Raw genomic sequence first — 57,483 nt, forward strand, 5'->3', positions numbered from 1 at the left:
GGCGCAGGGCCCACTCCACGGCGGGGCAGCGGTTCATCACCACGTCCAGGCCCGCCTCCTGGGCACGCCGCGCCGCGGCCTCGTCGATCACGTCCAGCGGCAGCCACACCGCCTTCGCGCCGGCCGCGATCGCCTCGTCCACGGCCTCGCCCGCGAACTCCGCGCGCCGGTACACGCCCACCACATCGACCGGGCCGACGTCCTTCAGCGAGGTGTGCCCCGGCTCGCCCAGCACCGTCGCCCCCGACGGATGCACCGGGAAGATCTTCTTCCCGCGCTGCTGCAGCAACCGGGCCTGGGTGTAGACCTCCCGCTCGGGATTGTCACCCAGACCCACGAACGCCCACGTCCGCGACTCGTTCAGCAACCGCCGGATCACATCCTGATCGGCGAACGGATCCACAAGAGCATCAGCCATGCCCGTGACAACCACGGCACGGTAAAGAAGCTTCCCAGGGCCGGCGGTCAGGGGCGGCCGAGAGCGCGGTAGGTCCAGCCGGCGGCGCGCCACCGCTCGGGGTCTAGGGCGTTGCGGCCGTCGACGATGTTGCGTTCGGCCACGGCGTCGGCCAGCTCGTGCGGATCCAGGTCCTTGAACTCCTGCCATTCGGTGAGGAGGAGCACCGCGTGGGCATCGCGTACGGCGTCCAGGACCGAGTCGGCGAAGTCGAGGCTGGGATGGACGCGGCGCGCGTTGCGCATGGCCTGCGGGTCGTACACGGTGACCTTGCCGCCCTGCGCGCGGATCGTGGCGGCCACGTCCAGCGCCGGGGAGTCGCGGACGTCGTCGGAGTTGGGCTTGAACGCGGCGCCCAGCACCCCGACCGTGCGGCCGACGAACGAGCCGCCGAGCTGCGCCCTGGCCAGGTCCACCATCCGGATCCTGCGGCGGATGTTGATCTCGTCCACCTCGCGCAGGAACGTCAGCGCCTGATCCACGCCCAGCTCACCGGCCCTGGCCATGAACGCGCGGATGTCCTTGGGCAGGCAGCCGCCGCCGAACCCCAGACCGGGGCCCAGGAACCGGCCGCCGATGCGGTCATCGTAGGAAAGCGCCTCCGACAGCTTGGTGACATCGGCGTGCGCCGCCTCGCACACCTCCGCCATCGCGTTGATGAACGAGATCTTGGTGGCGAGGAACGCGTTGGCCGCCACCTTGACCAGCTCGGAGGTGGGGTAGTCGGCGACGACGAACGGCGTGCCCTCGGCCAGCATCGACGCGTAGATCTCACGCAGGATCTTCTCCGCCCGCTCCGCCGCGCCCTGGTCGGCGGGCACACCGGCGACGATCCGGTCCGGCTTCAACGTGTCCTGCACGGCGAAGCCCTCGCGGAGGAACTCCGGGTTCCAGGCCAGCACCGCGTCCCCGTCCGCGGGGGCCAGCAGCGCGATCCGCTCGGCGAGCCGCTCCGCGGTCCCGACCGGCACCGTGGACTTGCCCACCACCAGGCAGGACCGGTGCAGCAGCGGCGCCAGCGAGGACACCGCGTCCTCCACGTAGGTCAGGTCGGCGGCGTACTCGCCCGCCTTCTGCGGTGTGCCCACGCAGATGAAGTGGACGTCGCCGAACTCGGCGACCTCCTCGTAGGAGGTGGTGAAGCGCAGCCGCCCGTTCGCCAGGTTGCGCTCCAGGATCTCCTCCAGCCCCGGCTCGTAGAACGGCAGGTCACCGGCCGCCAGTCTGGCGATCCTCGTCTCGTCGACGTCCAGCCCCAGGACCTGGAAGCCCAGGTCCGCCATGCAGGCGGCGTGGGTCGCGCCGAGGTACCCGGTGCCGATCACCGTCAGCCGGTGCGTCAAGGCGGTTCCTCCATCCCGATCCGTATTCCGATCTGTCGGCCGTTCACGTCCGGTGATGGACGTATTACCCCGCCGTGCCGGTCATTCCCATCCTCCCGCTCCAAGGGAGGGACGGGCCTTCGCCGGGTGAATTCGCCCTGGCGAGGCCCCCCGCGCGTCCGGCGCAGTGTACCGGCGGGTAGTCTGCGCGCTATGAGCCCCGACTTTCCCGGTTACGCCCCGTCGGAGGAGCACGAGCTGCTCCGCGCGACGGTCCGCGAGCTCGCCGACGCCAAGATCGCGCCCTATGCGTCCGCGGTGGACGAGGAGTCGCGTTTTCCGCAGGAGGCCCTCGACGCGCTGGTGCAGAACGAACTGCACGCCGTGCACATCCCCGAGGAGTACGGGGGCGCCGGGGCCGACGCGCTGGCCACCGTGATCGTGATCGAGGAGGTCGCCCGCGCGTGCGCCTCCTCCTCGCTGATCCCGGCGGTCAACAAGCTGGGCACGGTACCGGTGTTGCTGGCGGGCTCCGAGGAGCTCAGGAAACGGTATCTGACGCCGGTGGCGCGGGGCGAGGCCATGTTCTCCTACGCCCTGTCCGAGGCCGAGGCCGGCTCGGACGCGGCGTCCATGAAGACCCGCGCGGTGCGGGACGGCGACCACTGGGTGCTCAACGGCGCCAAGATGTGGATTACCAACGCCGGCGTCTCGGAGTACTACACCGTCATGGCCGTCACCGACCCGTCGGCGGGCGCCCGCGGCATCTCGGCGTTCGTGGTGGAGAAGTCCGACGCGGGCGTGTCGTTCGGCCCCAAGGAGCGCAAGCTCGGGATCAAGGGCTCGCCCACCCGCCAGGTCATCCTGGAGGACGTGCGGATTCCCGCCGAGCGGATGATCGGCGCCGAGGGCACCGGGTTCAAGACCGCCCTGGCCACGCTCGACCACACCCGCATCACCATCGCCGCCCAGGCCCTCGGCATCGCCCAGGGCGCCCTTGACTACGCCCTCGGCTATGTCAAGGAGCGCAAGCAGTTCGGCAAGGCCATCGCCGACTTCCAGGGCGTCCAGTTCATGCTGGCCGACATGGCGATGCGGCTGGAGGGCGCCCGGCAGCTCACCTACCACGCCGCGATCAAGTCCGAGCGCGCGATGGGCGGCGCGAAGGTGCCCGACCTGACCTTCGTCTCCTCGGCCTGCAAGGCGCTGGCCTCCGACGTCGCGATGGACGTGACCACCGACGCCGTCCAGCTTCTCGGCGGCTACGGCTACACCCGCGAGTTCCCGGTCGAACGCATGATGCGCGACGCCAAGATCACCCAGATCTACGAGGGCACCAACCAGATCCAGCGCATGGTGATGGCCCGCCAGCTCCTGAAGTAGGGCACCGAAGGGCCGCCGCACCTTCCCGCACACTCGCGGCCGCCAGGCGGGGCGGCTGCGGGGCCGGTCGGGAGACGATCAGGGAGAGACCGTCCTCCCGCGTTCGGCGTGGTCGCCGAGCAGCCTGGCCACGAGGGGCACGGCCGACAGCGGCTCACCCGGCGGGGGCCCGGCCACAGAACGTGCTTCACTGCGGCGCGCATGGACGGTGTCACGTGGGTGTAGGTGCCGCCGATGCCTGGCATCGAATGGCCATGCGATGCCAAGGAGGCCCTCCGTTGCCCCACCGTAACGCCCCGCTGACCGAGCTGGGCCGGCTTCGCCTGGCCCGGTGCGTCGTGGAAGAGGGCTGGCCGCTGCGCCGGGCGGCCCGGCCGCCTGGGGGCCGGTAGCAGCGGCTCCAGGATCGCCCATCGCGCGTCGGTCAGGTCGAACCGCCTCCTAGGGTGGCCACGAGGTCTTCCCTCGCTGCGTTCGGATCACAACACGCCGCCCCACCTCACTTTGAAACACGCCCTAGCCGCTGGTAGGAGGTCGAAGGGTGTCGGCGAGGGCGTCCAGCTAGCGCCAGTGGCGGGTGTTGTTGCGTTCTTCCCGGATAGTGCGCCGACCGCTCGGCTGAGTTCGCCGACTTCCCCGAAGAGCTTGAGGCATTGATCGACGGCTGACCGGTCTTGGAAGCCCCGTTCGACCTCAAGCTTGTGCGCTCCAGGTACTTGTCCAGGTGCTCCTTCTTGTACGGGTACGCCTCCCACAGTTGCCGGGCTGTCTGCTCGTGGAGGTTCCCGAACGGGACGATGCATTCGGGTTGCTGCCAGACCGGGGAGGCGACGGCGCGGCCGTCGGGCTCGATGAGGATCGCGTGTCCGGCACGGGCGGCTGAGAACCCTTACTTGCAGAGCTTCTCGGTGGCGGTGCCGGTTTCCAGGTGGCGCGGCGAGGCGCTGGGGCTGGGGGACGGGGCCACGTCGACATCCTCGGCCCCCTTCCAGTCGGCTCCGACCATGACCTGAACCCGGGAGCCCAGTGAGGGGATCTTCTTCAGGCGGGCGCCGGGGATGGCGGCGGCCAGCGTCTTGGCCTCCTCCGCCCGGGACGGCCCGTACTGGATCGTGGTCTCCTGGAGGCCGCGGCGGGCGACGCCGGGGACGACCGTGGCGCGGAAGCCGATCCGGCGCAGCTCGCCGCCCGCCCGGGTGGCCAGGCCCGGAGTGCCGATCGCGTTCAGCACGCTGACCCGCACGTCCTCGGGCGGGACCGTGGGACCCGCGGGCTTGGTCGGGGACGGTGGGGCCGGGGACGGTGTGCCGGAGCCGACCGGCCGGTCCCGCCTGATCTTGTCGAAGAGCTCGCCGGCCTGCCGCTGGTCCCACAGGACGGTGGACTGCGGCGAGGTGGTGTTCCACAGCGTCGCGGGATGGTCGCTGTTGGCCAGCGGCACCTTGGCGAAGGTGAGGTTGTCGGTGGACAGGTTCTTCATCTGCTCGGCGAGTTCGGGCAGGTCTTCGGCGAGTTCCTTGTCCACGCGCAGGGACTTGAGCGCGGCGTTGAGGAACCTGGTGGACTTGCGCGGGTCGCTGAGGGTCCTGGTGCTGAGGGCCTGCTTCATCATCGAGGCGATGAACTGCTGCTGCCGGTCGATGCGTCCCAGGTCGCTGCCGTCGGTCAGGCTGTAGCGGGCGCGGGCGAAGCCGAGCGCCTTCAGGCCGTCCACATGCGACTTGCCGGCGGGCAGGACGAGCCCGCTCTTGGTGTCGTTGATGGGCCGTTCGGTGCAGACGTCCACGCCGCCGAGCGCGTCGACCATGCTGACGAAGCCATAGAAGTTGACCTCGACGTAGTGGTCGATGGACACCCCGGTGGCCTGCTTGATCGTTTCGACCGTGAGGTCGGGCCCGCCGAACTGGTAGGCCCAGGTCAGCTTGCCGGGGCGGGACGGGATTCGCGCGCCCTTGGCCCCCTCGGACCCGTTCGACCGGTGCGCGGGGATCGTCACCAGCGAGTCGCGGGGCAGGTTGACGATGGTGACCCGGTCGTGGTCGCGCGAGATGTGCAGCAGCATCATGGTGTCGGAGCGTTCGCCGGGCTCGTGGCCCAGCTTGGCGGCCCGCTGCTGCTCGCGGGTGAGCCCGTCACGCCGGTCCACGCCCGCGACCAGCACGGTCAGGGGGCCCTTGGGCCCGCCGCCGTCCAGCCCGCCGACGCTGATGCTGTCGATCATCCCGGTCACGTAGTTCTGGAACGCCCAGGCCCCGCCCGAGGTCGCCAGCACCATCGCCGAGATGGCGCCGGTGAGCATCAGGAACCGGCGCTGCCTGCGGGCGGCCAGCGCCGCGCGGCGGCTCAGCCCCGGACCGGGACGGCGGGGACCGCGCGGGCCCTCCACCGCGACCCGGGGAGCGGGCATCCCGTCGACGGTGACGCCCTCGATGTCCTCCTCGTCGTCACCGCCCGCGCCGCCCAGCCCGTCGTCCCGTGGACGGAAGTAGCGCTCCATCGGGTCGGGGTCGCCGCCCGCCCGCCTGGGCCCTTCTGCCATGCTGGCCGCCGCCTCCCGGGAAACAACAGTGACGCGAGTGTTCCCACTCTAAAGTGGGGGCTCGCCGTCCGTTCGGTTCCTGGGCTTCGTGTCCTTGCAGTAACGTGGCGCCGTTCCGCAATCCTCTCCCCGGACGGCCGGGCGGTTAGAGCTCGACATGAACGAACGAGAGAAGGCCCCGCGACCCGACATGAACCCCTCTGCCTCTTCCTCTTCACGCGCCCACGCCAGCGCGCAGGGCGACCCAGGGCAAGCCGTGGGCGACCGGACGTGGCCCGCGGTGTCGGTGGTGATGCCGGTTCTGAACGAGGAACGGCATCTGACCGAAGCCGTCCGGCGCATCCTGGGGCAGGTCTACCCGGGCGAGCTGGAGCTGGTGCTGGCGGTCGGGCCGTCCCGTGACCGCACGGAGGAGATCGCCCGGAGGCTGGCCGCCGAGGACCAGCGGATCATCGTGGTGCCCAACCCCACCGGGCGCACCCCGCAGGGCCTCAACATCGCGATCAAGGCGTCCCAGTACTCGATCATCGTCCGGGTGGACGGGCACTCGCTGCTGCCCGACGACTACATCAGGGCCGCGGTGGAGACGATGGAGGAGACCGGCGCCGACAACGTGGGCGGGATCATGGCGGCCGAGGGCGTCACCCCGTTCGAGCAGGCGGTGGCCCGCGCCATGACCTCCAAGATCGGGGTGGGCAACGCCCGGTTCCACACCGGCGGCGAGGCGGGCGAGGTGGAGACCGTCTACCTGGGCACGTTCCGGCGCAGCGCGCTGGAGCGGGTCGGCGGGTACGACGAGACCTTCGTCCGTGCCCAGGACTGGGAGATGAACCACCGGATCCGGCAGACCGGCGGAACGATCTACTTCACCCCGCGGATGCGGGTGACCTACCGGCCGCGTCCCAACCTGCGGGCGCTCGCCAAGCAGTACTTCCACACCGGGCGCTGGCGGCGCGTGGTTGGCCGCGAGCATCAGGGCACGCTGAACTTCCGCTACCTGGCGCCGCCGATCGCGGTGGTGGCGATCGTGGCGGGCGTGGTCGCCGGGGCGTTCGGGTTCTGGCCCGGGTGGATCATCCCGGGCGCGTACGCGGCGGGCATCGTGATCGGCGCGGCCGTGGAGGGCCGGGGCCTGCCGCCTTCGGCGTGGGCGCGGCTGCCGCTGGTGTTCGCGACCATGCACCTGTCGTGGGGCGTCGGCTTCCTCACCAGCCCGCCGGGGCTCGGCCAGCCCAGCCCGGCCAAGAGCTGACCGGCGGCGAGGCGGGGCCGCCGCCGTATCCACGAGATCGGCACTGCCGCCGGCCGGCGCCCGGCGGTACCGTGGACGGTATCGGCCGTCCGGCGGTAAGGGGTCATCATGTCCAACGGCGCTCGCCACGGCATCGGCGTACTGGTCGGGTTGGTCGTCACCCCGGTGGTCGCGTTCTGCGTGTTCTACGGGGTCAGCCGAGTGGCGACCTTGTTCCGGGTGCTGGCCCTGGAGGGGAGATGGTCGGACCGGCTGATCGCGTTGGCGGTGCTGGTGATCGCTGCGGCGCTGCTGGGGCTGGTCATGGGCTCGCGGCTGTCACCGGTCGCGTCGCTGGTCCCCGGGGTGGTCTTCACGGCGTTCGGGCTGCTGTGGCTGCTGGTGCCGAATTTCGCCGGGAAGCACACGGGGGACATGCTGCCGAGGTCGCTCGACTTCGGCTACGGGGTCGTCGCCCCGTACGGGATCCTGCTGCTTCTCGGGGTCGCGCTGCTGGTGGCCTCGATGTCGCCGTCGCGCTGGCGGGTGGCGGGAGCGTCTCCCGCGCGGTCCCGGTACGGGATGCCTCCCGCTCCGATGGGGCCGGGCGGCGCCGCTCCACCGCCCGTACCCGCTGGTCAGTACCAGCCGGCCCCTTCGCCCTATGCGCCGGGCCCGGCCGTACCGCCGCCCTCATCGCCCCCGGGCGCCTCGGGCCCTCCGCAGCCGCCGTCCGACGCCGGTTCTCCCCAGCCTCCGCCGCCCGCCCCTGAACCCGCCCCCGGGCCGCCGCGTCAAGGGGGCGGCGAGCAGCGGCAGGAGGCCGGGGAGTGGACGCGGATGTACGGCGGTGACGACCTGCGCCCCGGCCAGGGCGGCTAGACCGGCTCGGCCTCGGCTCGCTTCTCGTTGAGGGCGTGCACGACTCCGGGGACGTCGTTCACCACCATCGCGTCGAAGCCCGCCTCGGCGTACACGGTGGCGTCCTCGGCCTTGGGGCACCAGACCAGTACTTCGAGCCCCGCGCGGTGCGCCACGTCCACGCTGTGCGACAGGGGACGCAGCCGCGTGTCGGGGTGCTCGATCCCCAGCGACCCGGTGTGCAGCCCGACGGCCTGCAACCCCAGGCCCGCGGCGGACGGGATGGCGTGCCACAGGGGGAAGCGCAGCCAGGTCAGCAGCCCCAGCGGGACGCCCGGCAGGTTCTCGCGCAGGTACGTGAGCAGTGAGGCGTCGAACGAGGTGACCAGCAGCGGGCGGCGCCGCGCCTCCCGCCGCAGGATGGGCACCAGCAGGGCTCCGGTGCGCCGGGACGGCGGGTCCACCGCGTCCTCAAGGATGGTCTTGACGTCCACGTCCACCGGGACCTCCGGCGGCAGCGCGTCGAACACCTCGGCGAGCAGCGGCAGCCCGCTGGCCGCCGCGCGCGTGTCGACGATGAACGCGCCGTCGGCGGTGGTGGGGTCGTGTCGCAGCACCAGCGCGTCGTCGGCGGTGCGGGTGACGTCGATCTCGATCCAGGACGCGCCCGCCGCGAGCGCGGCCAGCAGCGAGGGGACGGTGTTCTCGGCGACGGTGCCGGTGCCTCCGGGCACGGCCAGGTCGCCGGAGCCCAGTCCGCGGTGCCCGATCACGGCGGGCCGGTCGTCGAAGATCACGTGTTGTCCTCCGGGGGGTCGACGGGGGAGCCGGTCAGCGGGTCGGTGGGCGTGCCGCCCGCCAGATGCTCGGCCAGGACGAAGTCGAGGGGATGGGTGACCTTGAGGTTGCGCTCGCTGCCCTCCACCACCTTGATCGGCACGTCCGGCAGATAGCGGTGGACGATGCCGCAGTCGTCGGTGGCGACCAGGTCCGGGTCGGCCAGCGCCACGTCGTACGCGGAGCGCAGGACGCCGAGGTGGAAGCCCTGCGGGGTCTGGAACCGCACCAGCGACGCGCGCGGCGGCATGCTCGCGACGAGGCCGTCCTCGACGGCGACGACGGTGTCGGAGCACGGCACGCCGACCGCGACGGCCGGGTGCCCGTCGAGCGCGTCCAGCACCCGGCCGATCAGCCCGGCGTCCACGAAGGGGCGGGCCGCGTCATGGAACAGGACGCGGGTGTCGGAGCCGTGGCCCGCCAGGGCCCCCAGCGCCGCCGCCGTGGACCCGGTGCGCGTCTCACCGCCCTCGATCACTCCCGTCACCTTACGGAACGGGGTGGCCAGCGCGGCGGCCGTGCGCAGATGGCCCGGGGCCATCACCACCAGCACCTCGCCGACGTCCGGGTGCTCGTCGAACGCCGCGATCGCGTGCGCCAGGATGGGGCGCCCGCCGACCTCGACGAGCTGCTTGGGCACCGGCGACCCGGCGCGGCGGCCGACACCGCCGGCCAATACCACTGCGACCGTCCGTCTCTCCATGCACCGTCCCGTCGCGTATTGTGATCGGCGTGTCGCACTGTGCAGTGTTCGCTGGTCCCCCGGCGCGCCGGATGCCCGGCCGGAGGGATCGATGACCGTAGCCGTGATCCTCGCGACCGGACGGGCACTCGGCGCGCCCGGGACGGACCCGCCCGCGCACCTGGCCCGGTTGCGCGACCGGCTCGCAACGGTCAACGTACCGGACGTCCATGTGATCGGACGTCCGGGAGCGGGTGTGGCCTCCGGGGCCGTGGTGGCGCCGGGGGCGGGCGCCGGCTCGGCGATCGTGTCCCCGGACGTGGCCGGAGACCTGCGGAGGATCGCGCAGCTCGCGCGGCGTGCCGACGTGCCCGTGGTGATCCTGCCCGCCGACCTGCTGGTGAGCGCGGGACTGCTGGACCGGTTCGTGAACGGCACCGCGGCCCCGCTGGCGGCGGTGACCGTGCCCCCCGGTGAGGCGGGCCCGTCGGGGACGGCCTCGGCCCGGGTGCGGAGGGGACGTGTCGTCCAGGTGGGCCTGGTCCCGAAGGTCAACGCGGCGTTCCCAGGGGTCCTGCGGTTCGACGCGTCCGAAGGGCATGCGATCGCGGAGCTGGCGGAGAGCCTCGCCGATCTGGCGGGGCCGGGCACGGAGGGCGACGCCGCCGGGCTGCTGCTGGCGGGGCTGGTGCGGCTGGGCAGGCCGGTCGCCGTCCATCCGGCCAGGGCCGCCAAGGGCGGGGTCTGCCGCCGCGTCGCCGGTGACGAGCCCGGCGGCGCCGCGCTGAGGGAGGCCCGCGTCGCGCTGGAGGCCGCGGATGCCGGGTACGAGGACGACCGGCGGCTGGCGGCGGCGGTCAAGGCCGACGATGGCTTCTTCTCCACGTTCGCGGTCAGTTCCTACAGTCCGCGCCTCGTCCGCTGGCTCGCAGGGCGTCAGGTCACCCCCACCACGGTCACGGTCGTGTCCTCGGTGTTCGCGCTGCTGGCGGCGCTGTGGTTCAGCGCGGGCACCCGCCCCGGGATGGTCACCGGCGCGCTGCTGCTCTACCTCGCCTTCGTCCTGGACGTGGTGGACGGGCAGCTCGCCCGCTACACCGGGCGCTGCACCGAGTTCGGGGCACGGCTGGGCCTGATCTGCGGCCAGGGCAAGGAGTACGTGGTCTACCTGGGCCTTGCCTTCGGGTCGGCCGCGGCCACCGGGGGCGGCGGGGACGCGTGGGCCCTCGCGGTGGCGGTGCTGATCCTCCAGGCGGTGCGGCACGTGACCGACGCCTCCTACGAGGCGCGCACCCGCCCGCCGCACGTGCCGCTCCAGCGGACACCGGTCAACCTGGAGCGCGCGCTCATGGCCAATCTGGAACGGGCGCTCATCGCCAAGCCGGACGGCCGCCTGAGCCGGTCGCGTGCCCTGTACTGGGCCAGGAAGGCATGGGCGCTGCCGGTCGGGGAGCGGGTCGCGCTGATCGCCGTGACCGCCGCCCTCTTCGACGCCCGCGCGACCTTCCTCGCGCTGCTCACCTGGGGCGTGATCGCCACCGTCACCACCCTGGCCGGGCGGATCCGGCGGGTGTCCGCAAGCCGCACGGCATGACGACTCCCGGACGGCTCCAGGCGTACCGGGACGACGGGGCCATCTCGCTGATGCTCGGCCGGCTGGCGGGCGGGTACGTGGCGCCGCTGCACGGGTTCGCGGTCGCGATGGCCGTCGCCGGGGTCCTGCTGGCCGCCCGGGTCGGGGAGCAGCGGACGTTGGGGCTGTTCGCACCCGTCGTCGCGTTGCTGCTGACCGGACCGTCCGCAGGGCATCCCCACGACGGCAGGATCGACTGGCTTGTCCCACCGGGTATCCGCGCGATCGAGTATGGTTACCTCGCCGCGCTGGGGTTCGCGCAGGACGTGGCGGCACCGCTCGTTTTCGTGCTGATAGCGGTCCTGGCGTACCACCACCACGACATCGTGTACCGCGCCCGGCAGGGGCACCGGCCATCGGCCCGGTTCCCGGTGCTGCGCCCCGGGCTGGGATGGGACGGCCGGATGCTGCTCGTGGCCTTCGCGGGGCTGTCCGGCCTGCTCCCGTTCGCCTATGCGACGCTCGCGGTCTACCTTGGCGTGACGCTCGTTCTCGGCGGCGTCCCATCGCGGGCGCCGTCCGCGGAGGGCGTCCGCGCGGGGACGCGGGGCGGTGTGACACTCGACCTGGAGGAAGAGGAAGCATGATCGGTATGGTGCTGGCGGCGGGCGCGGGCCGGAGGCTGCGGCCGTACACCGACACGCTCCCCAAGGCCCTGGTCCCGGTCGACGGCGACACCACGATCCTGGACATCGCCCTGGGCAACCTGGCCGAGGTGAGCCTGACCGACATCGTGATCGTCGTCGGCTACCGCGCCGAGGCGGTCGAGCGGCGCACCGCCGAGCTCGAACGCCGCTACGGGGTGTCGATCACCCTCGTCCACAACGACAAGGCCGAGGAGTGGAACAACGCCTACTCCCTGTGGCTGGCCCGTGAGCACTTCTCCAAGGGCGTTCTCATGGTCAACGGCGACACGGTCCATCCGGTCGGCGTGGAGAAGACGCTACTCGCGGGCCGTGGACCGGACATCCTGCTCGCGGTGGACAACGTGAAAACGCTCGCCGACGAGGAGATGAAGGTCACCCTCGACGAGCGGGGGCGGCTGCGGCGGATCACCAAGAAGATGGACCCGTCCTCCGCCTACGGCGAGTACATCGGCGCCACCCTGATCGAGCCCGCCGTCGCCGGGCCGCTCGCCGACGCGCTCAAGGCCACCTGGGAACGCGACCCGGACCTCTACTACGAGGACGGGTACCAGGAGCTGGTCGACAGGGGCGGGGAGATCGCCGTCGCCCCGATCGGCGCGGTCGACTGGGTCGAGGTCGACGACCACGACGACCTGGAGAAGGCGCGCGCCATCGCCAAGACCTACTGATCGCCGAGACCCGCCGAAGGAACAGCCGAAGCCGGACACGCACAGCCCCCGCCACAACGGCCGTAGGACCAGATCGGCCGCACCAGAGCGGACGTCCCGACCGACGATCCGAGCGAGGAAGTCCCCGATGCCCCTGCTGACCCGGATGCTGACCGCCCCGCTGTCCATCGATGTCAGGCGCGGGGCCGTCGCGTCCCTGGGCGACCTGCTCGCGGACCGGCGGATCGCCACCGAGGGCCGGGTGGCCATCGCGGTGGGGCGCGGCCAGGGCGACCAGATCGCCGACCATGTCCGCCCGTCGCTGACGGACTGCGAGGTGTTCCAGGTCGACGGCGGCACGGTGGAGGCCGCGGTCTCCCTGGGCTCCAAGCTGCGGGGCGGGTCGTACGAGGCCGTGGTCGGCATCGGCGGCGGCCGCACCATCGACGCCACCAAGTACGCGGCGACGCTCGCGGGCATCCCGATGGTGTCGGTGGCCACCAACCTGTCCCATGACGGCATCTGCTCTCCGGTCGCCTCGCTCACGCACGACAAGGGCAAGGGCTCCTTCGGCGTGGTGATGCCGCTGGCGATGGTGGTCGACCTCGACTACGTGCGGGCCGCGCCCGTCCGGCTGGTCCGGGCCGGGATCGGGGACGTGGTGAGCAACTTCTCCGCGGTGGACGACTGGATACTGGCCGCCGACGAGTGCGGCGAGCCGGTGGACCGGATGGCCTTGACCGTGGCGCGCACCGCCGCCGAGGCGCTGCTGCACCAGCCCGGGTCGGTCGAGTCCGACCGTTTCCTGACCGTGCTGGCCGAGGGGCTGGTGCTGTCGGGCATGGCGATGGCGTTCGCCGGCTCGTCCCGCCCGTCCAGTGGCGGCGACCACGAGATCCTGCACGCGATCGACCAGATGTTCCCCGGCACCGCCAACCACGGCGAGCTGGCCGGGATCGGCGCCGCGTTCTGCTACCAGCTACGCGCCGTTCACTTGGGGACGGGCGCGGACCGGCTGGAGGAGATCGTCTCCTGCCTGAGGCGGCACGGCATGCCGGTGCTGCCGTCCGAGGTGGGCTTGACCGTCGAACAGTTCGCGGATGCCGTTCACTATGCCCCGCGGACCCGGCCGGGCCGCTATACGATCTTGGAGCATCTCGGTCTCGACCGGGACGCGATCCTCAAGGCGGTGGAAGAGTATGTCCAAGCCCATGGCGACTGACCTGCCCGAGACGCCGCCGGTCGGGGACGGGCGGCCGTCCCGCAAGGCGGCCACCGTCGCCGATGTGCGGCGCTGGGGTCAGCCCCCCGGCCTGAAGGACCGGCGCAACGAGGAGCACTGGGCGGGCCGCCTCTACATGAGGGATCTGTCGCCGTACGTGGCCTGGCTGGCGATGCGGTTCGGGTTCAGCCCCAACCAGCTCACCTACATGATGATGGCCTGCGGCGTGGCCGCCGGGCTGGTGGTCTCGCTGCCCGCCACCGGCACCGGCGCGTTGTGGACCGCTCTCGGCGGCGCGCTGCTGATCCAGCTCTACCTGCTGCTGGACTGCGTGGACGGCGAGGTGGCCCGCTACCTGCGGCAGACCTCGGTGACCGGTGTCTTCCTGGACCGTATCGGCCACTACCTCTCCGAGGTGTCGCTGCTGGTCGGGCTCGGTCTCGCCGCGCAGGGCGGCTGGGCCACCGGCGGCTACGCCGAGCTGGGCCTGGTCGCCGCGCTGGGCGCCGCGCTGATCAAGGCGGAGACCGACAACGTGGTGGTGGCACGCGCCAAGTCGGGCCTGCCCGCCGACCCGGCCGGCGGGGAGCGCGCGCTGCGGCCCCGTTCCACCGGTATCGCGCTGGCCCGGCAGGCGGCGTCCATGCTGCGCTTCCACCGCATCATCGGCGCGGTCGAGCTGTCCCTGCTGATCCTGGCCGCCGCGCTGGTGGACGTGCTGCTCGGCACCGAGACCCCGGCGGCCATCCGCGTCCTGACCGTCGCCGTCGCGGTGGTCGCCGTCGCGCAGACCCTGCTGCACCTGGTGAGCATCCTCGCCTCGCGGAGACTGAAGTGAGCTGGACGGGAGCCCTGTGAGCCTGGACGAAGAATTCGCCGCCCCCGCCGTGGACGCGGGCGTTCCGCTCTCGGTCGTGGTGCTCACCATGGGCAACCGGCCGAAGGAGCTCGCGCGCGCCGTGCGCAGCGCCCTCGACCAGGAGCACGTCGACATCGAGGTCGTCCTGGTGGGCAACGGCGTCCCGGGGGACTGGACGCCCGGCGAGGACGAGGTCTTCGACGACAAGCGGGTGGTGATCGTCCGGCTGCCGCGCAACGTGGGCATCCCGGCGGGGCGCAACAGGGGCGTCGCCGAGGCCGGCGGCGAGGTGATCCTCTTCCTGGACGACGACGGCTGGTACCGCTCCAACCGGCTCGGCGCCTACCTGCGGGACCGGTTCACGGCCGACCCGGCGCTGGGCGTCGTCTCGTTCCGGGTCCGCGACCCCGAGGGCGGGCGCGGCGAGCGGCGGCACGTCCCCCGGCTGCGAGCCGGTGACCCGGAGCGCTCCTCCGAGGTCACCACCTTCCTCGGCGGCGCCTGCGCGATCCGGCGGGCCGCCTTCGAGGCCGGTGGCGGGCTGCCGGAGGACTTCTTCTACGCCCACGAGGAGACCGACCTGGCCTGGCAGATCCTCGACGCCGGGTACCGGATCGTGTACGACGCGTCCGCCGTGATGTTCCACCCGGCGGTGCTGCCGACCCGCCACGACATGTTCTACCGCTACAACGCGCGCAACCGCGTGTGGCTGGCGCGCCGGAACCTCCCGTGGCCGATCGGGCTCACCTACCTGGCCGTGTGGGTGGCCATGACCGTGCTGAGGGAGCGCAGGCCCGCCGCTCTGCGCCCCTGGTTCAAGGGCTTCGCCGAGGGCTGGCGCAAGCCCGCGGGCCGGCGCCGTCCCATCTCCTGGCGCACCGCCTGGCGGATGACCCGCACCGGCCGCCCTCCCATCATCTAGGTCATCCGGGCAGGTACGTCCAGGCGGTCAGCCGGCTCTCCTTCACCGTGACCTGGGCGCGGATGTAGGCGGCCGGGTCGACCGGTGCGGGCGCGTGCCGGACGACGCTGTCGTAGACCTGGTCGGACACCACGAACCCCAGCGGCGCGGACGAGCCGTTGAGCCTGGTCTTGAGCGCGGGCGCCTCCAGCAGGCGCGCGGCCCGGATGATCGCGTACCCGTTGACGCCGTGCCGGTCGGCGGTGACGGGACCGACGTCCAGGGCGGCGCGCAGCCGGATCCGCACCGGCTCGCGCGCTCCCCGGTTGTGCCGTGCCAGCGCGGCCGACAGCCGTCCGATCAGCGGGTGGACGATCAGACCGGCCGGGATCCCGGCGGGCACGACGATCAGGGCCCCGTCGCCGCGGTCCTCGTGGTGGCAGGCGCCCCAGGGGACGCCCGACCGCTCGAACGCCTCCTCCAGCAGGACGTACAGGACCCGCCTGATCTCCCGCCGGTCCTGGTCGTTGCGGTGCGGGGCCGAGAACCCGGCGACGTCGACGAAGAGGACGGCGCAGTGCTGCCCCGCGAGCGGCGGCACCGGGGCGCCGGGCGGCCTGGTCGAGCGGGTCAGCCGGTCGTAGATCTGGCGTTCCAGCACGGCCACGACGCGGGGGTGGTCGTTGAGGAAGGCGTTGAACACGGCGGCGGACGAGGTCATCACCCGCATCGGGGTCAGCGCGGTCACGGTGGCGGAGCGCTCCCGCACGAGCAGCATGGCCCGTTCGCCGACGATGTCGCCGGGCCCCCGCCGGGCGATCTCCCGGTCGTCGCCCGCGACGCCGGTGGACACCCTCGCCTGCCCGGAGCGGATGATGATGACCCGGTCGGCCTGCTGGTCCTTGCGCCACAGGACGGTGCCCTGGGCGTAGTCCTCGCGTCCCATCAGCTCGTCGAGGGCGCCGCGCTCGGCGGGGGTCAGCTCGCTCCAGAACGTGTGGGGCGGAACGAGGTCGAGCGCCGGGCCGCGCCGCCGTCCGTCCTGTAGGGGAGTGTTCGGCGTCTTCTTGGCGGGCGCGGCGGGTGCGGGCATGGCAGGCGGTCGCTCAGCACTGGCTTGTACGGCACGGGGTTGCTCGATGCTCGGGGCCGCTGCATGTGGGGGCATGCGAGGTGGCATGGTGCGCAGCAGGGTCGCCAGGGTCGTCGTGAACGCCGTCGTGCCGAACTCCATGAGCTCGCGGACGTCCGAGGGTGACCGCGCCGTCTGGATGCCGCACCTGGCCAGCCCCAGCAGCATGATCGTGCAGCCCACGATGGGGATGGCGGCCAGGAGGACCAGGCTGAGGACGACCAGCACGGCCAGTCCCGGGGCGGCCGCCACGGCGACGGCGGCGCCCCCGGCGCAGGCCACGACGGTGCCCGGTGCGCCGCCGCGACGGCGGTTCCGTTCGCGGCCGAAGCGAGGTTCCCGTCCCATGCTCCGTACGGTATGACATCGCGCATACGATGTACATATGATTGATGTACGGATTAGGAAGATATGAGGATGACATGTGTACGACATGCCACATTCGGGTATGCCGTCACCGGGTTGACGTTGACCCCTAGGCGTCATTGGTGCACACTGTGTGCATACGATGGGCGGCCAGTGGGCATACGACAAGGACCGGCGGCGTCGCCGCGCCCCGATGAAGGAGACCCGTGATGAGCAAGGGCGAATCACCCCTGGTCGACAGCCCGCAGGAGGGGCGCCATGGTGACCCCCCGGCCGCCAAGGAGCGCATCACGGTCAATCTCACCGCCAGGGGCGCGAGCGCCCTGGCCGACCTGGTGAAGCGAACGGGCGACTCCAAGACCGACGTGATCAACCGTGCGCTGGCCCTCTACGGCTTCTTCGAGTCGGTCATGGACGAGGGAGGCGCGGTGTTCGTGCGCAGGGCCGAGTCCGATGAGCCGGAGCGGGTGCACTTTCTCTGAGCGGCGCGGCCGCGTCCTCCCCTCCGTGCGGACCGCTGCCGTTCTCTGACGGGGGATCGGTCTCGAAGGGGACCCGGCGGCTCAGGCGGGCGTTCCGGACGTCCTTCTGGAACAGCGCGCCCGCGGGATAGCCGGGGATGCCCGCCGACTGCCGCACCAGCCGGAACCCCTGCTTCCGGTAGTAGCGGTGCAGGGCGTGGTTGTCCGCCCAGACGTCGATCCTGATCCACCGCGCGAGATGCCTCCTGCGCGCCCGGACCCCGGCCCAGTCCAGGAGGTGCGCTCCGATGCCGAGGCCGGCGTGCTTGCGGTGGACGACGAGCCGGTGCAGGTACAGGGCGGGTTCCTCGCGCTCCTGTGCGGTCCACAGCAGGTCGTCGGGCTCGGGGGTGAGGGTGATGGTGGCCATGGGCGTCGATCCGTCCCATAAGAGCCAGGTCTCACCCGCGCTCAGCGAGTCGTGAACGCGGCGGTCGCGTTCCTCGCGGTCGGGCCACGGGTGCTGCCACTGGGTGGTGCCCTTCGTGCGCAGCCAGGCGGCGGCGTTCTCGATGAGGCCGAGCACGGAGGGCAGGTCGTCGGGTGAGGCCAGGCGAAGCCGAAAGCTCGCTCCCACGTTCGATCCTGTTCGCGGCGGCAAACCAGACGGTCGCGGATGGCCGCGGTGAGCGATCCATCCCTGCGTGGTGGTTAAGGGCAGATAATCACCGTAACGCACCGGACGCCGGGTTCATGGAAGCGAAATGTTCTCGCGCGGGACCTTCTCCGCGCGGGGCCGTGCTCGCGCAGGCCGGCCGCCGTGCCTCCCAGCGGGGTTCGGCACGGCGGCGTCGTAGGCCGGTCCGGCCGATCAGTTGGAGTAGGCCGCGCGCACCATGGCGTCGAACGCCTCGGGCGCGTCCCGGTGGTCCCTGAGCTTGCGGTACGGCCGGGTGAACGCGCCCGCGCCGACGCCGAGGGCGACCGTCTCCGGCGCCGGCAGAACCTCCTCGCCCAGGTAGCCCTCCCCGTCCAGCCGGGTGCGCTCACCCTGGCGGCCGCTCACGAACCGGCCGGACCGCCAGCCGGTCTCCTCGTCCCAGACCAGGGCGAGGTGCTCGCCCTGGACCCGGCACACGATGGTGGCGTCGCGCGGGTCGGACGGGTCGAGCCAGCTTCGCTCCAGCTCCACTCCCTGCGCCCGCAGGGCCTGGACGGTGGCGCTGACGTATGGCCGGAGCAGGTCGAGGGCTGGGTCCTCGTGCCGAGCGGGCATGCTCTTGTCTGACATCGGGTCTCCATCTAGTGAGAACGGGCGACTCGCGAGGGGCCGCCCAGTTTGTGGAAAACGTAGGTACGACGGACCGCGGCGAGGACGCCGAGGAGATCGTGACGCGGCCGGGCGAACCGGCCGAAGCGAAACCCGGCGGGACCGGAACGGCACACCCCCGGGAACGGGAGTTTCTCCCGAGAAAGGGTCGGCCGAAACTAGAGATCATGAACGCCGTTGTCCAAGAATCCTCCAGTTCATATGGCCTGCCTCGACTACCGCGACTCGTCGACCGGTAGGCGCGCCTCGATGATGAACTCGTTGCGGTCCGTGGGATAGACGGTCAGCGTGTATCGGCAGGGACGGTCGGTGGTGTCGTACGCCGTCCGCCGGTGCACGAAGACCCAGACGCTGCCTTCGGCCGGTAGGTCGAAGAAGGACCGTTCTTCGTCCTCGGGCGGTCGCACCGAGAGGAAGTCCTTGTAGCGCGCCTGCTGGATGCCCAGGGCGTCTTTCAGGTAGGCCATCGTCCCCTGCTCGATGTCCACGGCGTTCATCAGCTCGACGGCGCCGCGCCGGACGAAGGAGAACGGATAGTAGGACGTCTGCATCGACCAGGGGACGGGGTTGCCGGCCTCGTTGGTGATGTAGCGACGCTGGTGACGGCCGATGAGCTGTTCGCCCTCCGGGACGTCCAGCGCCTTGCTCATGAGCGCGTCGGCCGGCTTGATCAGGACGTCGGGCGTGGACGTGCTGGCCCTGCGGTGCTGCTTGCCGGCCTCGACGACCCAGGCTTGGCCCTCGCCGCCGCTGAAGCCGGTGTCCTCCTCGGGAGTGAGGGTGATCCGGAACTTCTCCGGCGGCTTGACGACGAAGTTGCCGCGCCCCTGGCGGGACTCCAGCAGGCGCAGGACCCTGAGCCGGCTGATCGCCTCGCGCACGGTGTTGCGCGCGGCGTCGTACTCCTCCATCAGGGCCTTCTCGGTCTTGATCTGCTGACCCGGAATGAGCAGGCCCTCCTCGATCTGCCGTTGCAGGTCGTTGGCGATCTCCTCATAGCGCGCCGGCATGCTGCCTCCTTGATCCCCAGTGGCCTGTAAGGCGATCAGGACACCCCACCCGATCGAGGCGACTGATGGAGATGTTCATGATCTCGGGTTTAAGAGAGTTTTGTCCGGGTTATCTCCTAAGTGGTTGGGATGACTGGGATGGCTTGACCCCTCTAGATGAGCCTACCCGGTCAGGACAGCCGAAACACTGGTACGAGGCAGAACAGTAGTACGAGATAGGCGAGTCAGGCCATCAGACTCGGTCAACGCGTCCATTTCGATACAAAGTCCCGAACGGGACGGAGAAAGAGGAGGTCAGAGCGTTGATCAGCAGGACGAGCCGCGGTGCCGAGGAGCCCGCCCGGGTATCGGAGGGGGCCTCGTGCCCGCCGGCCGCCGGGCGCCCCGCGCACCGGCCGATCCGGTAATGATGACCGCCCCGCCGGACGGGGCCGTGCCGTGGCGCGCCGGGGGCCGCCGCGGACCCGGAACCGGGCGGGGCGCCGAGCCAAGGGAGCGTCTCGTGAAATCCCGGGTGATCACTCACCACGACGATCTGAGCTGGCAGGAACCGACCGAACGCGCCGATCCGGTCATCCTCACGGAGCCCGCGGGGGCGGAGCTGTGGGGTGGAACGGCGCACGCCGAGGCGGGCCGTCCGGAGCCGGCCGTGCCCGGCCGCCCCGACGCCGGCGGGGACACGGAGGGCGGGGACGGCTGAACCGGGGGACCGGGACGGGCGGGAGCGCGCGATCTCGCCGTCCCGGGCGGGGCGTCAGCCGCCGGTGAGGGTGTCGTGCCAGCGGGGGTCGGCGGTGAGGACCGCGAGGTGCTGGGTGGCGCGGGAGACGGCCACGTAGAGGACGCGAAGGCCGCGGGGGGACTGGGCGGCGACCGTCTCGGGGGCCACGATCACGGCGGCGTCGAACTCCAGGCCCTTGGCCTCCAGGACGTCCAGCACCTGGACGCGGTCGGGGAAGCCGGCGGCGAGGCGGTCCCGGGCGGCGGGATCGCCGGCGGGGACGATCAGTCCGATCGTCCCCTCCACTCTTCGCAGCAGGTCCTCGACGGTCTCGCGGGCGGCCCTCTCGTGCTCGGGCTCGGGGACGACGCGGATCACCGGATCGATGCCCGAGGCGCGGACGGCGCGGGCGGGATGGGCGCCGGGCAGGGCCAGCGCGAGGACGCGCGCCGCGACGGCGGCGATCTCAGTGGAGTTGCGGTAGTTGGTGGTGAGCTCGTACTCGTAACGGGTGCGGCGCGGGGACGGCTTGCGGCGGCGCCCCCTGCGGCCGGACGAGGGCTCGGTGGCGCCCAGCGCCGCGTCCATCGCGGTACGGGCGGCGTCGAGGTCCTCCCAGGCGCTCTGGGCGGGGTCCTCGACGATCGTCCAGCCGGCCTGGCGGCCACGGCGGCCCAGCATGCGCCACTGCATGGGGGACAGGTCCTGGGCCTCGTCGACCACGATGTGGGCGTACTCGGGCCGCTCCTCGACCACGCCGTCGTCGACCCGGCGCGAGCGCTCCAGCCGTTCGATGGAGGTGGTCAGCTCCTGCATCTCCGGCTCCCAGGTCTCGTCCGCGACCTCCTCGCCGGTGAGGATGTTGACGCCGTCCACCACGAACGGGTCGTCCTCCCGCGGCTTGGGGCGGCGGCGGGACGGGCGAGGCGGCGCGCCGAGCAGGGCGTCGATCTCGTCCAGCAGCGCGACGTCCTGGTAGCTGAGGACCGGCTCCGCCTCCGGGCGCAGGGCCTGGGACCAGGCGGACGACAGCAGCCGCACGGCGTCCCGGTCCAGGTCGCGGCCCGCGGCGCGGCGCAGCCGCTCGGCGTCGCCGAGGGAGCGCAGCACGTCGATCGGGCGCCGCAGCGGCCACCACGCCACCAGGAAGTCGGTGAACGCGCGCTGCTCGCGGACCCGGGCGAGGAACTCGGCCCGCATGGCGTCGCCGCCGCCGTTGGAGCCGCCGCCCGCCGCGGGCCGGGTCTCCGGGCCGTCCAGGGGCTCCAGGCCGTCGGCGGCGAGCAGGGCGTTCCACACGCTCAGGTCGCCCTCGGCCGCGGTCGCCGCCGCCTCCGGCCCGCCCAGGTCGCGGAACGCGGCCCAGAGGGCGTCCAGGAGGGCCTCGGCGGCGCGCCCGCGGGCGGCGTTCACGCTGCCCCGGCTCCGGCGGTGCACGTCGTTGCGGATCTTGTCGAGGCGGGCGCGGTCAAGCCGCACCACCACGCCCTTGTAGACCACGCGCAGGTCGTCCGGCGCGCCCGGGACCTGGTCGGTGACCGCCCGCCGCAGCACCCGCGCCATCGTCTCCGAGCCCTTCAGCCGGGCCAGCTCGGGCGTGTCGTGGACGGTGCCGGTGACGCCCTCCACCAGGTCGCCCAGCGAGCGGAGCGTCGCCGAGCCCTCGCCGAGCGACGGCAGGACGCGCTCGATGTACGCGGTGAAGCGGCGGTTCGGGCCCACGACCAGGACGCCGCGCGAGCCGAACCGGCGGCGGTGCCGGAACAGCAGGTAGGCCACCCGGTGCAGGGCGACCGCGGTCTTGCCGGTGCCGGGCGCGCCGCGCACCAGGACCGTGCCGTCGGCGGGGGCGCGGATGACCTCGTCCTGCTCCCGCTGGATCGTCGCCACGATGTCGCGCATCGCGCCCTCGCGGGCGCGGGCGAGCGAGGCCAGGAACGCGCCGTCGCCGACCACGGTGAGCCGGTCGGCGGCGGCCGGGTCGAGCAGGTCGTCCTCCAGGTCGACCACGGTGTGCCCGCGCGAGTGCAGCACCCGGCGGCGGACGACGCCCCGGGGGTCCTCGGGGGTGGCGCGGTAGAAGTCCTCGGCGGCGGGGGCCCGCCAGTCGATCACCAGCGAGTCGTGGTCGGGGGTGCGGACGCCGATCCGGCCGATGTACCGGATCTCGCCGCCCGCGGGACCGGGCGGGAGCGCGCTCGTGGCGCCATCGCCGTTCGCCTCGGCGTTCACCTCGCTGCTCGCCTCGGCGCCGGTCTCGCTCGCGGGGCGTGGTGCCAGGTCGAGACGGCCGAACACCAAGCCGTCGTCGGCGACGTCCAGCGCCTTGGCGCGCAGCGCGGCCTGGTGCACCATCGCGTCGCGGTCCACCAGGGAGCCCTTCGTTCCGGCCTGCGACTGCCGGTAGCCCTCGCGGATCATGGCCTGGGCCTCGGCGCGCATCTCCTCCAGCCGCGCGTACGCCCGGTCGACGTAGCGCTGCTCGGCGGCGATCTCGCGATCCTTGACCGTGACCGGCCGACCCTTCACCTGGGACGACATGCAGGCGGCTCCCTAGCGTCACGACTTCCCGCGTGGGGGCGACGCCCGTCCCCCCGCTCCGTCCCGCGCCGCGGGTGCGCAGGGCGAAGAGACAGCTTATTCGGTCGGCGCCGGGTTCCCTGAAATCGTCCATCCCACCCATCCCGGGCGGGCCAGGCTCGGTCAGCGTTCGTTCAAGGCGGGCACCGCGAACATCGCCGCGGCCAGGGCGGCGTCCCGGACGGGGACCGGCATGTCATCCGGCGGCGCCGCGCCGCGTCGCCTTCGCGTCCGCGGCTCAGCGCAGGTGGGCGAACCGCTCCCGCCAGGCCGCGTACCAGGACGCGAACCAGGGGTGATCTTTCGCGAGCGGCAGGATGTAGGTGACGGTCTCGGCGAAATAGCGGCGCTGGAAATCGGGCGCGACCTGGTCGAGACGCTGCACGTTGCTCGCCCGGTCGGCCAGCTTCACGATGATGGCGTCGCGCGGGGCGTCCCGCAGCCGCCGCAGGTAGGCGGCCTTGGCCGCGCGCTTCGCCTGCCGTCCGGCGTTGCCCGCCGGGGGCTTGGTGACCCAGTCGACGAGTTCGGCGACCCTCGGCCCGAACCGCTCCTCCACGTCCCGGACGGTGGCGTCGGTGTCCTCGACCACGTCGTGCAGCAGCACGGCCGACAGGATCTCCGGGTCGGTCTCGCCCGCGCCCCGGACCAGCACCTCCAGCGCCTCCAGCAGGTGCTCGACGTACGGGACGCCGGTGGGGCGGCGCTGGTCCCCGTGCCATCGCTCGGCCGCGACCGCCGCCTTCTCCACCTCCTCCATTGTGGCGGCGTCGAGGTCCCCGCAGGCCTCAAGGTCGGCGCGTGCCTGTGGCCAGGTCCGCCAGCTGATGAAGATGTCGTCCACGGGATGCTCCGTCTCGGCCTGCCGACTCGCCCTATCGTGATCTCTCGCCGTCTCTCGCCGACCGTGTCGCGGGGGCACCCGCGTCAGGGCATGGTGGAGAGGTGTTGGCAGCAACGTACGTCACGCGGCTGTAGGCGGAGCGGAAACGGCAGGGAGGCGGCGCGGTCGTGGTCGGCGGTCGGCAGCGGTCCACGCAGGGCGCGAAGGCGGCCGGCAGAGGTCGCGTGGTGGTGGGGCTGCTCTGCGCTGCGCTGGCCGTGGTCGTCGGGGTCACGGTGGTGAGCCGGTACGTCCTGCAAGCCGAATGGTGGCAGGTGCGGCACCATGTCACCTCCGCGCCCGCCGTCCCGCAGTCCGCGATCGGGCCGCCGCCCGGCCCGCTGTCGGTGAGCTGGCAGAGGTCCGCGCCCGCCCGCGCCGGGGCGCTCTCCGGCTCCGGGGTGGCCTACCAGGTCGCGCAGGGCCAGGTGGTCACCGCCTCCGGACGCGGCCTTGAGGTGGCGGACGCGCGCACCGGCACCGACCGCTGGAGCTACCACCGCTCGGGCTGGACGATGGCCGGCTGGTCGGCCACCGGGTCCCGGCTGGTCGGCTATTTCGAGCGCACCGGGAACAGGGACGAGCGGCAGATGGTGGCGTTCGACGCGCTCTCCGGCGGGCTGATGTGGCGCCGGGACGACACCGAGCGCCCGGCGGCGGCCAGCCGCGCCACGCTGCGCTGGCCGGGCGGCTCCGGCGTCGTCACCACCACCGACGAGCGCCGCCGCACCCTGTACGGGCGGTCGGCCGACGACGGCTCCACCCGGTGGACGCTGAAGCTGCCCACGGGCTGCCGGCTGTTCGAGGACGCCTCGCACCCGGCCGACGGCGACGAGTCCCTGTCGGTGCTCGCGCTCGACTGCCCCGACCGCAGCCGCCTGCTGGCGGTCGAGCCCGGTTCGGGCCGGGTGCGCTGGGTCCGGTCGCTCGGCTCAGGCGAGTCGCCCGAGGTGCGCGTGCTGGAGGGCGTCACGGTCGCCGCCGACGGCACGGCCCTGCGCGCGTACGACAAGGACGGCACCCAGGTCGTGGTGTGGAACGGGGACGAGGTCTGCGGCGACGCCATGTGCCCCGCGGTCATCCACAAGGGCCACCTGGTCGTCGCCTACCGGCCCGACGACGCGCCCACAGGCACCGGCCGGATGGAGTCGGTCGAGGTGGCCTCCGGCCGCTCGGAATGGGCACGGGACGTCCCCTGGTACGCGGCCCTCACCGAGGCGGGCGGGCGGCTCTACGCGCTGCGTCCCAGGCTGGACTCCCGGTTGATGCCCGCGGGGATCGACGTGATCGAGCCCGCCGATGGCCGTACGGGGACCGTTCCCGCCCCGTTCGCGCTGGACCCCGCGCTGACCGGGGTGCGCCCATGGTTGGCGGCGTCGGGCGGGCTGCTGTACGTGGCCGTCCCCGAGGCGGCGCCCCGTCCGACGGGGTCGGCCCACCTGTTCGCGCTGCGGGGCGGGCGCGCCGGCCCCGGGCCCGCCGAGCTGGGCGGCGTCGCGGAGAAGGACTGGCCGGACGCCTGCGGCCTGATCCGGGGGCCCGACCTGGCCGCCGCCCACCTGGAGGGCGCCCGCGCCACCGGCGCCGGCCGGGCCGAGGTGGGAGGGATCGGGCTGCCCCATCCGGTGACCTGCACGTACGAGCAGCAGTGGCCTGATCCGGAAGGCCCGGCCGAGCCGACGCCGTCACCGACCGGCTCCGCTCGGCCGCGGTCGTCCGCGCCGGCCACCGCAAGCCCGTCCCGGTCCCCGTCACCGTCACCCTCAAGGCTCGTGCCCGCGTCCCCCTCGCCCTCGCAGCAGCGGTGGGGCAGGCGCGGGCTCACGGTGACGGTGAAGTGGGTGGCGCCGACCGCCCCGACCGCGTCCGCCCTGCTCCAGACGTTCCAGGCGACCCAGTCGCAGGCGCGCCGCCGCACCGACATCGGCGCCGACGAGGCGTACGAGATCGGCCCCACGGCGGGCACGATCGCGCTCCGCGTCGACCGCTACATCGTGATGGTGGACGCGTCCCAGCCGCCCGGCGCGGCGACCCGCCTGGCCCGCGTGGTCGCGACCCGGCTGCCGTCCCTTCCCTGACCGGGGCTCAGATCCTGCCGTCGGCCACGGCGCGGTCCGCGCCCGGCTCCCCGTCCAGGACGGTGGCCTGGGACGCCCAGGTCTCCAGGTGCTCCACGAACCGGGGCGCCTGCGCCGGCCAGTGGAAGCCGGCACGGGCCGTCTCGTACCCGCGCCGGGCCAGGTCCTCACGCAGGCTCGGGTCGGCGCGCAGCTTGCGGACGGCGTCGGCGGCGGCGACCGGGTCGTTGAACGGGACCACCAGCCCCGACCCGGACGGCTCCACGATCCGCACGGCCGGCGGGTTCGGCGTGGTGATCACCGGGATGCCGCGGGCCATGTACTCGACCACCTTGGTCGGCATGGAGTGCCGGTAGTTCGGCTCGTCGTGCAGCAGCGCGAGGCCCGCCATCGCCCCCTCGACGATCCGCAGGGCCCGGTCGTTGGGGACGAAGCCGTACCAGCGCAGCACGGACTCCCGCTGCGCCTCGCGCAGCCGCGGGCGGATGTCGGGGTCGGCGGACCCGATCAGCTCGACCGTGATCCCCTCCGGGGACAGCAGCCGGGCCAGCTCGATCATGTCGAGGGCGCCGCGCGCGGCCGACAGATGCCCCACGTACACCGCGCGGCGGTCGTCGGGCGGGCCGGGCGGCTCGTCGGAGACGAAGGTGGTGTTCGGCACCACGGGATGCCGCTCGCGGAACCGCTCCCGGTAGCCCTCCTCGGCGAGGAGTAACCGGTAGCGGCGCTCGCTGCGCAGCTCCATCCTCCGGACCACGCGGCGCAGGACGGGACGCAGCGGCGTCGGCACCCAGCCCTTGGCGGTGAGCGCCGCCGCGGTGTCCTCATGGACGTCCCAGACGACCGTGCGCCGCCGCACCTCACGCGGCAGCGCGACCAGCAGCTCCGGGTCGTGGAGCAGCACCACGTCGGCGTAGGCGGCGTGGTCCTCCAGCGCGCGGTGCGCGGCGCGCAGCGCCTTCAGCCGCCTGCGGCCGTTGGCGCGCGGCACGTCCACCGGGCTGATCTCCCGCCAGGGCGTCACGTTGCATGCCCGGAACGGGGCGATATACGTGACCTCATGGCCCGCGTCGAGCAAGGAGCGGATCTGCCGATGCAGAATCCGAGCATCTTCGGGATGATGCACAATCGTGCAGACGCAGACCCGCATTCCACTCACTCCGGATGGGTGCCGATATTCCCACTCTGGATTCTGGGTGCGGCACGGAAATCGTGGATGAATTCCGATGGTCCGGCCGGTGCACGCCGCCGGTCGGGAAGCGGCCCCCGCGGAGCGTTCCGCTTCGGTGAGGTCACAGCAGCTCGACGGTCTCGCCGCGGGCGTCCCTCACCCGGCCCCTGGTGTCGAACAGCAGCCTGGCGTGCCGGGACAGCGTCGCGGTGTCGTACTCCGAGTGCCCGGCCAGCACGATCGCCAGGTCGGCGGACTCCAGCGCGGCCACCAGGTCATCGCCGGCCGAGGGCATCTCCGCGCCGTCCACCCGCCAGCCCTTCACGTACGGGTCGTGGTAGCGGACGTCCGCGCCGAGGGCCACCAGCCGCCGGGCGATCGGGCGGGCGGGGGACTCGCGCTGGTCGGCGATGTCGGCCTTGTAGGTCACCCCGAGCAGCAGCACCCGGGCCCCGTTCAGCGCGCGGCCCTGCGCGTTGAGCAGCTGCTGCGCGCGTTCCACCACGTACCGGGGCATCCGGTCGTTGATCTCCTGGGCCAGCTCCACGAACCGGAACGGGTACCCCAGCGACCGCACCTTGTAGGACAGGTAGTTCGGGTCGATGGGGATGCAGTGCCCGCCCACGCCGGGTCCGGGCCGGAACGGCTGGAAGCCGAACGGCTTGGTGGCCGCGCAGTCGATCGCGTCCCACAGGTCGATGCCCAGCTCATGGCAGAAGATCGCCATCTCGTTGACCAGGGCGATGTTGACGTGCCGGTAGGTGTTCTCCAGCAGCTTGGCCATCTCCGCCTCGCGGGTGCCCCTGGCCTGCACCACCTCGGCGACGAACTTGCCGTACAGCGCCGCGGCCGCCTGCGCGCACGCCGGCGTCAGCCCGCCCACGATCTTGGGCGTGTTGGCCACCCCGAACACCGGGTTGCCCGGGTCGATCCGCTCGGGCGAGAAGGCCAGATGGAAGTCCACGCCCGCCACCAGGCCGGACTCCTCCAGCAGCGGCCGCAGCACCTCGTCGGTCGTGCCCGGGTAGGTGGTCGACTCCAGCACCACCAGCATCCCCTGCGACAGGTGCGGCGCGATCGTGGCGGCGGCGCCGCGGACGGCGGTCAGGTCCGGCCCGCCCTCGTCCGACAGCGGTGTGGGCACGCAGATCACCACGTTCCGCGCCCCGTCCAGGACCGCCTCGTCGGTGGTCGGCGTGAACCCGGCCGCCAGCATGGCCCCGACCTGGGCGTCGGACACGTCGTCGATGTGCGAGCGCCCGGACCGCAGCCCCTCCACGACCCGCTGGTCGCGGTCCAGCCCCGCCACCTTCAACCCCGCCTGGCAGGCTTCCCGTACCAGCGGCAACCCGACATAGCCGAGCCCGATGACCACCAGATCCACCCGGCGGCTCCCTTCACGAGACTGGGTTCCAGACCGCCGCGTAGGCGTCCCGATACCGGGACGCGACGGCGCGCCAGGTACGTTCCGCCCGCACCCATTCCCGGGCGGACCGCCCCATTTTCCGGCGTTGTTCGTGAGCGTAAATGAGTCCGGCCAGCGAATTCGCCCAAGCCGTTACATCTTCCGGTATTGTTAACGTACCGGTCACACCGGGTTCGATGATTTCGCGCAAAGCCTTGACATCGCTCGCTATTACCGGGATCCCGCCCGCCATGGCCTCCAGCGGCTTCAGGGGCATCACCAATTGGCAGACCCGGTCGGCGCGCCGGGGGACGGCGAACACGTCCAGAAGCGCGTGGTATCGGCGGACCGACCGCATCGGCACCCTTCCGGTGAACAGGACCCGGGCGTCGGCTTCCGGCCCCTGCCTCGGCCCGTTCCCGTGCCCGTCGGTCGCGGCCCCGGCCCTGTGGTCCTCGACCCGCAGCCCGTGCCCGGCGGCCCGCCTCATCAGCGCGCCCAGCTCGGGACCGTCCCCCACCAGCAGCAGGGTGACCGGCGTGCCGCCGTCCCGCAGCAGCGCCGCCGCGTCGATCAGCGTGTCGATGCCCTCATAGCCGTAGAACGACGAGGTCAGGCCCACGACCGGGGTGTCCTCGCGCAGGCCGAGCCCGGCGCGGAGCCCGGCGGCGTCCGGCAGCGGTTCGAGGAAGGCGTCGTCCACCCCGTTCGGCACCGTGAAGATCTTGGCCGGGTCGATGCCGCGTCCCGAGATCTCCTCCCGCATCGCCTCGCCCAGCGTGACCACCGCGTCCGCCTCGGCCATCCGCCGCGTCTCCAGCTCGCGGGTCAGCCGGTAGAACGGGTCGTCCGCGCGATGCGAGGGATCGCGGGACAGCCAGGAGTCCTCCAGGAAGCCGCGCACCTCGTACACGACCGGCAGCCCGTACCGCCGTCCCAGCTCCAGCGCGACCGCCGCGTTCAGGTGGTTGCTCACCGCGTGCAGCACCCGCGGCCGTACCGTCTCCACCAGACGTCCTGCCAGGTCGGCGCCCTTGGCGATGTCGCGCAGCGGGTCCCTGGCGGGCAGCCAGGGCAGCAGCCGGTGGTACGGGACGCCGTCGACCTCCACCCGTGGCCGCGCGTCCCCGATCCCCTGGCTGAGCGGGTAGCCGAGGCGCGTCACGACGTGCGTGTCGAAGCCCATCTCCCGCTGCGCCAGCGCGATCCGGTGGGTGCGGACGGTGTAGCCCGCGTTCGTGGCCGGCAACGCGTTCGTCACGAACTGCAGGACCGCCCCCGCCGCCCCAGCGTCCCCGCCGGCCCCGCCGCTCCCGCAGGCCGCCGTTTGTTCACCTGCGCTTTCCCTGGGGTGGGTACGCTCCCCACGCTTCGTTCCGCCGGCGGCCCGTTCCGGAAGGCCGGCGGACGTCGTGCCATCGAGCAAAGCCTGTAGGTCGGAGGATTCGCGGCGCGGATCGCGGGGACGAGGGACCAGCAGACGCGAGCCGCGCAGTCTCGCGCCGGGACGGCCGGGGACGATCCCGGCCAGCAGGCGGACGGCGAGCCTGGGCGCCCGGCCGGGATCGTCACGGAGCTGCCGCCAGGTCAGTCCCAGCAGGTAGACGGTTCGTTTGAGCACGGCGGGCGAGCGTAGGCAACCCCGATGAACAGAAGGGAAATCGTGTTGGCGTCCATCGTGCACGTATTGGGGGCCCGGCCGAACTTCGTCAAGGCCGCTCCCGTGATCGAGGCGCTCGCGGCCCGAGGGGCACGGCAGGCGGTCGTCCACACGGGACAGCACTACGACGAGCGGATGTCGGACGTCTTCTTCCGCGAGCTCGGCCTGCCCGAGCCGGACGTCAACCTGGGCGTGGGATCGGGCAGCCATGCCGTGCAGACGGCCGCGCTCATGACCGGGCTTGAACAGGAGTTCATCGGCCGTTCACCCGGCCTGGTCATCGTGTACGGAGACGTGAACTCGACGATCGCCGCCGCGCTGGTCGCGGCCAAGCTGGGCATTCCGGTCGCGCATGTGGAGGCCGGGCTGCGCAGCTTCGACATGACCATGCCCGAGGAGGTCAACCGCAGGCTCACCGACCAACTGTCGGACCTGTGCCTGGTCACCAGCCCGGAGGCGATCGGGCACCTGGCGGACGAGGGCGTGGACGTGGCGCGGTGCCATCTGGTCGGCAACCCCATGATCGACACGCTGCTGAAGAACCTGGACACCTTCGACACCGGCGCGGTCCGCGCCGCGCACGGGCTGCCCGACCGGTACGTGCTGGCCACGCTGCACCGGCCGGCCAACGTCGACTCGCCCGACACCGCCGCCGTGCTGGTCAAGAACGTGCACGGGGTGGCGGACCTGGTGGACGTGGTGATCCCGGTGCATCCGCGCGGGCGGGCGAACCTGCTGGCCGCGGGGCTGGACGACCATGACGGCGTGCATGTCCTGGAGCCGCTGGGATATATCGACTTCCTGGCGGCGGTACGGGGGGCGGCGGCCGTGGTGACCGATTCGGGTGGCCTGCAGGAGGAGACGACGATCCTCGGGGTTCCGTGCCTGACGGTGCGGCCCAACACCGAGCGGCCGATCACCATCACCCACGGCACCAACCGGCTCGTCGGCTTCGACGAGCTCGTCCCGCGGACCAGGGCGGCGCTGGAGGAGGGCGCCCGCGGCACCTCGCGCACGCCGCCGCTGTGGGACGGCGCCGCCGGCCCCCGCTGCGCAGAAGTGATCATGGAGTTTCTCGGTGACTGATCGATCGTCCGCGGCGGGATCGGGCGCCGCGTCCACGGCGAAGGCGAACCGGCAGATCGCCCGCCTCAGGGCCCTGCTCAAGGAGCGGGAGGGCCGCGTCCAGGAGCTGGAGCGGCGGCTGATCGCCCTGGAGAAGTCCACGACCGTGCAGTTCGGCCGGCTGGTGGCCGGTGCCGCCCGCGCCCCGAAACGGCGCGGCGCCAGGCTGCCCCGCGAGCTGTACCGGCTGTGGAGGAAGCGCAACGTCCCGTCGGTCGAGCCGACCGTGCGGCGGAGCGGCAAGCTGGAGCTCGACGACGTGGAGCGCCCCGAGGACCGGCTGCTGGTGTCCCAGCCGTACGACGGCCTGATCATCGCGGGGGTGCTCGGCAGGGAGACCGCGGCCCTGCTCGGCGAGCACGCCAAGGTGATCTCGCTCTATCCCCATGACGCCATCACCGTGCTCGACACCGCCGACGCCGATCTGCTGATCGTGGACGCGGCGGCCGGCGAGCCCGGCGGGCCGTGGGCGTACCTGGGCGTCCCCGGCATGTACGACCGCGACCGGGTGCTGATGGAGGTGCGCCGGAAGGCCGCCGAGCGCGGGATGCCGCTCGTCCTGTGGGGCGAGGCGCCGCCACCGACCCTGGCCGTCCTGAAGTGGGACGCCCGCGTGACCGCCGCCTCCGAACTGGCCAAGCTGACCTTCGCCGCTTCCTGAAAGGACCTTCCGTGCGACCACGCGCACTCGTCTACGGCGACGTCGATCTCAACCTGATCGACGGTTCGGCCATCTGGGCCCAGGGGATGGTGCAGACCGCCGCCCTGGCGGGCTGCGACGTGACCCTGGTGCTCAAGGCGCCCGTCCTGACCGGGCGGCTGGTCGACCCGCTGCGCGCCCTGCCCGGCGTGACCGTGCTGAGCCCGCACGCCGAGGGCCTGGTACGCGGCAAGGAGCCGATGGCGACCAGGCAGGCCGCCAAGGTCCTGGCCCGGGTCGATGGGGAGCGGCCGTTCGACCTGGTGGTGGTGCGCGGCATGATGCTGGCCGCGCGGCTGGCGTCCAGCCCGCTGGCCGGGCGGCTGTGGACCTACCTCACCGACGTCCCGCAGTCGGCGGCGGCGTTCGGCAACGAGGCCAAGGGCCAGTTGCGGCGGATCGCCGACGCTTCCAGGGTGCTGCTGTGCCAGACCGAGGAGCTGCGCGGCTTCCTGGAGAGCGCCGTGCCCGCGACGGCGGGCAAGAGCGTCCTGTTCCCGCCCGTGGTGGCCCTGCCGGAGGGCCTGTCCCCGCGGGAGGGCGGCCTGCCGGTCGGGCGTGCCATGAAGCTGGTGTACACGGGCAAGTTCGCCCCGCGCTGGAACACCTACGAGATGACCCGGCTGCCACGGCTGCTGGCCCAGCGCGGTGTGGACGCCGAGGTGCACATGGTGGGCGACAAGATCCATGACGATCCGGCCGACCCGGGCTTCGCGGCGCGGATGCGGCAGGCCCTGGAGTCCAGCGAGGGCGTGATCTGGCACGGCGGGCACCCGCGCGCGGAGGCGATGCGGCTCACCGCGGCCGGTGACGTGGGCCTGTCGTGGCGGAACGCCGGCCTCGACGCCAGCCTTGAGCTGTCCACCAAGCTGCTGGAGTGCGGCGCTCTGGGCGTCCCCGTGGTGCTCAACCGGACGCCGATGCACGAGCGGCTGTTGGGCGCCGACTACCCGCTGTTCTCCGCCACCGAGGACGACGTCCTCGACGCCCTCACCCTGATCGGCAAGAACCCGGACATGTACACGCTGGCCGTCGAGCGCTGCCGGGCGGCCGCGGAGGGCTTCACCCTGGAGGCCGCCGCCGGGCGCCTGCGCCGCTATCTCGCCCAGACGTTCCCCGAGCCGTCGCCCGCCGTGCTCGCGGCCACCCCGCCCGCGCCGCCCGGCGGCGGCCCGGAGCAGGGCGAACGCAAGCTGCGGGTCGCGGTGGCCAGCCACGACCTGAAGTTCTTCAGCCGCCTGCTGGACTACCTGAGGTCGCGGCCGGACATGGAGGTCCGCGTCGACCACTGGGCCGCGCTCAAGGTGCACAACCCCGACCGCAGCCGGGAGATGATCGAGTGGGCCGACGTCATCGTCTGCGAATGGTGCGGCCCCAACGCGCTCTGGTACGCCGAGCACAAGCGTCCCGGCCAGCGACTGGTGGTGCGGCTGCACCGGTTCGAGCTGTACGCGTCCTGGCCCCGCGACCTCGACATCGGCGCGGTCGACCAGGTCGTCTGCGTCAGCCCGCACTACGCCGAGCTGACCAGGGAGGCCACCGGCTGGCCCCTGCACAAGATCACGGTCATCCCGAACTGGGTGGACGACCACCAGCTCGACCGTCCCAAGCTGGCCGGGGCCGAGCACCATCTCGGGATGATCGGCATCGCGCCGTCCCGCAAGCGGCTCGACCTGGCCCTGGACGCGCTGGAGATCCTGCGCCGCGAGGACCCGCGCTACACGCTGTTCATCAAGTCCAAGCTGCCGTGGGAGTACTGGTGGATCTGGCAGAAGCCGGAGGAGCGCGCCCACTACGAGCAGGTCTTCAAACGGATCCGCCGCTCGCCGGCGCTGGCGGGCGGCGTGGTGTTCGACTCCTACGGGAGGGACGTGGCGGCCTGGCTGCGCCGCATCGGCTTCGTCCTGTCCACCAGCGATGATGAGAGCTTCCACCTGTCGCCCGCCGAGGGCATGGCGTCGGGCGCGGTGCCGGTGCTGCTCGGCTGGCCGGGGGCCGACACCATCTACGACACCCGCTGGATCCAGAGGGATGCGACCGCGATCGCCGAGTCCATCGCCGCGACCGTCCGCGAGGGACGCTGGGAGTCGGAAAGGGCGTTCGCGCGCGAACAGGTCCGCGCCGCGTACGGGCTGGACAAGGTGTGCCGCCAGTGGACCGACCTGCTGGCGGGCGCCCTGGAGCCCACGCAGACCATGCGCGTCGCCTGAGCCCGATGTCCCGCCGGTCGTGCACCGGGACGATGACGCCGACCTTCGCTCTCGCATCGGGCCGGCCGGGCACCGGGAGCCCTCCGGTTTCCGTGTGTCTCAGCGCGGCGGGTTCGGAACCTGCTCGCCGAGGAACACGCGGCGCACGGCGCGCTCCGCCGCGTGCCCGTCGTCCCACGGGCAGAACCTGGCCCGGAACTCCGAGCGCGCCTTGGCCGCGGTGTCGCTCCAGGCCGTCCGGGAGGCGAACGCGTCGATCAGCTCGGCCTCGGTGGTGGCGACCACGCCGGGGGAGATGGAGGTGATGTCGAAGTTCAGCCCGCGGGTGTTCTGGTAGGTCTGCAGGTCGTTGACGTACAGAACGATCGGCCGGTCGAGGTTCGCGTAGTCGAACATGATCGAGGAGTAGTCGGTCAGCAGCGCGTCCGAGGCGATCGCCAGATCCTCGACGCGCGGATGCCCCGACACGTCGATCAGCTGGTCGGCGGGCCAGGCCATGTCCCGGATCAGATCCTTGAGCTTGTAGTAGTAGTGGGCCCGCAGCAGCAGCACGTAGTCGGGACCCACCTCGCTCAGGAACCTGCCGATGTCGAACATCGGGGTGTAGCGCGCCTGGTAGTCGCGGTGCGTGGGCGCGTAGAGGATCGCCGTCCTGCCCTCCGGCAGGCCCAGCTCGGCGCGCAGCCGGGCGCGCTCGTCCTCGGTGGCCTTCACCAGCCGGTCGTTGCGCGGGTAGCCGATCTCCAGCATCTGGTACCGGCACGGGAACCCGCGGTCCCACGCCTCCGTCGACAGCGGGTTGGACGACAGCAGGAAGTCCCACCGGTCCGAACGCTTGATCAGGGCGCCGATGTCCAGGTCGGCCGAGCTGACCGGATAGTCCATCTGGTCCAGGCCCATCCGCTTCAGCGGCGTCCCGTGCTGGGTCATCAGGTGCACCTGGCCGCGCCGCTTGACGATCTGGTTGGGCCAGTTGACGTTGTTGACGAAGTACTTGGCGCGCGCCATCAGCCGGTAGTACCGGGGGGTCCCGGGCAGGACGTGGTCGACGCCCTCGGGCACGCTGCCGAGGCCGTCCGGGCCGACCACCCAGACGCCGCGCACCCCCGGCGCCAGCTCCTTGGCCGCCTCGTAGATCGCCGCCGGGTTGCAGGAGTACCCGCGGTACCAGTACGCGGCGTACATCGCCAGGTTCTCGTCGAGGGGCATCCGCAACTGCACCCGGTAGTACAGCGACTTGATCCGCGTCTTCACCGACCTGCGCAGCCTCCGCGCGGCCTTCCTGCGGTACTCGCCGCCCTTGACCCTGAGCTTGCGCCGGACCTTGAACCAGAACACCAGCCGCCGGTAGCCGCCGTAGTCGCCCTTCTCGATCAGCCGGTGCTTCTTGGCCACCAGCGGGTCGTCCGGTGGCCGGTAGTCGGCCGGCTTGTACCGGCGGGCCAGCGCCGACATCTCCCGGAAGAACCGCTCCCGGTCGGACGGCCTCACCCGGTCGCGCCGGTCGAGGATCACCATCAGATGCCAGAGCGTCCGGTTGTACATGAGGGGCCGGAACTGATCGGCGCGCGGTCCCATCGCGTCCATGAACGCGAACACCCGGTCGTACTGGGCGAACACGTCGAAGTGCTTGTCGCTGAAGGTCTTGGTGATCGCGCCGCGGCGGCGCTGCCGGTAGATGACGCAGACCCGGTCCAGCATGCTGATCTTCTCGGCGGCCATCAGCAGCGGGTAGGTGACGTTGATGTCCTCGTAGTAGCCCCCGCCGAACCGCAGCCCGTGCCGGAGCAGGAACTCCCGCCGGAACGCGCGGTTCCAGGCGGTCATCATCAGCTCCAGGACGCTCTGCCGCTCCTCCGGCCTGAACACCTCGGGCGGCGGCGGCTCGCGGAAGAGGTGGTTGGCGATGTTGCGGTGGAGCCGGCCGTTCCAGTACGAGCGGGCGTAGTCGAACATCAGCACGTCCGGCCGGGTCTGATCCAGCCGCCGGTGGATGGCGCGCACGGCGCCGTCGGTGGCGTAGTCGTCGCTGTCGACGAACCACACGTAGTCGCCTTCGGCCATGTCCAGCCCGATGTTGCGCGCCTCGCCCAGGCCCACGTTCTCGGTGAGGTGCTTGACCCGGACGCGGGGGTCGCGCCCGGCGAACTCGTCGAGGATCGCCCCGCAGCCGTCGGGAGAGGCGTCGTCGACCGCGATGAGTTCGAGGTTGGGGACGTCCGGGACGAGGAGCGACTCAAGGCATTGCCGGAGGTACCCCTGCACCTTGTGCACGGGCACGACGATGCTGAGCGAGACGCTGGTGTTGCTGCTCACAATGAACCAATCGGTGTCGGGGGCATGACTACTGGCTGGCGCCGGTCAGGGGCCGCGTGCCGGAGCCGGACCGGGGCCCGGTCATCAGCAACCACCGGGCTCGGGGTTCGACCGCCCATCGGGTGGCGGTCTTGACGGGGCGGGTCGACAACAGGACACCGAGGGCCACCGCGGCGAGGGTGACGGCCACGATGCCCAGCGGGGTGCGCACGGCCGGCAAGGCCAAGACGCCCGTGTAGTCGAACGTCTTCACCACCAGACCGTGCAACAGGTACACGTACATCGTCCTCGTACCCAGTTCGGTGTACCACGTGCGCCCGCGAGGCATGGCCGCGAGGAAAGCGGCTCCCAGCACCGCCGCCGTCAGCAGTGCGGTGGCCCGCCCGGCCATGCCTTCGAGCGCGGAATACCCCATCTCCTCATATCCGCTGTCCCACCACAGGAGCCGCATGTCAATGGACGGCAGGTCGAACGGGCCGTGTTGCCACGCGTAGAACGCGATCGGCGCGGCGACCAAGACGGCCACGCCCAGCGGGCGTGTGGCCGGGCGCCTGAGCCGGCGCACCCGCTCCGGGTCGATCACCAGGCCGAGCACGAAGAACGGCAGCAGGCCCGCCATCCTGCTCAGCGTGCCGTCCTCGGCCCAGATCCACAAGCCCGCGCCCAGCGAGACCACCACCGCCACCGCGACGGGATGGCGCAGATGGGCCCACAACGGCGCGCTCAGCCGCCAGCACACCAGCGCCACCAGGAACCACATCAGGTAGTGCGGCATGAACAGCTCGGCGACCTCGGAGGGCTCCCCGCGCAGCAGAACGATCTGCGCCCGGTACGGCACGATGAAGATCAGGTACGGGACCACCAGGGTCGGCAGCAGCGTGCGGAACTTCTCCGGCGAGCGCGTGAAGCCACGGGAGAAGTAGCCGGTGATGAACACGAACACCGGCATGTGGAAGGCGTACACCGTCTTGTACGCCGCGTCGACCACGGCGCTGGCGTCATCGAACTCGGCCCAGACATGGCCGACCACGACCAGCAGGGCCGCGGCGAACTTGGCGTTGTCGAAGTAGGGATCGCGTTGATATCCGGATCGCCGGCCGGCCGTGTCGCCGGAGGGAGCCGTCCGGATGTCGGGAGCGGCCGGAGCCGTTCCTTGGCGGGGAAAGGTCACTCTGATGTCTCCGACTGGACTGTAGTGCTAGGCCACCGCCTCCTGAGGTGGGCTGGTCGGGGAACTGGTGAGTGCGATGGTGTCGGAGTGTAGTGGTTCGGTACGGGTACGCAATGGACCTCGCGCGACGCATGGTGAGGACGCGTGAAACGGCGAGGGCCCCCTGGGTGTCCCCCCGGGAGCCCTCCGTGCTCGCCGACCATGCCCCTCCATGAAGCGGAGGCCGCATATCGTCCGGGCTACACGCGATGCCCTTTATATGTCGTACGTTTCACGTCGCTCGGCGAGGTCACGCTCCGCTGCCGCCCACGGCCGCCTCCCGCGCTCCGTGCGGCGCGGGCTCGCCCTCCGGCGCGCCGGGCGGCAGCTTGCCGCGGAAGTCGGCGACCGTGGCCTCCAGCTTGGCCATGGTGCGGCTGTAGTCCCGGCTGGACAGCCAGAACTGGTAGATGATCGCCAGCTCGAAGGCCATCAGCCCGGCGCCCGCCACGATCGTCACCGGGATGATCGCGCCCGGCACCGCCGCGTCCAGCACCGGCGCCACGATGAACACGGCCATCTGGAACTCGATCCCGCTGAACAGGTGCGGGCGGATCCGGCTGCGCTGCAGCGCGTTGCGGATGCGCGCGTACCAGGGGAAGCGCTTGTTGAACTCGGCCTGCAGGGCGACGGCGGGGTTGTCGGCCACGACCCGCTCGTCCATGTCGGCCTCGGGGTCGGGCCGCAGCACGTCCTCGGCCGAGCGCAGCTCGGCGTTCATGTCGACCGCGAAACCGTCCTCGGCCTGCCGGCTGGCCTGCTCCAGCGCGTCGGCCTCGGCGCGCATCGCCCTCAGCTTGTTCCGCATCTGGGAACGCACCTTGTAGATCTCCAGGGCGTCCATATAACGGAGCATGTCCAGGAAGACCACGGCCACGGCGGTCCAGATGTAGGCCACGTTGCCGGTGGCGGCGTACTGCCCGGCCATCAGCGCGATCGCGCAGGCCATCACCCGGACGCGGTCGAAGATGTAGTCCAGCCAGGCGCCGAAGACCGAGCCGGTGCCCTTCAGCCGGGCGATCTTGCCGTCCATGCAGTCGAGGGTGAAGGACAGGTGGTACAGCAGCGCGCCCAGCAGCAGGAACGGCCAGGAGGCCACCACGAAGCAGGCGCCGGCGCCCAGACCGAGCACCAGGGCGCCCACCGTGAGCTGGTTCGGGGTGATGCTCGTGCGGTTGGCGGTCACGCGGACCAGCCGGGAGGCCAGCGGATCGACCAGTATGACCGTCCACCACGCGTCACGCGCCTTGTACGTCCGTTGCCGAACGTCCTCGAGCGTGAAATTCGCCATGGAGTGGTGTCCTTTCGTCACGAAGCGAGCCCCCGGACCGCAGAAGCGGACAAGATGGTATCGGCTGTCCGAACGGGGTTCGCCCGTTTGCCATCGACTCGTCACGCCGGGGGATCAGCCCCGTATCGTGTTCGCACGGCGGCGCGCCGTGGTTCCCCCGGGCCGCCTCAGGGGAGTGAAGGCCCAGGTCATCTTGGGTTCCAGTGCCCAGCTCATGGTACGGACGACCGGCCTGGAGCACAGGAACGTGCCGACCGCCGCGGCGCCGGCGATCACGGCGATCAGCCCGGGGACGGTGTTCAGCCACGCCGCGTCCCACCAGTCGGTGAACGCCAGCAGCCGGGTGACGAAGCCGTGCAGCAGGTAGGCGTACAGGGTGGTCGCGCCGAGATGGGTGAACCACGTGCGGTGCTTGGGCACGACCGCCAGGAACGAGGCCACCAGGACCGTTCCACAGACCAGCATCGCGAGCCGCATCACCGTGCCGGTGAGGTTGTCCACGCCCAGCTCGGCATACGGGTGCTTCCAGTAGATCCAGCTCAGCGACATGCGGTGCATGACCAGGTACGCCACGCCCAGGCCCAGGGCCAGCGAGCACGCGCCCACCATCCTCGCGGCGGGCCGTTTCAGCAGCTCGAAGTGCTCGGGGCGGAGCATCAGCCCCAGCACGTAGAACGGGAGCAGCCCGATCACCCGGTGGATGTCGAAGGTGTCGCCCAGATCGCTCATGTACGACAGCAGCGAGAATCCCACCGCCACCGCCAGCGGCCACCGGATCTGCTGCCAGACCGGCGTGGACAGGCGCCAGAAGAATAGCGCGCACAGGAACCAGGTGAGGAAGTACGGGTCCAGCAGGCTGATCTTGAGCCCGTTGCCGCCGACCACCGTGTCGTACAGCGAGTAGGCCGTCTCGAAGACCAGGTACGGCACGCCCAGGTTGGTGATCACCTTGCGCGCCTTGCCGCCGGAGAACGTCCAGTTCCGCGAGAAGTAGCCGGTGATCACGATGAACAGCGGCATGTGGAAGGCGTAGATGAACAGGTACAGGCCCCTGGCCATCGGCACGTCGAGCCGGTAGGCGAGCGAGTGCCCGATCACCACCAGCAGGATCGCGAGGAACTTGGCGTTGTCGAAGAACGGGTCGCGTTCCTTGCGCGGCCGCGCCGCCCCGGCGGCCGCCTCCTCTTCCGGCGCCCGCCGGGGCGGCTCGCCGCCGTTCTTCGCGCTGCGCGGGTCCTGGTCGGTGGGAAGGGGAGCTGGTGCCGTCACCCTGGGAGTCCTTGGTCGAGGTCGGCTATTCCTTGCAGATGTCGTCGGTGGCCTTGACCTCGCCCGCCTGGGTGGGGATCCCTCCGGATTGGCTGTTCTTCAGGGCGCTCCAGTTGGATCCGACGACGAGGTCGACGACTCCGGGTGTCCCGCTCTTGCGCGGCGCGGGCTGCGGCGGGTTGGGGAGCAGCGCGTTGACGGTCAGGGCGTGCTGGTCCGCGCCCGGACCGTACAGCACCCGGGTGGTGGCGGTCGGCTTGGCGTTGCCGCCGACGGTGACCTGGAAGCCCTGTGACTCCAGGTCGTCGGCGACCCGCTTGGCCTGGCCGTTGATGCCGCTGGCGTTGTAGACCCGCACCCGCACCTGGCCCGGCGGGATCTTGGACGTGATGGCCTGCTTGGGCTTGTCGCTCGGCACCGTCTTGTCGTTGCGGACCGCCGCGAAGAACCGGTTGGCGTCCGGCTGGCGGAGCGCGACCCGGTTTTTGTCGAGCGCGTACGCCCCCCACGGGACGGTGACGAACCGCAGCTTGCCCGAGGACATGCCCTGCATGCCGGACGCGATTCGCATCATCACCTGCGGCGTCAGCTCGCTGTCGGTGGTGAGCGACTTGGTGGTGGCGTTCATCAGCTGCAGCAGCCGGTTGGGGTTGGACAGCACGCCCGCGCTCATCGCCTTGTTGGCCAGCGCGCCCATGAACTTCTGCTGCCGCTTGATGCGGTCGGTGTCGGAACCGTCACCGAGGCCCTTGCGGTTGCGGACGTAGGCCAGCGCCATCTCGCCCTTGACGATGTGCCTGCCCTTGCCGAGCCGCAGCTTCGACTGCGGGTCGTTGACCGCCTTGGGGAGGCAGACCTCGACGCCGCCGACCGCGTCGGTGATCGCCTTGAAGCCGTTGAAGTCGATCTGGATGAAGTGATCGACCTTGATATTGGTGAAGCCCTCGATCGTCTTGATCACGCAGGACGCGCCGCCGTAGGTGAACGAGGAGTTGATCTGGCCGATCGACTGCGCCGGGGTGCGGTGGCCGTTGGGCAGCTTGCAGGACGGGATCGGGACCATCAGGTCACGGGGGAAGCTGATGCCCAGGGCCTGCCCGCCGCCGGGCGACAGGTGCAGCAGGATCATCGTGTCCGAGCGCGGCGGGTCCTTCACCATGCTGCGGCCGTACTTGGCGTTGGCGCCGGCCCGGGTGTCCGATCCCAGCAGCAGGATGTTCATCGCGCTGTTGAGCTTCTTCGGGCGGTTGGGGCCGAGCAGCGCGTTGGCGTCCTCGTGCGCGATGTTGCCCAGCGCCTTGCGGTAGACGCCGTAGGCGGTGAGCGACCCTGCCACCATCAGCACCGACAGTCCGACGGACACCCAGCCAAGGACGCGCCAGCCGCGCCGACGTGCCGAGGGTGCCACTGCCTCATCGGCGTCGTCGACGTACTCCATGTACATCGGGTTGCTGTTCATCGGCTCCGTGATGCGGTGGGCTCGCCGAGGGGACGCGGCGGACCCGCCTGCGGGGTCGGAAACACACTGAGGTTAGGTCAGAGCAGCCTGCGAGCGGACCCGGTTGGGTCATTCCATCCGGGCACACCCGCCACCGCCGTCACATGCTCCACGGTCAAGCGTCGGTCAAGGGAGGGTTTAGTGAAGTTTCGTTGGATTATGACGGAAGCACCCGAGGCTAGTGGTGCAAGAAGGCCCGCGAGTATGCCATCGAGTGTGGTGTAGGCCATGTCAACCAGAACTCGATCACGTGCGTCGAGGTGCCATTTCCCTGCGGCCTCATGGGCCTCCTCCACCAGTCGCGCCCCGGTGAGTGTGTCCTTTGTCACATCCAACGCGGGTGCCTCGGGCGTCACCTCCGGTCCTGGAACGAAGCGGTCGCCGTAACCGCGCACCTCCACCGCGTAGTCGACGACGCCGGGCGGCGCGGCGGTGAGGCCGCCGCCCAGCGCGTGCAGCGAGAGGCCCACGACCTCCTCGGCGTCCCGGTCGGTCGCCATCCGGTCCAGCACCTCCTCCGCGGACACCAGGACGTACGGAGAGGGGACGTCCAACGGTTCGGCCGTCCCGCCCATCTCGCGCGGCACCGCGACCATCCCGGCCGACCAGCAGGCCATCAGCCACACGGCGGTCTGCCAGTGCGGCGGCAGGACCAGCACCACCCGCGTTCCCGGCTCCGCGCCCAGCCCGTCCACCAGCAGGTTGGCCGTCTTGGCCACCCAGTTGTCGAAGGTGCGGGCCGACAGCTCAACCCGCTCGCCGGTGGCGTCGTCGTAGAAGGTGACCAGGGGCCGGGCCGGGTCGCCGGCCACCCTCCGCCGCAGCAGGTCCGCAGGTCCGATCGCGTTCATGAGGCATGAGCGTAGAGGCGCAGCGTAGAGGTGTGAGGTACTACGCTCCGCATCGATGACACAGCCTCACTCGACGACGCCCGCGCCCGACCGCCCGGGTACGGACGCGACGCCGCCGGAGACCGCCGAGCCCGGACGTACGGACCGCGCCGGGCGGGTGCTCGGCCTTCTCCCCGTGGTCCCGGCGCTGCTGATCGTCGCCTGGCTGGTGGTGTCGCTGCCGCTGCTGCTGGCCGGCTGGTTCCGGCCCCTTCCGGCGATCGGGCTGTTCGTGCCCGTCGCGGCGCTGATGCTGTGGCCGGTGCTGCGCGGCCGGCGGAGCGGCATCCGCGGCGAGGTGTCCTGGTCGGCGCCGGGCGGGGTGCTGGCGATCGGACTGGTCTTCCTGGTCGTCCAGGTGCTGATGCTGGCCGAGCAGATCATCGTGCGGCGCGACCCGGCCTCCTACGTCCAGTTCGCGACCTGGTTGCAGGAGCACGGCTCGCTGCCGATCCCGCAGGACCGGGCGGCGTTCGGCGGCGGCGACCCCGTCCTGCGCTACGGCAGCCCGGCGTTCTACGAGGTGGGGGACGACCTCGTCCCGCAGTTCATGGCCGGGCTCCCGCTGCTGCTGGCGCTGGGCGGGTGGATCGGCGGCACGTACGGGATGCTCGTGATGGCCCCGCTGATGGGGGCCTGCGCGGTGATGGCGTTCGGCGGGATCGTGGCGCGCCTGGTGGGGCCGCGCTGGGCCTCCGCGGGGGCGCTGCTGCTGGCGCTGACGCTGCCGATGGTGTGGGTCTCGCGGTCCACCTACAGCGAGCTGCCCACGATGATCCTGCTCTTCGGCGGGCTCGCGCTGGTCTGCGACCTCTCCCGGGACGCGGGCCGGGACGACCGGGTGAGGGCGTTCCTCGGCGGGCTGGCGCTCGGGCTGATCGTGCTGGTGCGGATCGACGGGCTGCGGGACGTGATGCCCGCCGTGGTGTTCGCGGGACTGCTGATCGCCTGGCGGCGCCGCACCGGCGTTCCGCTGGCCGCCGGGCTGTTCCTGGGGGCGGGCGCGGGGCTGGCCGAGGGCTTCCTGCTGTCCCGCCCGTACCTGGACTATCTGCACAGGTCGCTCGTGCCGCTGCTGCTCATCTGCGGGGCGCTGGTGGCCGCGACGGTGGTCATGGTGATCGTGCTGCGCTGGGAGGTCACCGCGTCCCGGCTGCGCCGGGCGGGCGCGGCGCTGCGCCGGGGCCGGGGGCCGGACGCCGCCGCCGTGTTCGCGGTGCTGGTCGTGGCCGCGTTCGCCGTCCGGCCCCTGGTGCAGACGGTGCGGCGGGAGCCCGCCAACTCCGACGACGAGCTGAACGTGGCGTTCATCGAGTTCGTGCAGCGCCTCAGCGGGCTGCCGATCGACGGCACCCGCCAGTACTCGGAGATGTCCCTGTACTGGATGATCTGGTACATCGGCCTGCCCGCGCTGCTGCTGGCCACGCTCGGCGCCGCGCTGCTGGCCAGGCGGCTGGTCCGGGGGAGGGCGCCACAGTGGCTGCTGCCCTACGCCATGATCGCCTGGACGACGGTGCTGGTGCTCTCCATGCCGAACATCACCCCCGACCATCCGTGGGCGTCGCGCAGGCTGATCGCCGTGGCGATCCCCGGGATGCTGCTGTTCGCGATCTGGGGCACGGCCTGGACGATGGCGCGGGTGAGGCGCACCGGCTACTCCCCGCGCACCGTCCGGTGGACGGCGGTGGTGGCGGCTTTGCTGCTCCTGGTGCCCATCCTCACCGTGTCCGCCGGGATCATCGTCGCCAGGACCGACCAGGGCGAGCTGGCCGCCGTCCGCCGGATGTGCGACAGGCTCGGCCCGGACGCGACGGTGGTGGTGGTCGACCGGTCCAGCGCCGACCGGCTTCTCCAGGTCATCAGGGGCATGTGCGGGGTGCCGGCCGCCCGTACCCTCTCCACCGCGAGCCGGGACGACGTGCGCCGCGTCATCGGGCGGATCCACGCGGCCGGGCGGCGGCCGGTGATCCTCGGCAGCCAGGCCCGGCACGTCGCGCCGTACGCCACGCCCGTCCGGGCGGTGGCGATGCTCGCCCGCCAGGACGAGCGGACGCTGACCGAGCCGCCGAACGGGACCTGGAGCCTCACCCTCAACGTATGGATCGCCGAACCCTCACGATGAGGAAATCGACACGCGAGGACGAGTATCCTCGCCGGGCGTGAGCACCGAGTCTTCAGCGCCGCCCCAGATGCCCGCCGACGCGGCCGGGTCCCCCGGCGCCGACCCGGCGGGCGGCCGTGTGCACGTGACGATCGTCCTGCCCTGCTACAACGAGCAGGACCACGTCATCGACGAGGTGGAGCGCATCTGCAAGGCGATGGACAACAGCGGCCACGCCTACGAGTTGCTGGCCGTGGACGACCGCTCGACCGACGCCACGCTGGAACGGCTGCGGGAGGCCGCCCCGCGGTTCCCGCACATGCGGGTGATCGCCTTCCAGCACAACAGCGGCTCGGGCACCGTCCGGCGGATCGGCAGCCAGCAGGCGCGCGGCGACATCGTGGTGTGGACCGACGCGGACATGACCTATCCCAACGAGCGGATCCCCGAGCTGGTCGACATCCTCGACTCCGACCCCTCGGTGGACCAGGTCGTCGGCGCGCGCACCAGCGAGGAGGGCTCGCACAAGGCGCTGCGGGTGCCCGCCAAGTGGTTCATCCGCAAGGTGGCCGAGCGGCTGACCAACTCCAAGATCCCCGACCTGAACTCGGGGCTGCGCGCGTTCAGGCGCGAGGTGTCGCTGCCCTATCTGAGGCTGCTGCCCCCGGGGTTCTCCTGCGTCACCACGATCACCATCGCGTTCCTGTCCAACCAGCACCCGGTGCGCTACGTGCCGATCGAGTACGCCAAGCGGGCGGGCAAGTCGAAGTTCAGGTTCTTCAAGGACGCCTACCGCTACATCCTGCAGGTGCTGCGGATGGTGATGTACTTCAACCCGCTCAAGGTGCTGATGCCGCTCGCGCTGTGGCTGGTCGGGATCGGGCTGGTCAAGGGCGTGTACGACATGATCGTTCACTTCGGCTACTTCGCCAACAACACGATCATGATCTTCGTCACCGGGTTGATCATCGGTTCGATGGCGCTGCTGGCCGACCTGATCGTCCGCTCCCGCGGCGATGTGTGAGGGCCCGCCGACGCCATGAGGGTCGCGATCGTGGGCCCGGCGTTCCCGTACAAGGGGGGCGGCGCGCACCACACCACCGAGCTGGCGCACCGGCTGGCGGCGGCAGGGCACGTCACCGTGCTGGAGTCCTGGCGCGCCCAGTACCCCGGGTTCCTGTATCCGGGGCAGGCGACGATCTCCGAGCCGGAGGGGGAGCCCTTCCCCGGCACCCGGCACCGGCTCCACTGGGGCCGGCCCCACGGCTGGTGGCGCGTCGGCCGCGACCTGCGTTCCTTCGACCTGGTGGTGCTGACGGTGCTCACCTCCGTCCAGGTTCCCGCCTACCTCGGCATCCTGTCGGGGCTGCGGAAGGGCGCGCGGGCGGTGGCGCTGTGCCACAACGTCCTGCCGCACGAGCGCAAGCCCTACGACATGCCGCTGATGAAGGCCCTGCTGCGCCGGGTGGACGGCGTCCTCGTCCACTCCGAGCCGCAGGCGGAACTGGCCCGCGGCCTCACCTCACGCCCCGTGCGGGTGGCCGAGATGCCCGCCCACCTGCCCACGTCCACGCCCGGTGCCGCGCCCGCCCCGGCCGCGGTCACGGGACGGCGTGACCGGCTGCTGTTCTTCGGGATGATCCGCCAGTACAAGGGCCTGGACGTGCTGCTGCGCGCCCTGGCCTCCGGGCCGGACGGCGTCTCCCTCACCGTGGCCGGGGAGTTCTGGGGCGGCATGGAGCAGACCGAGGCGCTGATCAGTGAACTCGGCCTCACGGGGCGCGTGGAGCTGCGTCCCGGCTACGTCCCCGCGGCGGAGGTGCCCGAGCTGTTCGCCTCCGCCGACGCGCTGGTGCTGCCGTACCGGTCGGCGACGGCGTCCCAGAACGTGTGGATGGCCTACGAGTACGGCGTCCCGGTCATCGCCACCCGCGTTGGCTGCTTCCCCGACCAGGTGCGGGACGGCGTGGACGGCCTCATCTGCGAGCCCGATGACGTCGGGTCGCTCGCCGACGCCCTCAAGCGCTTCTACGCTTCCGGTGAGCCGGAACGGCTGCGCGCGGCCGTCCGGCCCGTGGACCACACCCCGCTCTGGAACACCTACGTGGAGGTCCTCACGTCTACTGGGGAGCGCTGACCTGTTCCTCGGCCTGAACGCCCTCGTCTCGGACGGGACGCCTGTTGCGCCCCATCAGGAAGGCGACACCGGCCAGGCCCAGATCGGCGAGCGTCAGCAGGACCCGGGACGAGAGCGCCACCAGGATCGGCCCACCGGCGGGCAGGACGGGGCTGAGCACCATCACCAGCACCGCCTCGCGCGCTCCGATCCCGCCTGGCGCGATGAACACCAGCAGGCCCACCACGAAGGCCAGCGCGTAGGCCCCGGCCGCTTGGAACGGCAGCTCTGCGCCCTTGCCGCCCACGGCGGCGCACAGCATCCACAGGTGGACGCCGTACACGACCCACCCGAGCATGGTCCAGCCCACGGCCACCAGCGTCCTGCCCAGACTGACCGGGTGTTCCAGCGGGGGCCGCTTCACCAGCTTCAGCGCGGTGTCCAGGCACCAGGTGACGATCCTTGGGTGGAGCGCCACCAGCAGCACCGGTGCCAGCGCGAACAGCCACCAGTACCGGTTCCTGGCGGCGTCCGAGGTCAGCGGCAGCGTGACCGCGGCCAGTGCCAGGCCGGCCGCGCACGAGGTGGCGATCGCCAGCATCTGGGAGCTGAAGCTGCGCAGCCGGGGCACCTTGTACTCCCGGGTCATCTCGATCTGCGTCAGCAGCGCCCACACCTTGCCGGGCACGTACTTGCCGAGCTGGGAGATCGCCGAGATCCGGAACGTCGCCCGCACGGGCAGCGGCGACCCCAGGCCGGCCAGGAACGCGCGCCAGCCCAGCATCCACACGAACGACCCGGCGCAGGCCACGGCGAACGCGCCCACCATCGTCGCCCATGACAGGGCCCTGAACGCCCGTACCGTCTCGTCCCACTGGGCCGCCACGCTGTAGACGCAGAACCCGAGCGCGAGCAGCACGAGCAGGACCCGCAGCCCCCGTACCAGGATCGCTCTGGATCTCACACCGTGCCCGCTTCCTCGGCCATGCCGCCCAGACTAGTGGGGCCACGCCCTCTCCCTCGCGTGTCGCTCGCGCGCTACCTGGAGTACGTCCTGGCCGGGCTGACGGCGCCCTAGAGTTGGGCGGGATGAGGATTTCCGATGTGGTCGCCTTCATGGGGCACCAGGTACACGTGTGCCGGTACCGCGAGGCCGGGACGCTGCTCGACTGGATGGGGCCGGATCTGACCGGCAAGCGCGTCCTGGACGTGGCGGGCGGCGACGGCTACTGGGCCGGGCGGGCGCGCAGGCGCGGCGCCGAGGCCGTCTCGATCGACCTGATGCGCAGCAAGATGGAGTACGGCAGGACGCTGGCGCACGCGCCCGCGCTGATCGAATGCGACGCGCTGCGGCTGCCGTTCGCGGACGGCTCGTTCGACGCGATCCTGTCGGTCTGCGCCATCGAGCACTTCGACGACGGCGGCAGGTCCCTGGACGAGATGGCCCGCGTGCTCAGGCCGGGCGGGGAGATCTTCATGTCCGCCGACGTGCTGAGCCGTGCCGACGCCTGGCCGAAGCTGCGCGACGCGCACAAGGCCAAGTACCACGTCCAGCACACCTACACCCACGAGAGCCTGGGCAAGCTGATGGACGCGCGCGGGCTCGACGTGATCAAGCATTCCTACCAGTTCCGCACCGCCGCGGCCGAGCGGCTGTACCTGTCGCTGTCGGCGTACGGAGGCAAGGTCGGCTTCAACGCGGCGGCGCCGCTGATCCCGCTGGTGGCCATGACCGACCGCAAGGCGCCCAACGAGCGCGGCAGCATCGTGCTGATCCGCGCCCGCAAGCGTGACTGATCGTCACCGCCCGGTCTACGCCCAGCCCAACGGAATGTTTCACCTGGGTTGCGCTACGCCAGGAACTGGGTGGCGTTGCTCACGTTCGGCCCTGTTCGGCGTAGGCTCGGGGTGGACGGGGGAGTGAGCCCCTTTCACTCCACCGGCCTTCGGGCGGTAGCCCTGGGGGACTGGGGGTCCGCCCCCAGAGAGAACACCAAGCCCGGATAGGGGTGGACCTTTGGCACCTCGGATTCTGCTCGACGCCACTGCGGTCCCCGCCGATCGCGGGGCGTTGGGACGGTACGTCGACGGTCTGCTGCGGGCCCTGCACGAGCTCGGGGCCGACCTCGCCGTGGCGTGCCAGCGCGCGGACGAGGAACGGTACGGCGCGCTCGCGCCGCAGGCCCAGATCGTCAAGGGCCCGGCCGCGCTGGCGCACCGGGCGTCCAGGCTGTCCTGGGAGCAGTCCGGGCTGCCGTACGTGGCGCGGCAGGTGAACGCGGACGTGATCCACCTGCCGACGTACACGATCCCCATCCAGGCGGGCCGCCCCACCGTGGTGACCATCCACGACGTGACGCTGTTCGCCGAGCCCGAGATACACGACCCGGTGCGCACCACCTACATCAAGTCGGCGACCCGCACGGCGGCCCGCCGCGCGACCCGGCTGATCGCCCCGTCCCGTGCCACCAGGGACGAGCTGGTGCGGCTGCTGGGCGCCGACCCCGCGTGCATCGACGTGGCGTACCACGGCGTTGACCACGAGGTGTTCCACCGCCCGTCCGCGGACGAGATCAAGCGGGTCTCCGACCGGCTGGGCCTGCACGGCCACCCGTACGTCGCCTACCTGGGCGCCCTGGAGCCGCGCAAGAACGTGCCCAACCTCATCAGGGGCTGGGTGCGGGCCTGCTCCGACTACCCCGACCCGCCCGCGCTCGTGCTGGCGGGCAGCGGCGGATGGGACGACGAGGTCGACGCGGCGCTGTCCACCGTCCCCCTGGAGCTGAACGTGGTGCGCCCCGGTTACCTGCCGTGGCCCGCGCTGCCCGGCTTCTTCGGCGGCGCGCTGGCGGTGGCGCTGCCGAGCAGGGGCGAGGGCTTCGGGCTTCCCGTGCTGGAGGCCATGTCCTGCGGCGCGCCCGTCCTCACCACGCGCCGCGGTCCCCTGCCCGAGGTCGGCGGGGACGCCGTCGCCTACACGGAGCCGGACGCGTCGTCCATCGCCGCCGCCCTGGAGGCCCTGATCGAGGACCCGGACCGGCGTGCCGCCCTGGCCGACGCCGCCTACGAGCGCTCGCAGGGCTTCAGCTGGCACGCCTCCGCCGAGGCCCACCTGATGTCGTACGAGCGGGCCGTCGCCAAGTACGCCACCCCGGGGTAGAAAGGGCCGTCCCGGATAGCCGACCGCGCAGGTAGCGCCCGGTTGTTCACTCGTTGCCAGTAGGCTCTGCCGGACCGTTTCCAGCCGAGGAGGCCGGGGCCCGAACCGGCCGTCGTCGAAGTCGTGGAAGGAGCCTTTTGGAAGCGATCCTGTTGGTCGGCGGACAGGGCACCCGCCTGCGGCCGTTGACCATCTCCACCCCGAAACCCCTCCTTCCCACGGCGGGCGTCCCCTTCCTGGCCCACCAGTTGGCGCGCGCCAAGGCGGCGGGCGTGAAGCGCATCGTGTTCGCCACGTCCTACCGGGCGGGGATGTTCGAGGCCGCGTTCGGCGACCGCGCCTACGGCGTCGACCTGGTCTACGTGTGCGAGGACGAGCCGCTCGGCACCGGCGGCGCCATCCGGAACGCGGCACGCGCCCTCACCTGCGGCTCCGAGGAGCCCGTCCTTGTCCTCAACGGCGACATCCTGTCGGGTCACGACGTGGTGTCCCAGGTGGCGCTGCACGAGAAGGCGGGGGCCGCGGCGACGCTGCACCTGACGCCCGTGGAGGACCCGTCCCGCTTCGGCTGCGTGCCCACCGACGGGCGGGGCCGGGTCACCGCGTTCCTGGAGAAGACCCCGGATCCGGTCACCGACCAGATCAACGCGGGCTGCTACGTCTTCCGGCGCGACGCGATCGACGCCATCCCGCCCGGACGGGTCGTGTCGGTCGAGCGCGAGACCTTCCCCGAGATGATCACTTCCGGCGCGGTCGTGATGGGTTATGTGGAGTCGGAGTACTGGCTGGACGTGGGCACCCCGCAGGCGTTCGTCCAAGGCTCCCGCGATCTGGTGCTGGGCCGGCTGGAGTCGTCCGCCATGCCCGGCCCGCCCGGCGAGCTGCTGGTCCTCGAAGGGGCCGACGTGAGGGAGGGCGCCACGGTCGGCGGCGGCACGACGGTGGGCCGCGGCGCGGTCGTGGAGCCCGGCGCGACGGTCACGGGCAGCGTCCTGCTGGACGGGGCGTTCGTGGCGGAGGGCGCCACCGTGCACGACTCGGTGCTGGGCCACGACGCGAGGGTCGGCCCCGGGGCGGTGCTGGACGGTGTCGTCCTCGGCGACGGCGCGGTGGTCGGCCCCGGCAACGAGCTGCGGGGCGGGCTGCGCGTCTGGCCTGAGGTCGAGTTGCCCGCCACGGCGGTGCGGTTCTCCGCCGATGCCTGAGGTGGCCGCCGGCGAGCTTTCCGCCGGGTCGGGTGACGGCGTGCCGCGCGTCCGGTTGTGGGAGCCGGGGTTCGCGGTCGATCTAGGGCTGACGCTGCTGCCGCACCGGCGCGGGCGGCGGGACCCGGCGTTCCGGATCGAGCGGGACGGGACGGTCTGGCGTGCCTCGTACACCCCGGAGGGCCCCGGGACGCTGCGGCTGCGGGCGCGCGGGCACGTCGTCGAGGCCGCCGCCTGGGGGCCGGGCGCGGACTGGCTGCTGGAGGGGGTCCCGGACCTGCTGGGGGCGCGGGACGTCCCCGAGGAGTTCGAGCCCCGGCATCCGGTCGTCCAGGAGGCGGCGGCGCGCCATCCCGGGCTGCGGATCGGCCGGACCGGCCGCGTCTTCGAGGCCCTGGTCCCCGCGGTGCTGGAGCAGAAGGTCCTCGGCTTGGAGGCGTACCGTGCCTGGTCGTACCTGCTGCGCCGGTTCGGGCGTCCCGCCCCGGGCAATCCGGCGCTGCGGGTGCCGCCGCCGCCCGAGGTGTGGATCAGGATCCCGTCGTGGGAGTGGCACAGGTCCGGCGCCGAGCCGGTCCGGGCCAGGACGATCATCGGGGCCGCGCGGGTCGCGGACCGGCTGGAGGAGGACGCGGCCGAGCCCCGGCTGCGTTCGCTGCCGGGGATCGGCGTGTGGACGGCGGCGGAGATCCGGCAGCGGGCCGTCGGCGACGCCGACGCCGTCTCCGTCGGTGACTACAACCTGCCGGGGCTGGTGGGCTGGTCGCTGGCCGGGCGGAAGGTGGACGACGCCGGGATGCTGGAGCTGCTCGCCCCATACGCGGGTCACCGGCACCGGGTCACCAGGCTGCTCGAACTGGGCGGCGCGGCGCCGCCCCGCCGGGGGCCGCGTCTTCCCGTTCGTGACTACCGGGGCTTCTGACGCCACCGTGCGCCGGAACACCGTGCGCCGGGACGCGCTCGCCGCCTACAGGAGGGGCGTCGCCGTGGCGCTGCCTGGGCCGCCGCCAGAAGTGGCCGGGCGTCCAGTCGAGGCCGTCGCGGGTGTCGGTGCCGAACAGCGGTCCGAGGACGGCCAGGGCGACGAGGAGGAGAATGATCCACATGGTGGTGTCCTAGCGGTGAGAACGGCTGGGGTGAGCCCTGGCCAGGGGCCCTTCACTGAACCGCGGTGACTTCATTCTCGTGCGTTGAATCATTCAGGTCCAGCGACAGTTGCTGCAGGATTCGTGTAAGAATCGCTTCACAATGTTGGATCTCGGCAGGTTACGGATGCTGCGCGAGCTCAAGCTGCGCGGCACGGTGGGCGCCGCCGCGGACGCCCTGGGCTACAGCCCGTCCGCGGTGTCGCAGCAGCTCGCCCAGTTGCAGAAGGACGCCGGTGTCGAGCTGGTCGAACGGGTCGGGCGCCGGTTGCGGCTGACCGCGGCGGGGGAGACGCTGGCCGGTCACGCCGAGACGCTGCTGGCTCAGGCGCAGCGTGCGGAGGAGGAGACGCTGGCCGCCAGCGGCCGGGTCGCGGGCGTGGTACGGCTGGTCGGCTTCCAGACGGCGCTGCTGCACGTGCTCGCGCCCGCGCTGCCGCGACTGGCGGAGGCGTATCCGGAGCTGGTGGTGGACGTCCTGGACGAGGAGTTCCACCGGGTGCTGCAAGCGCTGGTGATGGCCGAGATCGATGTCGTGCTGACCGACGAGTACAGCCACCTGCCCCGCCCGCACCGTCCCGAACTGGCCGCCGAGGTGCTGATCACCGAGCCGATGCGGCTCGTGCTCGCGGAGGACGACCCGCTGGCCGGGACCGGGCCGGTGTCGATGGCCGAGCTGGCCGGTCGCGCCTGGGCGACGAGCCGCGCCGGCACCAACCTCGCCGACCTTCTCGAACGCACCTGTGTCGAGCTGGGCGGGTTCCGGCCGGACGTGCGGTACCGGTCCAACGACGTCCTGGTGGTCCGGACGATGGTGGCGCGGGCGCGGGCCGCCGCGTTCCTGCCCTATCTGGCGGTCGCGGAGGGGGAGGCCGGTATCGTGCCGGTCGACCTCGCCGAGGGCGGGGTCCAGCGCCGCATGGTGATGTGGACGAGGGTGGGCGCCGAGGTGCGGCCGTCCGTCCGCGCCGTCCTGGACGCCCTGCGCGCCTCGGCCGACGCCCTGGCCGCCCGCCTCCCCCGCCTCGTGCGCGGAGTGCCCGAGGGGGAATAGATTCGGCCGTGCGGCGGCTGTGCCGAATGTTCCGGATCACGTGGTTCGTGGTCTTCACCCCTGATTTTCTATGACGCTTGGCATAGAGTGCGCTTCATGAGCACTTCGAGTGAGGCGGTCGCGAGCCGCCGAGCGGAGGCGAGGCCATGAGCGGGGGCGGCGTGACCGAGAGCGCTCTCCGGCGTGCGCTGGCCAGGGCGCGCGACGGCAAGACACTGGATCTGGACGAGGCCACCACCCTGCTGCACGCACGCGGCGAGCGGCTCGACGACCTGCTGGGTCACGCCGCGCGGACCCGGGACGCGGGGCTGGAGGCGGCGGGCCGTCCCGGCGTCATCACCTACAGCCGCAAGGTCTTCATCCCGCTCACCCGGCTGTGCCGGGACCGCTGTGGCTACTGCACGTTCGCGACCGTCCCGCACCGGCTGGAGTCGCCGTTCCTCAGCCCGGACGAGGTGCTGGAGATCGCACGGCAGGGCGCGGCGCTCGGGTGCAAGGAAGCGCTGTTCACCCTCGGCGACCGTCCCGAGGACCGGTGGAAGCAGGCACGGGAGTGGCTGGACGCGCACGGCTACGACGACACGCTCTCGTACGTGCGGGCGATGGCCGTGCGCGTGCTGGAGGAGACCGGGCTGCTGCCGCACCTCAACCCGGGCGTGCTGGGGTGGCGTGACTTCCAGCGGCTCAAGCCGGTGTCGCCCTCGATGGGGATGATGCTGGAGACGACCGCGACCCGGCTGTTCACCGAGAAGGGCGGCCCGCACTTCGGGTCGCCGGACAAGGACCCCGCCGTGCGGCTCCGGGTGCTGGAGGACGCGGGCCGCACCAACGTCCCGTTCACCACCGGCATCCTGATCGGCATCGGGGAGACGGTGCGCGAGCGGGCCGAGGCGATCTTCGCGATCCGCAGGACGATGCGGGAGTACGGCGCGATCCAGGAGGTGATCGTCCAGAACTTCCGCGCCAAGCCCGACACCAAGATGCGCGACACCCCGGACGCCGAGCTGGAGGAACTGGCCGCGACGATCGCCGTGACCCGGCTGGTGCTGGGGCCGAAGGCGCGCGTCCAGGCGCCGCCGAACCTGGTGGACGACCAGTACGCGCTGATGCTGCGGGCGGGGATCGACGACTGGGGCGGCGTGTCGCCGCTGACCCCCGACCACGTCAACCCGGAACGCCCCTGGCCGCAGATCGACGAGCTGGCCGCCCGCACCGCCGAGCAGGGCTTCACCTTGCGGGAACGGCTCACGATCTACCCCGAGTACGTCAAGCGCGGCGAGCCCTGGCTCGACCCGCGTCTCACCGCGCACGTCGCCGCCCTGGCCGACCCCGAGACCGGCCTGGCCCGCGAGGACGCCGTGGTCGAGGGACGCCCGTGGCAGGAGCCCGGTTCGGAAAGCGCCCCGAGTGGTGCCGGTGGCTACGAGTCGTTCGGCGGCACGGGCCGTACCGACCTGCACGTCGAGATCGACACCACCGGGCGCACCACCGACCGCCGCGAGGACTTCGACTCCGTCTACGGCGACTGGGACGCGCTGCGCGAGAGGATGAGCGCGCCCGCGCGCTTCGACGCGGACGTGAAGGCCGCCCTCGCCCGGCCGGGTGAGGGCGGCTCACGGGATGAAAGGAGCCACCGCAATGAGGGATCGCAGCCGGGCCGAGGCCATCCGTGCCTCGGCGCGCGGGGGGATGCCTCCCGTCCAGGACGCCGGTACGGTCGCGCGCTCGCTCACGGCGCCCATGATTAGGCATCCCCCCGGGCTGGCAATCGCGCTCGATCACGCGGCGCGCGGCTGGCATGTGGTGCCGTTGTCGCCGGTCAGTAAACGTCCCCTGGCCAACTGCCCGACCTGCCGCGATCGGCAAGGCCACCCCGCCCACGCCATCGAAGGATGCCCGTGCATCCCGGCCGGTGGCTGGTGCCATGGAGTACGGGCCGCCACAACCGACCCCGCCCGCCTTACCAGGTGGTGGGGGCGTCAGCCCGATGCCGTTCCCGGGATCGCGGCGGGGCCGTCGCTGCTAGTGCTGATCGACATCGACACCCACGGCGAGGCCCTGCCCACCGACCTGGCGACCGGCCTGCCGCCCGGCATCGACCTGACCACCGAACCCGTCCCGGCCGAGCTGTGGAATCGCCCCGGCGCCTTGCGGGATGGACGCGACGCGCTGCGGATCCTGGCGCGGGCACGCGGCGGCCCTCATCCCTGGCCGACCGACGTCGAGCGACCATCCGGCCTTGATGTCCACGCGCCAGGCGATGCCTCGCCGGCCGCCCGCCTGTCGCAGGTCGCCGGCCGGTGCGCGGTACCACAGGTGCCGGCCGCCCGATGGCGTGGTGACCGTGACGGGCTGGAGCCATCCGGGCATGTGCCCAGGGCGGTCAAGGTCGCCGCGGGTGTGCCGGTAGGTGCCGGTGCGGGAGGTGGCGCCGGGGGCGATGCCGTAGGACACCCCGAACCCCTCGAAGGGAGTGACGGCCACCCATGTCCACACATCCCCACCCGCGCACCATCACCAGGGGGGCACGCTTCATGACCCACCCCGATACAACGCCAATCGGCCAGGCTGCTGACCGGGGACCGGTCAACGGCGCCGCCCTGCTCGACAATCTCCGTGACGCACTGACCCGCTACGTAGTACTGCCCAGCGAGCACGCCGCCGACGCCGTCACGCTGTGGATCGCCGCCACCCACGCCCAACCCGCATGGCCGCACGCGCCCCGCCTGGTCATCAAAGGACCGGAGAAACGGTGCGGCAAATCCCGGCTGCTGGACGTGGTTGAAGGCACCTGCCACGACCCCTTCATCACCGTCAACTCCTCCCCGGCCGCCGTCTACCGGTCCATCACCGCCGACCCGCCGGTGCTGCTGGTGGATGAGGCCGACACCATCTTCGGCCCCAACGCCGAGGGCAACGAGGATCTGCGCGGGCTGCTGAACGCGGGGCATCAGCGCAACCGGCCCGCCAAGCGCTACGACGCCACCCGCAACCGCGTCGAGTCCATCCCCACCTTCGCCATGGCCGCACTCGCCGGCATCGGCGCCATGCCCGGCACCATCGAAGACCGCGCCGTCTCATCCGGATGCGCCGCCGCGCCCCCGGCGAGACCGTCGCCCCGTTCCGGTACAAACGCGACCGGCCCCCGCTGCGCCGGTTGGCGGCCGACCTGCACCGGTGGCTACGCGCCGACCTGGAAACTCTGGAAAGGGCCGAACCGGCAATGCCGGTCGAAGACCGCGCCGCCGACACCTGGGAACCCCTGGTCGCCGTCGCCGACCACGCTGGCGGGCACTGGCCCGCCCGCGCCCGCGCCGCCGTACTCGCGCTGACCGCAGAGGCCGAAGACAACAGCCAACTCTCGCCCCGGCTGCGGCTGCTGGTCGACTGCCGCACCGCGTTCGGCGCCGACACCGCCCTCCCCACCGCCGTCCTACTCGACCGGCTCAAGGCCGACCCCGAAGCACCCTGGAACGACTACGGCCCCAACGGGCTGACCGCGATGAAACTCGGGGCGCTACTCCGCGAATACGACATCCGATCCGACACCATCCGATTCCCCGGCACCGGCAAACAAGCCAAGGGCTACCACCGCGCCGATTTCCTCGACGCCTGGGCGCGGTACTGCCCCGCCCACGAACCGCCCGCAACGCCCGTCAGGGACGCCACCGTGCTCACCCTGCCCGGGACAGCCGTACCAGCCGTACCAGCCTCAAAACCCCAGGTCACCGCTGGTACGGCTTCAAACCCTGGTACGGCTTAGCCGTACCACCCCAAAAAGCCGTACCAGCCCTGACCAGCGAAAACGACGCTGGTACGGCTGGTACGGCTACCCCTCCCAAACCGGAAGCACCACGGCCCCGGCGGGCTTACCACCACGCAACCGCGCCGGGGCCGCCCCCACAAACGGAGGTCGCCCCAGCATGTCCGAACAGCCCCCCAACGTGCCGCCGAGCATGCGCCTGTTCAAGGTTGAAGACGTCATGGCCATGCTCTCCCTGGGCCGCAACACCGTCTTCGAGCTCATCCGCACCGGGCGCCTGCGATCGGTCAAGGAAGGCCGGTCCCGACTCATCCCCGGCAGCGCCATCGCCGAGTACATCCAGCTACTGGAACGCGAGGCCGATCACGCCGCCTGATCCACCACCCCGCCAAGCCCTGAAAGGCCGATACAT

Annotated in this window: 47 protein-coding genes and 1 pseudogene; 27 read left to right on the plus strand and 21 right to left on the minus strand. The window is 71.8% G+C overall.

Annotated elements, in window-relative coordinates; all coding sequences use genetic code 11:
* Window positions 1–418, minus strand: a 418-nt coding sequence (locus ACGWYJ_RS27995) for a CoA-binding protein (RefSeq protein ID WP_395109366.1), incomplete at its 3' end; no start/stop codon positions are given.
* Between the two features lie 47 nt (window positions 419–465).
* Complete coding sequence (locus ACGWYJ_RS28000) at window positions 466–1,800, minus strand: UDP-glucose dehydrogenase family protein (protein ID WP_395109367.1); 1,335 nt, start codon at window positions 1,798–1,800, stop codon at window positions 466–468.
* Between the two features lie 192 nt (window positions 1,801–1,992).
* Between ACGWYJ_RS28000 and ACGWYJ_RS28005 the strand changes: the two genes are divergently transcribed.
* Complete coding sequence (locus ACGWYJ_RS28005) at window positions 1,993–3,162, plus strand: acyl-CoA dehydrogenase family protein (protein ID WP_395109368.1); 1,170 nt, start codon at window positions 1,993–1,995, stop codon at window positions 3,160–3,162.
* 889 nt (window positions 3,163–4,051) lie between these two features.
* Here ACGWYJ_RS28005 and ACGWYJ_RS28010 read toward each other — a convergent pair.
* Window positions 4,052–5,701 (minus strand): LCP family protein, encoded by a 1,650-nt coding sequence (locus ACGWYJ_RS28010; protein WP_395109369.1) that lies wholly within the window; start codon window positions 5,699–5,701, stop codon window positions 4,052–4,054.
* Window positions 5,702–5,891: 190 nt separating this feature from the next.
* Between ACGWYJ_RS28010 and ACGWYJ_RS28015 the strand changes: the two genes are divergently transcribed.
* Entirely contained in the window at window positions 5,892–6,953 is a 1,062-nt protein-coding gene (locus ACGWYJ_RS28015; RefSeq protein ID WP_395109427.1) for a glycosyltransferase family 2 protein, read from the plus strand.
* 108 nt (window positions 6,954–7,061) lie between these two features.
* A complete protein-coding gene (locus tag ACGWYJ_RS28020; protein WP_395109370.1) occupies window positions 7,062–7,814 on the plus strand; it encodes a hypothetical protein in 753 nt (250 codons plus the stop codon).
* Here the strand turns inward: ACGWYJ_RS28020 and ACGWYJ_RS28025 are convergent.
* Entirely contained in the window at window positions 7,811–8,590 is a 780-nt protein-coding gene (locus ACGWYJ_RS28025) for a glycerophosphodiester phosphodiesterase (protein WP_395109371.1), read from the minus strand. The two genes, ACGWYJ_RS28020 and ACGWYJ_RS28025, sit on opposite strands and share 4 nt — an antisense overlap.
* Window positions 8,587–9,333, minus strand: a complete 747-nt coding sequence (gene ispD, locus ACGWYJ_RS28030; RefSeq protein WP_395109372.1) for a 2-C-methyl-D-erythritol 4-phosphate cytidylyltransferase — start codon at window positions 9,331–9,333, stop codon at window positions 8,587–8,589. Before ispD ends, ACGWYJ_RS28025 begins: the two co-directional genes overlap by 4 nt.
* A gap of 91 nt (window positions 9,334–9,424) precedes the next feature.
* Between ispD and ACGWYJ_RS28035 the strand changes: the two genes are divergently transcribed.
* The 6 genes from ACGWYJ_RS28035 (at window position 9,425) to ACGWYJ_RS28060 (ending at window position 15,242) form a co-directional block, all read left to right on the plus strand.
* Entirely contained in the window at window positions 9,425–10,906 is a 1,482-nt protein-coding gene (locus tag ACGWYJ_RS28035; RefSeq protein ID WP_395109373.1) for a CDP-alcohol phosphatidyltransferase family protein, read from the plus strand.
* On the plus strand, window positions 10,903–11,532 hold the full coding sequence (locus tag ACGWYJ_RS28040; RefSeq protein ID WP_395109374.1) for a DUF5941 domain-containing protein: 630 nt from the start codon (window positions 10,903–10,905) through the stop codon (window positions 11,530–11,532). The genes ACGWYJ_RS28035 and ACGWYJ_RS28040 overlap by 4 nt, the downstream gene beginning before the upstream one ends.
* Window positions 11,529–12,260 carry a sugar phosphate nucleotidyltransferase gene (locus ACGWYJ_RS28045; protein ID WP_395109375.1) on the plus strand — a complete coding sequence of 244 codons (732 nt, stop codon included), beginning with the start codon at window positions 11,529–11,531 and terminating at the stop codon, window positions 12,258–12,260. The genes ACGWYJ_RS28040 and ACGWYJ_RS28045 overlap by 4 nt, the downstream gene beginning before the upstream one ends.
* A gap of 145 nt (window positions 12,261–12,405) precedes the next feature.
* Entirely contained in the window at window positions 12,406–13,461 is a 1,056-nt protein-coding gene (locus tag ACGWYJ_RS28050) for an iron-containing alcohol dehydrogenase family protein (protein WP_395109428.1), read from the plus strand.
* Window positions 13,451–14,299, plus strand: a complete 849-nt coding sequence (locus ACGWYJ_RS28055) for a CDP-alcohol phosphatidyltransferase family protein (RefSeq protein WP_395109376.1) — start codon at window positions 13,451–13,453, stop codon at window positions 14,297–14,299. Before ACGWYJ_RS28050 ends, ACGWYJ_RS28055 begins: the two co-directional genes overlap by 11 nt.
* Before the next feature lie 88 nt (window positions 14,300–14,387).
* Complete coding sequence (locus tag ACGWYJ_RS28060) at window positions 14,388–15,242, plus strand: glycosyltransferase family 2 protein (protein WP_395109430.1); 855 nt, start codon at window positions 14,388–14,390, stop codon at window positions 15,240–15,242.
* A gap of 1 nt (window position 15,243) precedes the next feature.
* On the opposite strand, the gene ACGWYJ_RS28065 is transcribed toward ACGWYJ_RS28060, so the two are convergent.
* Window positions 15,244–16,701, minus strand: a complete 1,458-nt coding sequence (locus ACGWYJ_RS28065; protein WP_395109377.1) for a cyclic nucleotide-binding domain-containing protein — start codon at window positions 16,699–16,701, stop codon at window positions 15,244–15,246.
* 227 nt (window positions 16,702–16,928) lie between these two features.
* Between ACGWYJ_RS28065 and ACGWYJ_RS28070 the strand changes: the two genes are divergently transcribed.
* Window positions 16,929–17,201, plus strand: coding sequence for a hypothetical protein (locus ACGWYJ_RS28070; RefSeq protein ID WP_395109378.1), 273 nt, complete (start codon window positions 16,929–16,931; stop codon window positions 17,199–17,201).
* On the opposite strand, the gene ACGWYJ_RS28075 is transcribed toward ACGWYJ_RS28070, so the two are convergent.
* The 3 genes from ACGWYJ_RS28075 to ACGWYJ_RS28085 all read right to left on the minus strand — a co-directional run bounded on the left by ACGWYJ_RS28075 (window position 17,128) and on the right by ACGWYJ_RS28085 (window position 19,520).
* Window positions 17,128–17,817 (minus strand): GNAT family N-acetyltransferase, encoded by a 690-nt coding sequence (locus tag ACGWYJ_RS28075; RefSeq protein WP_395109380.1) that lies wholly within the window; start codon window positions 17,815–17,817, stop codon window positions 17,128–17,130. The two genes, ACGWYJ_RS28070 and ACGWYJ_RS28075, sit on opposite strands and share 74 nt — an antisense overlap.
* 234 nt (window positions 17,818–18,051) lie before the next feature.
* Entirely contained in the window at window positions 18,052–18,471 is a 420-nt protein-coding gene (locus tag ACGWYJ_RS28080) for a DUF6292 family protein (RefSeq protein ID WP_395109382.1), read from the minus strand.
* Between the two features lie 254 nt (window positions 18,472–18,725).
* Window positions 18,726–19,520 carry a GntR family transcriptional regulator gene (locus ACGWYJ_RS28085; protein WP_395109383.1) on the minus strand — a complete coding sequence of 265 codons (795 nt, stop codon included), beginning with the start codon at window positions 19,518–19,520 and terminating at the stop codon, window positions 18,726–18,728.
* Window positions 19,521–20,022: 502 nt separating this feature from the next.
* Between ACGWYJ_RS28085 and ACGWYJ_RS28090 the strand changes: the two genes are divergently transcribed.
* Complete coding sequence (locus ACGWYJ_RS28090) at window positions 20,023–20,220, plus strand: hypothetical protein (protein ID WP_395109384.1); 198 nt, start codon at window positions 20,023–20,025, stop codon at window positions 20,218–20,220.
* A gap of 54 nt (window positions 20,221–20,274) precedes the next feature.
* Here ACGWYJ_RS28090 and ACGWYJ_RS28095 read toward each other — a convergent pair whose 3' ends face one another.
* Window positions 20,275–22,782, minus strand: a complete 2,508-nt coding sequence (locus ACGWYJ_RS28095; RefSeq protein WP_395109386.1) for a HelD family protein — start codon at window positions 22,780–22,782, stop codon at window positions 20,275–20,277.
* Window positions 22,783–23,059: 277 nt separating this feature from the next.
* The gene (locus ACGWYJ_RS28100; RefSeq protein WP_395109388.1) at window positions 23,060–23,665 is read right to left on the minus strand and encodes an HD domain-containing protein; all 606 of its coding nucleotides are present in this window, start codon (window positions 23,663–23,665) and stop codon (window positions 23,060–23,062) included.
* A gap of 167 nt (window positions 23,666–23,832) precedes the next feature.
* On the opposite strand from ACGWYJ_RS28100, the gene ACGWYJ_RS28105 reads away from it, so the two are divergent.
* On the plus strand, window positions 23,833–25,782 hold the full coding sequence (locus tag ACGWYJ_RS28105; protein WP_395109390.1) for a PQQ-binding-like beta-propeller repeat protein: 1,950 nt from the start codon (window positions 23,833–23,835) through the stop codon (window positions 25,780–25,782).
* Between the two features lie 7 nt (window positions 25,783–25,789).
* Here the strand turns inward: ACGWYJ_RS28105 and ACGWYJ_RS28110 are convergent, their stop codons facing one another.
* The 3 genes from ACGWYJ_RS28110 to ACGWYJ_RS28120 form a co-directional block, all read right to left on the minus strand.
* Window positions 25,790–26,932, minus strand: coding sequence for a glycosyltransferase family 4 protein (locus tag ACGWYJ_RS28110; protein ID WP_395109392.1), 1,143 nt, complete (start codon window positions 26,930–26,932; stop codon window positions 25,790–25,792).
* A 142-nt stretch (window positions 26,933–27,074) separates the two neighbouring features.
* A complete protein-coding gene (locus tag ACGWYJ_RS28115) occupies window positions 27,075–28,337 on the minus strand; it encodes a nucleotide sugar dehydrogenase (RefSeq protein WP_395109394.1) in 1,263 nt (420 codons plus the stop codon).
* A gap of 13 nt (window positions 28,338–28,350) precedes the next feature.
* Entirely contained in the window at window positions 28,351–29,979 is a 1,629-nt protein-coding gene (locus tag ACGWYJ_RS28120; protein WP_395109396.1) for a glycosyltransferase family 4 protein, read from the minus strand.
* Window positions 29,980–30,003: 24 nt separating this feature from the next.
* Here ACGWYJ_RS28120 and wecB point away from each other — a divergent pair, with 24 nt between their 5' ends.
* From wecB to ACGWYJ_RS28135, 3 genes are read left to right on the plus strand one after another with little or no spacing between them, the layout of a single operon-like run.
* A complete protein-coding gene (wecB, locus tag ACGWYJ_RS28125; RefSeq protein ID WP_395109398.1) occupies window positions 30,004–31,104 on the plus strand; it encodes a non-hydrolyzing UDP-N-acetylglucosamine 2-epimerase in 1,101 nt (366 codons plus the stop codon).
* Window positions 31,097–31,804, plus strand: coding sequence for a hypothetical protein (locus ACGWYJ_RS28130; protein ID WP_395109400.1), 708 nt, complete (start codon window positions 31,097–31,099; stop codon window positions 31,802–31,804). The genes wecB and ACGWYJ_RS28130 overlap by 8 nt, the downstream gene beginning before the upstream one ends.
* Window positions 31,805–31,815: 11 nt before the next feature.
* On the plus strand, window positions 31,816–34,053 hold the full coding sequence (locus ACGWYJ_RS28135; protein WP_395109401.1) for a glycosyltransferase: 2,238 nt from the start codon (window positions 31,816–31,818) through the stop codon (window positions 34,051–34,053).
* Window positions 34,054–34,152: 99 nt separating this feature from the next.
* Here the strand turns inward: ACGWYJ_RS28135 and ACGWYJ_RS28140 are convergent, their stop codons facing one another.
* The 6 genes from ACGWYJ_RS28140 to ACGWYJ_RS28165 form a co-directional block, all read right to left on the minus strand.
* The gene (locus ACGWYJ_RS28140; protein ID WP_395109403.1) at window positions 34,153–36,369 is read right to left on the minus strand and encodes a CDP-glycerol glycerophosphotransferase family protein; all 2,217 of its coding nucleotides are present in this window, start codon (window positions 36,367–36,369) and stop codon (window positions 34,153–34,155) included.
* Between the two features lie 28 nt (window positions 36,370–36,397).
* On the minus strand, window positions 36,398–37,540 hold the full coding sequence (locus ACGWYJ_RS28145; RefSeq protein WP_395109404.1) for an acyltransferase family protein: 1,143 nt from the start codon (window positions 37,538–37,540) through the stop codon (window positions 36,398–36,400).
* A 289-nt stretch (window positions 37,541–37,829) separates the two neighbouring features.
* Window positions 37,830–38,870: a CDP-alcohol phosphatidyltransferase family protein gene (locus ACGWYJ_RS28150; RefSeq protein WP_395109406.1), complete on the minus strand. Its 1,041-nt coding sequence runs from the start codon at window positions 38,868–38,870 to the stop codon at window positions 37,830–37,832.
* 114 nt (window positions 38,871–38,984) lie between these two features.
* Entirely contained in the window at window positions 38,985–40,139 is a 1,155-nt protein-coding gene (locus tag ACGWYJ_RS28155) for an acyltransferase family protein (RefSeq protein ID WP_395109407.1), read from the minus strand.
* Window positions 40,140–40,164: 25 nt separating this feature from the next.
* Window positions 40,165–41,598, minus strand: a complete 1,434-nt coding sequence (locus ACGWYJ_RS28160; protein ID WP_395109408.1) for an LCP family protein — start codon at window positions 41,596–41,598, stop codon at window positions 40,165–40,167.
* Between the two features lie 77 nt (window positions 41,599–41,675).
* Window positions 41,676–42,488 (minus strand): TIGR03089 family protein, encoded by an 813-nt coding sequence (locus ACGWYJ_RS28165; RefSeq protein WP_395109409.1) that lies wholly within the window; start codon window positions 42,486–42,488, stop codon window positions 41,676–41,678.
* A 55-nt stretch (window positions 42,489–42,543) separates the two neighbouring features.
* Here ACGWYJ_RS28165 and ACGWYJ_RS28170 point away from each other — a divergent pair, with 55 nt between their 5' ends.
* The 3 genes from ACGWYJ_RS28170 (at window position 42,544) to ACGWYJ_RS28180 (ending at window position 46,765) form a co-directional block, all read left to right on the plus strand.
* The gene (locus ACGWYJ_RS28170) at window positions 42,544–44,649 is read left to right on the plus strand and encodes a hypothetical protein (RefSeq protein WP_395109411.1); all 2,106 of its coding nucleotides are present in this window, start codon (window positions 42,544–42,546) and stop codon (window positions 44,647–44,649) included.
* Between the two features lie 67 nt (window positions 44,650–44,716).
* Entirely contained in the window at window positions 44,717–45,652 is a 936-nt protein-coding gene (locus ACGWYJ_RS28175; RefSeq protein ID WP_395109431.1) for a glycosyltransferase family 2 protein, read from the plus strand.
* Between the two features lie 15 nt (window positions 45,653–45,667).
* Window positions 45,668–46,765, plus strand: coding sequence for a glycosyltransferase family 4 protein (locus ACGWYJ_RS28180; protein ID WP_395109413.1), 1,098 nt, complete (start codon window positions 45,668–45,670; stop codon window positions 46,763–46,765).
* Here the strand turns inward: ACGWYJ_RS28180 and ACGWYJ_RS28185 are convergent.
* Window positions 46,749–47,708 (minus strand): YbhN family protein, encoded by a 960-nt coding sequence (locus ACGWYJ_RS28185; RefSeq protein WP_395109415.1) that lies wholly within the window; start codon window positions 47,706–47,708, stop codon window positions 46,749–46,751. The genes ACGWYJ_RS28180 and ACGWYJ_RS28185 overlap by 17 nt on opposite strands.
* A 125-nt stretch (window positions 47,709–47,833) precedes the next feature.
* Here ACGWYJ_RS28185 and ACGWYJ_RS28190 point away from each other — a divergent pair, with 125 nt between their 5' ends.
* The 9 genes and pseudogenes from ACGWYJ_RS28190 to ACGWYJ_RS28230 all read left to right on the plus strand — a co-directional run bounded on the left by ACGWYJ_RS28190 (window position 47,834) and on the right by ACGWYJ_RS28230 (window position 57,447).
* The gene (locus ACGWYJ_RS28190) at window positions 47,834–48,541 is read left to right on the plus strand and encodes a class I SAM-dependent methyltransferase (RefSeq protein ID WP_395109416.1); all 708 of its coding nucleotides are present in this window, start codon (window positions 47,834–47,836) and stop codon (window positions 48,539–48,541) included.
* Window positions 48,542–48,761: 220 nt separating this feature from the next.
* Entirely contained in the window at window positions 48,762–49,904 is a 1,143-nt protein-coding gene (locus ACGWYJ_RS28195) for a glycosyltransferase family 4 protein (RefSeq protein ID WP_395109417.1), read from the plus strand.
* Window positions 49,905–50,041: 137 nt separating this feature from the next.
* The gene (locus ACGWYJ_RS28200; protein ID WP_395109418.1) at window positions 50,042–51,109 is read left to right on the plus strand and encodes a sugar phosphate nucleotidyltransferase; all 1,068 of its coding nucleotides are present in this window, start codon (window positions 50,042–50,044) and stop codon (window positions 51,107–51,109) included.
* Window positions 51,102–52,031: a DNA-3-methyladenine glycosylase family protein gene (locus ACGWYJ_RS28205; protein ID WP_395109419.1), complete on the plus strand. Its 930-nt coding sequence runs from the start codon at window positions 51,102–51,104 to the stop codon at window positions 52,029–52,031. The genes ACGWYJ_RS28200 and ACGWYJ_RS28205 overlap by 8 nt, the downstream gene beginning before the upstream one ends.
* A gap of 350 nt (window positions 52,032–52,381) precedes the next feature.
* The gene (locus ACGWYJ_RS28210; RefSeq protein ID WP_395109421.1) at window positions 52,382–53,308 is read left to right on the plus strand and encodes a LysR family transcriptional regulator; all 927 of its coding nucleotides are present in this window, start codon (window positions 52,382–52,384) and stop codon (window positions 53,306–53,308) included.
* Between the two features lie 146 nt (window positions 53,309–53,454).
* A pseudogene (gene cofG / locus ACGWYJ_RS28215) lies at window positions 53,455–54,900 on the plus strand (7,8-didemethyl-8-hydroxy-5-deazariboflavin synthase CofG); the annotation flags it as partial.
* 148 nt (window positions 54,901–55,048) lie between these two features.
* Window positions 55,049–55,846 (plus strand): bifunctional DNA primase/polymerase, encoded by a 798-nt coding sequence (locus tag ACGWYJ_RS28220; protein WP_395109423.1) that lies wholly within the window; start codon window positions 55,049–55,051, stop codon window positions 55,844–55,846.
* 547 nt (window positions 55,847–56,393) lie between these two features.
* Window positions 56,394–57,071: a DUF3631 domain-containing protein gene (locus tag ACGWYJ_RS28225; RefSeq protein WP_395109424.1), complete on the plus strand. Its 678-nt coding sequence runs from the start codon at window positions 56,394–56,396 to the stop codon at window positions 57,069–57,071.
* A 160-nt stretch (window positions 57,072–57,231) separates the two neighbouring features.
* Window positions 57,232–57,447, plus strand: coding sequence for a helix-turn-helix domain-containing protein (locus ACGWYJ_RS28230; RefSeq protein ID WP_395109426.1), 216 nt, complete (start codon window positions 57,232–57,234; stop codon window positions 57,445–57,447).
* Window positions 57,448–57,483 lie beyond the last annotated feature (36 nt).

The sequence above is a fragment of the Actinomadura sp. SCN-SB genome (assembly GCF_043906805.1).
In the GTDB taxonomy this organism is placed as follows: domain Bacteria; phylum Actinomycetota; class Actinomycetes; order Streptosporangiales; family Streptosporangiaceae; genus Spirillospora.

Excerpts from the sequence above, each read along its gene's own strand:
- ACGWYJ_RS28015 (WP_395109427.1), top strand. The coding sequence starts at position 5,892 with ATGAACCCCTCTGCCTCTTCCTCTTCACGCGCCCACGCCAGCGCGCAG.
- ACGWYJ_RS28055 (WP_395109376.1), top strand. The coding sequence starts at position 13,451 with ATGGCGACTGACCTGCCCGAGACGCCGCCGGTCGGGGACGGGCGGCCG.
- ACGWYJ_RS28165 (WP_395109409.1), bottom strand. The coding sequence starts at position 42,488 with ATGAACGCGATCGGACCTGCGGACCTGCTGCGGCGGAGGGTGGCCGGC.
- ACGWYJ_RS28160 (WP_395109408.1), bottom strand. The coding sequence starts at position 41,598 with ATGAACAGCAACCCGATGTACATGGAGTACGTCGACGACGCCGATGAG.
- ACGWYJ_RS28085 (WP_395109383.1), bottom strand. The coding sequence starts at position 19,520 with ATGCCGGCGCGCTATGAGGAGATCGCCAACGACCTGCAACGGCAGATC.
- ACGWYJ_RS28190 (WP_395109416.1), top strand. The coding sequence starts at position 47,834 with ATGAGGATTTCCGATGTGGTCGCCTTCATGGGGCACCAGGTACACGTG.
- ACGWYJ_RS28210 (WP_395109421.1), top strand. The coding sequence starts at position 52,382 with ATGCTGCGCGAGCTCAAGCTGCGCGGCACGGTGGGCGCCGCCGCGGAC.
- ACGWYJ_RS28220 (WP_395109423.1), top strand. The coding sequence starts at position 55,049 with ATGATTAGGCATCCCCCCGGGCTGGCAATCGCGCTCGATCACGCGGCG.
- ACGWYJ_RS28050 (WP_395109428.1), top strand. The coding sequence starts at position 12,406 with ATGCTGACCGCCCCGCTGTCCATCGATGTCAGGCGCGGGGCCGTCGCG.
- ACGWYJ_RS28080 (WP_395109382.1), bottom strand. The coding sequence starts at position 18,471 with ATGTCAGACAAGAGCATGCCCGCTCGGCACGAGGACCCAGCCCTCGAC.
- ACGWYJ_RS28110 (WP_395109392.1), bottom strand. The coding sequence starts at position 26,932 with ATGCGGGTCTGCGTCTGCACGATTGTGCATCATCCCGAAGATGCTCGG.
- ACGWYJ_RS28005 (WP_395109368.1), top strand. The coding sequence starts at position 1,993 with ATGAGCCCCGACTTTCCCGGTTACGCCCCGTCGGAGGAGCACGAGCTG.
- wecB (WP_395109398.1), top strand. The coding sequence starts at position 30,004 with ATGAACAGAAGGGAAATCGTGTTGGCGTCCATCGTGCACGTATTGGGG.
- ispD (WP_395109372.1), bottom strand. The coding sequence starts at position 9,333 with ATGGAGAGACGGACGGTCGCAGTGGTATTGGCCGGCGGTGTCGGCCGC.
- ACGWYJ_RS28060 (WP_395109430.1), top strand. The coding sequence starts at position 14,388 with ATGGGCAACCGGCCGAAGGAGCTCGCGCGCGCCGTGCGCAGCGCCCTC.
- ACGWYJ_RS28045 (WP_395109375.1), top strand. The coding sequence starts at position 11,529 with ATGATCGGTATGGTGCTGGCGGCGGGCGCGGGCCGGAGGCTGCGGCCG.
- ACGWYJ_RS28230 (WP_395109426.1), top strand. The coding sequence starts at position 57,232 with ATGTCCGAACAGCCCCCCAACGTGCCGCCGAGCATGCGCCTGTTCAAG.
- ACGWYJ_RS28040 (WP_395109374.1), top strand. The coding sequence starts at position 10,903 with ATGACGACTCCCGGACGGCTCCAGGCGTACCGGGACGACGGGGCCATC.
- ACGWYJ_RS28020 (WP_395109370.1), top strand. The coding sequence starts at position 7,062 with ATGTCCAACGGCGCTCGCCACGGCATCGGCGTACTGGTCGGGTTGGTC.
- ACGWYJ_RS28225 (WP_395109424.1), top strand. The coding sequence starts at position 56,394 with ATGCGCCGCCGCGCCCCCGGCGAGACCGTCGCCCCGTTCCGGTACAAA.
- ACGWYJ_RS28035 (WP_395109373.1), top strand. The coding sequence starts at position 9,425 with ATGACCGTAGCCGTGATCCTCGCGACCGGACGGGCACTCGGCGCGCCC.
- ACGWYJ_RS28065 (WP_395109377.1), bottom strand. The coding sequence starts at position 16,701 with ATGGGACGGGAACCTCGCTTCGGCCGCGAACGGAACCGCCGTCGCGGC.
- ACGWYJ_RS28095 (WP_395109386.1), bottom strand. The coding sequence starts at position 22,782 with ATGTCGTCCCAGGTGAAGGGTCGGCCGGTCACGGTCAAGGATCGCGAG.
- ACGWYJ_RS28150 (WP_395109406.1), bottom strand. The coding sequence starts at position 38,870 with ATGGCGAATTTCACGCTCGAGGACGTTCGGCAACGGACGTACAAGGCG.
- ACGWYJ_RS28180 (WP_395109413.1), top strand. The coding sequence starts at position 45,668 with ATGAGGGTCGCGATCGTGGGCCCGGCGTTCCCGTACAAGGGGGGCGGC.
- ACGWYJ_RS28175 (WP_395109431.1), top strand. The coding sequence starts at position 44,717 with ATGCCCGCCGACGCGGCCGGGTCCCCCGGCGCCGACCCGGCGGGCGGC.
- ACGWYJ_RS28010 (WP_395109369.1), bottom strand. The coding sequence starts at position 5,701 with ATGGCAGAAGGGCCCAGGCGGGCGGGCGGCGACCCCGACCCGATGGAG.
- ACGWYJ_RS28070 (WP_395109378.1), top strand. The coding sequence starts at position 16,929 with ATGAGCAAGGGCGAATCACCCCTGGTCGACAGCCCGCAGGAGGGGCGC.
- ACGWYJ_RS28170 (WP_395109411.1), top strand. The coding sequence starts at position 42,544 with ATGACACAGCCTCACTCGACGACGCCCGCGCCCGACCGCCCGGGTACG.
- ACGWYJ_RS28205 (WP_395109419.1), top strand. The coding sequence starts at position 51,102 with ATGCCTGAGGTGGCCGCCGGCGAGCTTTCCGCCGGGTCGGGTGACGGC.